52 protein-coding genes (1 of these 52 running past the window's edge) are annotated in these 56273 nt (G+C 73.0%); 27 read left to right on the top strand and 25 right to left on the bottom strand.

Annotation, left to right across the window (positions count from 1 at the left end):
• Both P3H78_RS04210 and P3H78_RS04205 read left to right on the top strand, forming a co-directional pair.
• A protein-coding gene (locus P3H78_RS04210) for a hypothetical protein (protein WP_276107393.1) crosses the window boundary here: on the top strand, nt 1–104 show its end. 301 nt of this gene lie to the left of the window's left edge; only the last 104 of its 405 coding nucleotides appear in the window; the start codon falls outside the window, past its left edge; the stop codon is at nt 102–104.
• Nucleotides 104–361 (top strand): hypothetical protein, encoded by a 258-nt coding sequence (locus tag P3H78_RS04205; protein ID WP_276107392.1) that lies wholly within the window; start codon nt 104–106, stop codon nt 359–361. Before P3H78_RS04210 ends, P3H78_RS04205 begins: the two co-directional genes overlap by 1 nt.
• A 163-nt stretch (nt 362–524) precedes the next feature.
• Here the strand turns inward: P3H78_RS04205 and P3H78_RS04200 are convergent, their stop codons facing one another.
• Nucleotides 525–1100 (bottom strand): cob(I)yrinic acid a,c-diamide adenosyltransferase, encoded by a 576-nt coding sequence (locus P3H78_RS04200; RefSeq protein WP_276107390.1) that lies wholly within the window; start codon nt 1098–1100, stop codon nt 525–527.
• 432 nt (nt 1101–1532) lie between these two features.
• Here P3H78_RS04200 and P3H78_RS04195 point away from each other — a divergent pair, with 432 nt between their 5' ends.
• The 3 genes from P3H78_RS04195 (at nt 1533) to P3H78_RS04185 (ending at nt 5742) form a co-directional block, all read left to right on the top strand.
• Nucleotides 1533–2381, top strand: coding sequence for a 3-hydroxyacyl-CoA dehydrogenase family protein (locus P3H78_RS04195; RefSeq protein WP_276107389.1), 849 nt, complete (start codon nt 1533–1535; stop codon nt 2379–2381).
• A gap of 145 nt (nt 2382–2526) precedes the next feature.
• Complete coding sequence (locus P3H78_RS04190) at nt 2527–2850, top strand: STAS domain-containing protein (RefSeq protein ID WP_276107388.1); 324 nt, start codon at nt 2527–2529, stop codon at nt 2848–2850.
• A 330-nt stretch (nt 2851–3180) separates the two neighbouring features.
• Nucleotides 3181–5742 (top strand): ATP-binding protein, encoded by a 2562-nt coding sequence (locus tag P3H78_RS04185; RefSeq protein WP_276107387.1) that lies wholly within the window; start codon nt 3181–3183, stop codon nt 5740–5742.
• A gap of 188 nt (nt 5743–5930) precedes the next feature.
• Here the strand turns inward: P3H78_RS04185 and nucS are convergent, their stop codons facing one another.
• Nucleotides 5931–6602 (bottom strand): endonuclease NucS, encoded by a 672-nt coding sequence (gene nucS, locus P3H78_RS04180; RefSeq protein WP_276107386.1) that lies wholly within the window; start codon nt 6600–6602, stop codon nt 5931–5933.
• Between the two features lie 301 nt (nt 6603–6903).
• Between nucS and P3H78_RS04175 the strand changes: the two genes are divergently transcribed.
• Nucleotides 6904–7296 carry an SCO5389 family protein gene (locus P3H78_RS04175; protein WP_276107385.1) on the top strand — a complete coding sequence of 131 codons (393 nt, stop codon included), beginning with the start codon at nt 6904–6906 and terminating at the stop codon, nt 7294–7296.
• A gap of 84 nt (nt 7297–7380) precedes the next feature.
• Here P3H78_RS04175 and P3H78_RS04170 read toward each other — a convergent pair whose 3' ends face one another.
• The gene (locus P3H78_RS04170; protein WP_276107384.1) at nt 7381–8409 is read right to left on the bottom strand and encodes an LLM class flavin-dependent oxidoreductase; all 1029 of its coding nucleotides are present in this window, start codon (nt 8407–8409) and stop codon (nt 7381–7383) included.
• Between the two features lie 230 nt (nt 8410–8639).
• Here P3H78_RS04170 and P3H78_RS04165 point away from each other — a divergent pair, with 230 nt between their 5' ends.
• A complete protein-coding gene (locus P3H78_RS04165; RefSeq protein WP_276107383.1) occupies nt 8640–8972 on the top strand; it encodes an Rv1322 family protein in 333 nt (110 codons plus the stop codon).
• Between the two features lie 27 nt (nt 8973–8999).
• Here P3H78_RS04165 and P3H78_RS04160 read toward each other — a convergent pair whose 3' ends face one another.
• The 7 genes from P3H78_RS04160 to mce form a co-directional block, all read right to left on the bottom strand.
• Nucleotides 9000–9872 (bottom strand): ABC transporter permease subunit, encoded by an 873-nt coding sequence (locus P3H78_RS04160; protein WP_276107382.1) that lies wholly within the window; start codon nt 9870–9872, stop codon nt 9000–9002.
• Nucleotides 9869–11098, bottom strand: a complete 1230-nt coding sequence (locus P3H78_RS04155) for an ABC transporter ATP-binding protein (protein WP_276107381.1) — start codon at nt 11096–11098, stop codon at nt 9869–9871. The genes P3H78_RS04160 and P3H78_RS04155 overlap by 4 nt, the downstream gene beginning before the upstream one ends.
• Before the next feature lie 140 nt (nt 11099–11238).
• Nucleotides 11239–12009, bottom strand: coding sequence for an ABC transporter permease (locus P3H78_RS04150; protein WP_276107380.1), 771 nt, complete (start codon nt 12007–12009; stop codon nt 11239–11241).
• A 3-nt stretch (nt 12010–12012) separates the two neighbouring features.
• The gene (locus P3H78_RS04145) at nt 12013–12963 is read right to left on the bottom strand and encodes an ABC transporter ATP-binding protein (RefSeq protein ID WP_276107379.1); all 951 of its coding nucleotides are present in this window, start codon (nt 12961–12963) and stop codon (nt 12013–12015) included.
• Nucleotides 12964–13046: 83 nt separating this feature from the next.
• Complete coding sequence (locus tag P3H78_RS04140; RefSeq protein WP_276107378.1) at nt 13047–13982, bottom strand: coiled-coil domain-containing protein; 936 nt, start codon at nt 13980–13982, stop codon at nt 13047–13049.
• Between the two features lie 183 nt (nt 13983–14165).
• On the bottom strand, nt 14166–18047 hold the full coding sequence (scy, locus tag P3H78_RS04135; protein WP_276107377.1) for a polarized growth protein Scy: 3882 nt from the start codon (nt 18045–18047) through the stop codon (nt 14166–14168).
• A gap of 210 nt (nt 18048–18257) precedes the next feature.
• Nucleotides 18258–18698, bottom strand: coding sequence for a methylmalonyl-CoA epimerase (gene mce, locus P3H78_RS04130; protein WP_276107376.1), 441 nt, complete (start codon nt 18696–18698; stop codon nt 18258–18260).
• Nucleotides 18699–18847: 149 nt separating this feature from the next.
• On the opposite strand from mce, the gene P3H78_RS04125 reads away from it, so the two are divergent.
• Together P3H78_RS04125 and meaB are read left to right on the top strand one after the other, a co-directional pair.
• Complete coding sequence (locus P3H78_RS04125; protein WP_276107375.1) at nt 18848–20047, top strand: acetyl-CoA C-acetyltransferase; 1200 nt, start codon at nt 18848–18850, stop codon at nt 20045–20047.
• Nucleotides 20048–20102: 55 nt separating this feature from the next.
• Nucleotides 20103–21059 carry a methylmalonyl Co-A mutase-associated GTPase MeaB gene (meaB, locus tag P3H78_RS04120; RefSeq protein WP_276107374.1) on the top strand — a complete coding sequence of 319 codons (957 nt, stop codon included), beginning with the start codon at nt 20103–20105 and terminating at the stop codon, nt 21057–21059.
• A 45-nt stretch (nt 21060–21104) separates the two neighbouring features.
• Here the strand turns inward: meaB and P3H78_RS04115 are convergent, their stop codons facing one another.
• The 4 genes from P3H78_RS04115 to P3H78_RS04100 form a co-directional block, all read right to left on the bottom strand.
• Nucleotides 21105–21581, bottom strand: a complete 477-nt coding sequence (locus P3H78_RS04115) for a MarR family winged helix-turn-helix transcriptional regulator (protein ID WP_276107373.1) — start codon at nt 21579–21581, stop codon at nt 21105–21107.
• A 96-nt stretch (nt 21582–21677) separates the two neighbouring features.
• The gene (locus tag P3H78_RS04110) at nt 21678–22475 is read right to left on the bottom strand and encodes an AIM24 family protein (RefSeq protein ID WP_276107372.1); all 798 of its coding nucleotides are present in this window, start codon (nt 22473–22475) and stop codon (nt 21678–21680) included.
• The gene (locus P3H78_RS04105) at nt 22472–23122 is read right to left on the bottom strand and encodes an AIM24 family protein (RefSeq protein ID WP_276107371.1); all 651 of its coding nucleotides are present in this window, start codon (nt 23120–23122) and stop codon (nt 22472–22474) included. The genes P3H78_RS04110 and P3H78_RS04105 overlap by 4 nt, the downstream gene beginning before the upstream one ends.
• Nucleotide 23123: 1 nt before the next feature.
• Nucleotides 23124–23756, bottom strand: coding sequence for an AIM24 family protein (locus P3H78_RS04100; RefSeq protein WP_276107839.1), 633 nt, complete (start codon nt 23754–23756; stop codon nt 23124–23126).
• A 248-nt stretch (nt 23757–24004) separates the two neighbouring features.
• Here P3H78_RS04100 and P3H78_RS04095 point away from each other — a divergent pair, with 248 nt between their 5' ends.
• The 5 genes from P3H78_RS04095 to icmA all read left to right on the top strand — a co-directional run bounded on the left by P3H78_RS04095 (nt 24005) and on the right by icmA (nt 27386).
• Nucleotides 24005–24349, top strand: coding sequence for a DUF3817 domain-containing protein (locus tag P3H78_RS04095; protein WP_276107370.1), 345 nt, complete (start codon nt 24005–24007; stop codon nt 24347–24349).
• Nucleotides 24346–24645, top strand: coding sequence for an MTH1187 family thiamine-binding protein (locus P3H78_RS04090; RefSeq protein ID WP_276107369.1), 300 nt, complete (start codon nt 24346–24348; stop codon nt 24643–24645). The genes P3H78_RS04095 and P3H78_RS04090 overlap by 4 nt, the downstream gene beginning before the upstream one ends.
• 66 nt (nt 24646–24711) lie before the next feature.
• A complete protein-coding gene (locus P3H78_RS04085) occupies nt 24712–25221 on the top strand; it encodes a MarR family winged helix-turn-helix transcriptional regulator (protein ID WP_276107368.1) in 510 nt (169 codons plus the stop codon).
• Between the two features lie 43 nt (nt 25222–25264).
• On the top strand, nt 25265–25603 hold the full coding sequence (locus P3H78_RS04080; RefSeq protein ID WP_276107367.1) for a DUF3817 domain-containing protein: 339 nt from the start codon (nt 25265–25267) through the stop codon (nt 25601–25603).
• Nucleotides 25604–25685: 82 nt separating this feature from the next.
• Nucleotides 25686–27386, top strand: coding sequence for a coenzyme B12-dependent isobutyryl-CoA mutase large subunit (icmA, locus tag P3H78_RS04075; protein WP_276107366.1), 1701 nt, complete (start codon nt 25686–25688; stop codon nt 27384–27386).
• Between the two features lie 342 nt (nt 27387–27728).
• Here icmA and P3H78_RS04070 read toward each other — a convergent pair whose 3' ends face one another.
• Complete coding sequence (locus P3H78_RS04070) at nt 27729–28355, bottom strand: TetR/AcrR family transcriptional regulator (RefSeq protein ID WP_276107365.1); 627 nt, start codon at nt 28353–28355, stop codon at nt 27729–27731.
• A 249-nt stretch (nt 28356–28604) separates the two neighbouring features.
• Here P3H78_RS04070 and P3H78_RS04065 point away from each other — a divergent pair, with 249 nt between their 5' ends.
• The 4 genes from P3H78_RS04065 to P3H78_RS04050 all read left to right on the top strand — a co-directional run bounded on the left by P3H78_RS04065 (nt 28605) and on the right by P3H78_RS04050 (nt 32829).
• Complete coding sequence (locus tag P3H78_RS04065; RefSeq protein WP_276107364.1) at nt 28605–29576, top strand: tetratricopeptide repeat protein; 972 nt, start codon at nt 28605–28607, stop codon at nt 29574–29576.
• A gap of 643 nt (nt 29577–30219) precedes the next feature.
• Nucleotides 30220–30849: a DUF6230 family protein gene (locus P3H78_RS04060; protein ID WP_276107363.1), complete on the top strand. Its 630-nt coding sequence runs from the start codon at nt 30220–30222 to the stop codon at nt 30847–30849.
• Nucleotides 30850–30983: 134 nt separating this feature from the next.
• A complete protein-coding gene (locus tag P3H78_RS04055) occupies nt 30984–31502 on the top strand; it encodes a DUF6114 domain-containing protein (protein WP_276107362.1) in 519 nt (172 codons plus the stop codon).
• Entirely contained in the window at nt 31492–32829 is a 1338-nt protein-coding gene (locus P3H78_RS04050; protein ID WP_276107361.1) for a hypothetical protein, read from the top strand. Before P3H78_RS04055 ends, P3H78_RS04050 begins: the two co-directional genes overlap by 11 nt.
• 97 nt (nt 32830–32926) lie before the next feature.
• Here P3H78_RS04050 and pyk read toward each other — a convergent pair whose 3' ends face one another.
• The 3 genes from pyk to pta form a co-directional block, all read right to left on the bottom strand.
• Nucleotides 32927–34357 (bottom strand): pyruvate kinase, encoded by a 1431-nt coding sequence (gene pyk, locus P3H78_RS04045; RefSeq protein WP_276107360.1) that lies wholly within the window; start codon nt 34355–34357, stop codon nt 32927–32929.
• A 107-nt stretch (nt 34358–34464) separates the two neighbouring features.
• Nucleotides 34465–35694, bottom strand: a complete 1230-nt coding sequence (locus P3H78_RS04040) for an acetate kinase (RefSeq protein WP_276107359.1) — start codon at nt 35692–35694, stop codon at nt 34465–34467.
• Nucleotides 35695–35711: 17 nt separating this feature from the next.
• Nucleotides 35712–37787, bottom strand: coding sequence for a phosphate acetyltransferase (gene pta / locus P3H78_RS04035; protein ID WP_276107358.1), 2076 nt, complete (start codon nt 37785–37787; stop codon nt 35712–35714).
• 295 nt (nt 37788–38082) lie between these two features.
• Between pta and P3H78_RS04030 the strand changes: the two genes are divergently transcribed.
• The gene (locus tag P3H78_RS04030) at nt 38083–39108 is read left to right on the top strand and encodes an ATP-dependent 6-phosphofructokinase (RefSeq protein ID WP_276107357.1); all 1026 of its coding nucleotides are present in this window, start codon (nt 38083–38085) and stop codon (nt 39106–39108) included.
• Nucleotides 39109–39180: 72 nt separating this feature from the next.
• Here P3H78_RS04030 and P3H78_RS04025 read toward each other — a convergent pair whose 3' ends face one another.
• A complete protein-coding gene (locus tag P3H78_RS04025) occupies nt 39181–39888 on the bottom strand; it encodes a response regulator (protein WP_438827903.1) in 708 nt (235 codons plus the stop codon).
• The gene (locus tag P3H78_RS04020; protein WP_276107356.1) at nt 39885–41528 is read right to left on the bottom strand and encodes a sensor histidine kinase; all 1644 of its coding nucleotides are present in this window, start codon (nt 41526–41528) and stop codon (nt 39885–39887) included. The genes P3H78_RS04025 and P3H78_RS04020 overlap by 4 nt, the downstream gene beginning before the upstream one ends.
• A 191-nt stretch (nt 41529–41719) precedes the next feature.
• On the opposite strand from P3H78_RS04020, the gene P3H78_RS04015 reads away from it, so the two are divergent.
• Complete coding sequence (locus P3H78_RS04015) at nt 41720–43117, top strand: cation:dicarboxylate symporter family transporter (protein ID WP_276107355.1); 1398 nt, start codon at nt 41720–41722, stop codon at nt 43115–43117.
• 37 nt (nt 43118–43154) lie between these two features.
• Here P3H78_RS04015 and P3H78_RS04010 read toward each other — a convergent pair whose 3' ends face one another.
• Nucleotides 43155–43772 carry a TetR/AcrR family transcriptional regulator gene (locus P3H78_RS04010; protein ID WP_276107837.1) on the bottom strand — a complete coding sequence of 206 codons (618 nt, stop codon included), beginning with the start codon at nt 43770–43772 and terminating at the stop codon, nt 43155–43157.
• 164 nt (nt 43773–43936) lie between these two features.
• Here P3H78_RS04010 and P3H78_RS04005 point away from each other — a divergent pair, with 164 nt between their 5' ends.
• The 6 genes from P3H78_RS04005 to P3H78_RS03980 all read left to right on the top strand — a co-directional run bounded on the left by P3H78_RS04005 (nt 43937) and on the right by P3H78_RS03980 (nt 50519).
• Nucleotides 43937–45688 carry an MFS transporter gene (locus P3H78_RS04005; RefSeq protein ID WP_276107354.1) on the top strand — a complete coding sequence of 584 codons (1752 nt, stop codon included), beginning with the start codon at nt 43937–43939 and terminating at the stop codon, nt 45686–45688.
• A gap of 107 nt (nt 45689–45795) precedes the next feature.
• Nucleotides 45796–46560: a DUF2127 domain-containing protein gene (locus tag P3H78_RS04000; RefSeq protein WP_276107353.1), complete on the top strand. Its 765-nt coding sequence runs from the start codon at nt 45796–45798 to the stop codon at nt 46558–46560.
• A gap of 378 nt (nt 46561–46938) precedes the next feature.
• Nucleotides 46939–47310 (top strand): hypothetical protein, encoded by a 372-nt coding sequence (locus tag P3H78_RS03995; protein WP_276107352.1) that lies wholly within the window; start codon nt 46939–46941, stop codon nt 47308–47310.
• A gap of 28 nt (nt 47311–47338) precedes the next feature.
• Nucleotides 47339–47767, top strand: coding sequence for a MerR family transcriptional regulator (locus P3H78_RS03990; protein ID WP_276107351.1), 429 nt, complete (start codon nt 47339–47341; stop codon nt 47765–47767).
• The gene (locus tag P3H78_RS03985; protein WP_276107350.1) at nt 47761–48099 is read left to right on the top strand and encodes a thioredoxin family protein; all 339 of its coding nucleotides are present in this window, start codon (nt 47761–47763) and stop codon (nt 48097–48099) included. Before P3H78_RS03990 ends, P3H78_RS03985 begins: the two co-directional genes overlap by 7 nt.
• Before the next feature lie 182 nt (nt 48100–48281).
• Nucleotides 48282–50519 (top strand): HelD family protein, encoded by a 2238-nt coding sequence (locus P3H78_RS03980; RefSeq protein ID WP_276107349.1) that lies wholly within the window; start codon nt 48282–48284, stop codon nt 50517–50519.
• A gap of 160 nt (nt 50520–50679) precedes the next feature.
• On the opposite strand, the gene P3H78_RS03975 is transcribed toward P3H78_RS03980, so the two are convergent.
• On the bottom strand, nt 50680–51534 hold the full coding sequence (locus P3H78_RS03975) for a hypothetical protein (protein ID WP_276107348.1): 855 nt from the start codon (nt 51532–51534) through the stop codon (nt 50680–50682).
• Between the two features lie 66 nt (nt 51535–51600).
• Complete coding sequence (gene glgB / locus P3H78_RS03970) at nt 51601–53931, bottom strand: 1,4-alpha-glucan branching enzyme (RefSeq protein WP_438827902.1); 2331 nt, start codon at nt 53929–53931, stop codon at nt 51601–51603.
• Between glgB and P3H78_RS03965 the strand changes: the two genes are divergently transcribed.
• On the top strand, nt 53924–54364 hold the full coding sequence (locus P3H78_RS03965) for a hypothetical protein (RefSeq protein ID WP_276107864.1): 441 nt from the start codon (nt 53924–53926) through the stop codon (nt 54362–54364). The two genes, glgB and P3H78_RS03965, sit on opposite strands and share 8 nt — an antisense overlap.
• 98 nt (nt 54365–54462) lie before the next feature.
• On the opposite strand, the gene P3H78_RS03960 is transcribed toward P3H78_RS03965, so the two are convergent.
• Together P3H78_RS03960 and P3H78_RS03955 are read right to left on the bottom strand one after the other, a co-directional pair.
• Nucleotides 54463–55902, bottom strand: coding sequence for a maltokinase N-terminal cap-like domain-containing protein (locus P3H78_RS03960; RefSeq protein WP_276107346.1), 1440 nt, complete (start codon nt 55900–55902; stop codon nt 54463–54465).
• 96 nt (nt 55903–55998) lie between these two features.
• On the bottom strand, nt 55999–56273 hold a 275-nt coding region (locus tag P3H78_RS03955), incomplete at its 5' end, for an alpha-glucosidase C-terminal domain-containing protein (protein ID WP_276107345.1).

Raw genomic sequence — 56273 nt, 5'->3', positions numbered from 1 at the left:
ACTTCCGGAAGTCGCTGGTCGGCACGCTGGAGAAGCGGCAGAAGGACCTGACCGCCGTACGGACCTGGTGCCAGGCCGACGGCGGCGGCAAGGCGGCCGGCTGATGCGGGCGCGGGCCCGGACCGGGATGCGGCGGGCGGTGGTGCCCGCCGCGGCCCTGCTCGTCGCGCTCACCGCGGGCTGCGCGCGCCACACCGGCGGCGACGCCGGCGCGCCCCCGGCGTCCTCGTCGGCGGCCCCCTCCGCGGGGGCGTCCGCCGGGTCCTCGGGGAGCTACGCGGAGATGCAGAAGAAGCTGGACGACGTCCAGTCCGCCCTGACGGCGGCCGACCGCGACGCGACGAGCTCCGCGGACCGCTGAGCGCCCGGACGCCGAGCCCGGGGACGGCGGAGCCGTCCCCGGGCCCGGCGGGCCGGGGCCGCGCGACGACGGCGGCCGGGCCGGGTCCGTACCCGCCCCGGCCGCCGTCCACCCGCGTGTCCCCGGGCGCCGTCCGTCCCGCGGGTCCCCGGTCAGCCGGGGCTCAGCCGCGTTCGCCGCCCGGCACCCAGAGCACGTCGCCGGTGTCCTTGTTGGCGGTGCGGGCCAGGATGAACAGCAGGTCGGAGAGGCGGTTCAGGTACGTCGCGGTGAGCGGGTTCATCGTCTCGCCGTGCGCCTCCAGCGCCGACCAGGTGGAGCGCTCGGCGCGGCGGACCACCGTGCACGCCTGGTGCAGCAGGGCCGCGCCTGCCGTGCCCCCCGGAAGGATGAAGGAGCGCAGCTTCTCCAGCCGCTCGTTGAAGCGGTCGCAGTCCGCCTCCAGGCGGTCGACGTAGAACTGCTCCACCCGCAGCGGGGGGAACTGCGGGTTCTCCACCACCGGCGTCGACAGGTCCGCACCGACGTCGAACAGGTCGTTCTGCACCCGGGTGAGGACCGCGACGACCTCCTCGGCGAGGCCGCCCAGCGCGATCGCCGTGCCGATCACCGCGTTCGCCTCGTTGGCGTCGGCGTACGCCGAGATCCGCAGGTCGGTCTTGGCGACCCTGCTCATGTCGCCCAGCGCGGTCGTGCCCGCGTCGCCGGTCCTGGTGTAGATGCGTGTCAGATTGACCATACGGCCAGCGTAATGACGCTCCGGCGGTCCGGAACACTCGTGTGCCCACCGTCACGGTGGGCACGGCGGGGGCGGAGGCCTCCGGGACGCCCCGCAGGACGCGGCCGTGGGGAGTCCGCCGCCGTGCCGGAGCCCCGTACGCGGGAGGAGCCCGCGCCCGGGCCACCGGCCCGGACCGCTGCGGCCGGACCGGACGGAGGAGCCGTTGGGCGGGCAGGTCCTCAACTACGCCGTCCGGGGCGCTGTCTGACATCTGGCGGTGTGATGTCCGTCAATTGAGACGTGACGCGCGTTACTTACCGGTCACACAGCGCCGAACCAGCGCTAGTGTCCGCCGGGAGGATCCCCCGCATTTTCGGCCCGCCCGGGGCGGGGACCCCCATCCCACACCGCGGGCGGGCGCCCGCGCAGTCGTAGACAAGGGGAGTCGGAGTGGCACGGAAGCTCGCCGTCATCGGAGCAGGTCTCATGGGAGCCGGCATCGCCCAGGTCTCCGCGCAGGCCGGCTGGGACGTCGTCCTGCGGGACGTCACCGACGAGGCACTCAAGCGTGGCACCGACGGCATCAGGGCCTCGTACGACAAGTTCGTGGGCAAGGGCCGGATGGAGGCGCAGGACGCCGAGGCGGCGCTCGCCCGCATCACCCCGACCACCGACCTGGACGCCGTCGCCGACGCCGACGTCGTCGTCGAGGCCGTCTTCGAGAAGCTCGAGGTCAAGCACGAGATCTTCCGCACCCTCGACGGGATCGTCCGCGAGGACGCGGTGCTCGCCTCCAACACCTCCGCCATCCCGATCACCAAGATCGCGGCCGTGACGGAGCGCCCGGAGCGCGTCGTGGGCACCCACTTCTTCTCGCCGGTCCCGATGATGCAGCTGTGCGAACTCGTCCGCGGCTACAAGACCAGCGACGAAACCCTGGCCCGCGCCCGGGAGTTCGCCGAGTCCGTGGGCAAGACCTGCATCGTGGTCAACCGGGACGTCGCCGGCTTCGTGACGACCCGCCTGATCTCCGCCCTCGTGGTCGAGGCGGCGAAGCTCTACGAGTCGGGCGTCGCCAGCGCCGAGGACATCGACCTCGCCTGCAAGCTGGGCTTCGGGCACGCCATGGGCCCGCTGGCCACCACCGACATGACCGGCGTCGACATCCTGCTCCACGCCACCGGCAACATCTACACCGAGACCCAGGACGAGAAGTTCGCCCCGCCGGAGCTGATGCGCCGGATGGTTGACGCCGGTGACATCGGCCGCAAGAGCGGGCAGGGCTTCTACAAGCACTGAGACCGCGTCCGCCCCCTCGGCATCACCCGTCGGGGTGAATTCGGTATCGGTTCGCTCACAAACAGCAACCGCACTGCGATCGCAGCAGTCAGACGTTGCACAGCCACCGTCACGGAGTCCGCCACCGCACTCACGGGGAGCGCATATGTATATCAGGGGCGACCACGCCGAGCTGGTCGTCGGGGGCCGCCTCGACGTCCGCAGCGCGGCGGACGCCCGTACCGTCCTGCACTCGGCCGTCGACGGCGGCTCCGGCGACCTGGTGCTCGACCTGTCCGAGCTCGACTCGTGGGACGCCACCGGACTCGGCGTCATCATGGGAGCCCACCGGCGCGCCGGCCGCTGCGGCCGGCGGCTGGTGCTGCGCGGCGTCCCGCCCCAGATGCAGCGCCTGCTGGTGGCCACCCGGCTGCACCGCATCCTCGCCATCGAGGGCGGCATCGGAGTGGAGTCCCTGCCCCGCGTGTGAGCGGGTACGCCCTCCCGCGACCGCGTGCCGCAGGTGCGGGGGTCCGGTGAAGATGCCGGCCCGGTCGGCCGGCGCGGGTGTGAAGCGGGCGACCGGGGAGACCCGGGCGCAGGTCAGCGAACACAAGGGCCGCGCAATCCGCCTGAGACCGTGATGTCTCGGGCAGCGCGGTACCCCGCCCTGTCGTGGATACTGTGCAGAGGTTTAAGGTTCGGTCGCCCGCTGCCCTGCAACCCTCGAGCGGGCCCGGACCGGAAGCGACAGCGCGGTGTGCAGCAAGGCCGGGAGGGGCTTGAAGAGCACACGCCGCTTTTGGGGGGCTTGGAACCTATGGACCCGAACACCCGGGGACCCCAGGACGTGGGCCACGACGGCGACGGCCACGTGCCGCGCCAGCGCCCGCCCAGGGACTCCCTCGCATCCGACTTCGCTCCGCCCGCACCGGTGCGCACCGCACGGCTCGTCACCGGCGACTTCCTGCTCACCGTCAACCCCGTCGACGGCAGCGAGATAGAGGTCTGCCCGCCCGGGGAGCGGCCGGGGCGCCCGCCCCGGCACCCGGCCGCCGAACGCGCCGACCGTGACCGCTCCGCCCGGCCGCCCGTCCCGCCCGGCCCCATGTCGACCCCGCTCGACCTCCTGGAACGCCAGGAGGAGCGCGAGCAGCTGGTGCGGCTGCTGGCCCGCGGCCGCTCGGTGCGCCTGACCGGGCCCTCCGGCTCCGGCCGCACCAGCCTCCTCGACCTCGTCGCCGACGACTGCGCCGACCTCGCCCCCGACGGCGTCGTCCGCCTCTCCGGCTTCCGCCGCACCGCCACCGACCTCCTCCACGACCTCCTGCGCGCCGTCCACGACGCGCCGCGGCACCGGCTCACCCACGACGAACTCCTCGCCACCGTCCGCGAGATCGGGGCGGTCGTCGTGGTGGACGACCTCGAGTGCGGCGGCCCCGCCCTCGACGAGCTCCTCGACGCCACCCCCGAGTGCGCCTTCCTCCTCGCCGTCACCCCGGACGTGCCCGCACCCTCCGCCTCCGCCGCCGTCGAGGAGATCGCCCTCGGGGGACTGGACCGCGCGGGCGGTGCAGAGCTGCTGGAGCGCGCGGTCGGCCGCGTGCTCACCGAGGAGGAGTCCAACTGGGCCGGCGACCTCTGGTTCGAGTCCGAGGGGCTGCCGCTGCGCTTCGTCCAGGCCGGCGCCCTGCTGCGCCGTCGGGACCGGCTGCGCGCCGGGGCGAGCGCCGTCGACGAGTTCGGCGTCTTCGAGGACGCGCTGCCCGGCGACGCCCCGCACGACGCTGCCGCACTGGCCGCCGGCGACGGCGGGGAGTCCCCGCTGCCCTCCCTCGGCCTGGCTGCCGCCCCCGGCCCGCTGCTCGCCTCCCAGCTGACCTCCTCGGCCCGCGCCACCCTGCGGTTCGCCGTCGCGCTCGGCGGCGAGGTGCCGCACCAGGCGCATCTGCCCGCGCTGGTCGGCGACACCCACGCGGACGCCGCGCTCGGTGAACTCGCGGCCTGCGGCCTGGTCTCGCCGGTCGGCTCCCGCTACCGGCTCGCCGCCGGCGTGCTCACCCAGATGGAGGCCGCCGGCTACGCCGACGACGCCGAGGAGCAGGCCCGCACCGCCGCCCGCCACTACGCCTGGTGGGCAGGCCACCCCTCGGTCACCCCCGAGCGGGTCTGCGCCGAGGCAGACGCGGTGCTCGCCGCCCTGGCCCAGCTGGTCCCGTCCGCCGCACCGGAGGACGGGGAGGAGCAGAACACCGCCGTGCGGCTGGCGCGCACCGCCGCGCCCGCCTTCGCCGCCGGACTGCACTGGAGTGCCTGGGAGCGGGCGCTGCGCTTCGGCGCCGAGGCCTCCCGGCTCACCGGGGACGTCGCCGAGCAGGCGTACTTCCACCACGAGTTGGGCGTCCTCGCGCTGTGCGAGGGGCGGCTGGACCGTGCCCGCGCCGAGCTGGAGACCTCCATCGGACTGCGCGGCGCCCTCGCCGACAAGCGCGGCACCGTCGCCGGCCGCCGTGCGCTCGCCCTCGTCGACGACCGCTCCGGCACGCCCGGGCTGGGCGTGCCGGCCGGTCTCGGCCCGGCGGCGGACGACGAGGCGCCGACGGTGCGCGGTGAGGAGAAGGCGGCGGCCGCCGGGCGGCCCCAGATGCCCTTCCCGGCGCTCCAGCCGCCCGGTACCGACGCCGTCACGCTGGTGTCCCACCGGGGTGCGGCCGCGGCCCCGGACGCGGCGCAGACCCCCGCCGCTTCCGGGGCCGGCGTGAAGAGCTTCGCCCGGCGCAACCTGGTCGCGGCGGGCGCGGGCGCCCTGCTCGCCGCCGTCCTCGGCACCGTGGTGACGCTCGGCGCCACCTCGCACAACGACGCCAACGACCCCGCGCACCGGGTCGACGGCAACCCGTCCACCGGCCAGGGCCTGAACGACGGCGACCCGGGCGCGGACACGCCGCCCCAGGGCGACCAGGGCCGCACCGGCACCGGCATCGGATCGGCGACCGGCCGCCCGGCCGGAACCGGCGCCACCCGCGGCGCGGGCGGCGACGCGGCGCCGGCGGCCGGCACCGCGGCGCCCTCGGACGCGCCCAGCGGGACGCGGAAGCCCGGCGGCGGCCCGAGCACCTCCTCCGGTCCGACCCCGTCCAGGACGGCACCCCCGTCGGGGAAGCCGTCCACGCCGTCGAGCCCGAGCCCCTCGCCCACGACCTCGAAGTCCTCGGGCGGCAGCCCGACGCCCTCGCCGACCGGTTCGACCGGGTCCTCGACGGTCAGCCCGTCGACGTCCGACACGGCCGGCGGCCCCACGGCGAGCGCCCCGGCCTCCTCGGCCGGCTCCGCGAGCGCCCCGGACGGCGGCGGCCGGTCCGCGGGCGACTCCGTCATCTGAGCGGGCGCCGACCGGCGCGAGGAGCCGGGTCCCTTCCGGACCCGGCTCCTCGCGCCCTACGGCCCCCGCCGGACTACGGCCCCCGCCGGACTACGGCCCCCGCCGGACTACGGCCCCCGCCGGACTACGGCCCCCGCCGGACTACGGCCCCCGCCGGACTACGGCCCGCGCCGGTCGGCGGGGGCCGCTCAGAACAGCCGCAGCTTGTCGTCCTCGATGCCGCGCAGCGCGTCGTAGTCCAGCACCTGGCAGCCGATGCCGCGGTCGGTGGCCAGCACGCGGGCCTGCGGCTTGATCTCCTGGGCGGCGAAGACGCCGCGGACCGGGGCCAGATGGGGGTCGCGGTTGAGCAGCTCCAGGTAGCGGGTGAGCTGTTCCACGCCGTCGATCTCGCCGCGCCGCTTGATCTCCACGGCGACGGTCCGCCCCTCGGCGTCCCGGCACAGGATGTCCACCGGGCCGATGGCCGTCATGTACTCGCGGCGGATCAGGGTGTAGCCGTCGCCGAGGGTCTCGATGCGGTCGGCGAGCAGTTCCTGCAGGTGCGCTTCCACGCCGTCCTTGATCAGCCCCGGATCCACACCGAGTTCGTGCGACGAGTCGTGGAGGATCTCCTCCATCGTGATGATGAGCTTCTCGCCCGCCTTGTTGACGACCGTCCACACGCCGTCGTCGTCGCCGGTGCCCTCCTTCAGGGTGCACGGCGGCGACATCCAGTTCAGGGGCTTGTAGGCGCGGTCGTCCGCGTGGATCGAGACGCTGCCGTCCGCCTTCACCAGGATCAGACGGGGCGCTGTCGGAAGGTGGGCGGTGAGCCGGCCCGCGTAGTCGACGGAGCATCGGGCAATGACGAGACGCATGGTCGGCAACGCTACTCGACGCGCGGCGCTGTACGCGAAGCGCCCGGTGCGGGCGCCCGCGCGGAGCCCGCGGACGGGCCGCCGGGTCGCCCCATTTTTCCCTGGATGATCCGTGTTCACTCGTGGCCGATTGTGTGCCCAACAGGGGCGTCCTGTCCGTGCATTCGCCTGGTGGGCCCCCGTTCTGTTGCCTACGGTAGTGAACGGGAGGTCGCTGTATGTGTACACACCGTGTTCGGTATTGCGCACTCCCTTATCTGTCCGGCAACCCCTGCTGTTCGGGGGTGCGAGAGGAGAACCCATGTCGCTCGACGTCTCACCGGCCCTACTCGAACAGGCCGAGCGAGGCGAGGTCGACGAAGCAGCCTTCGTCGACTGCGTCCGGACCTCCCTGCCCTACGCGTGGGAGATGATCAGCTCCCTGGTGGCCCAGCTGAAGGTGGACGGCGGAGCCTTCGCCGACAACCAGACGCCCCCGCCGGACGAGCAGGCACGCGGTCAGCTGCTGCGCGCACTCGCGAGTGACGCCATCCGCGGTGCGCTGCAGCGGCATTTCGGTGTGCGGCTGGCCTTCCAGAACTGCCACCGGGTGGCGGTGTTCCCGGTGGACACCGCGGCCGACGAGTCGCTGGGCCGGTTCACGTCGGTGCGCAGCCAGGTGCTGAACCAGTCCCCGGAGTTCCGGGACTGCTGACGCGCCCAGGAGTCTGCTTGCCGCTCCTTCCGCGGGAGGTGCATGGAGTGCTGGGGCGGCAAGCCATCCCGCGACGCGATCCGGTCAGCCCAGGTGGGGCAGGACCTCGGCGCCGAGCCGTCGTACGTTGTCCTCCGTGGCCGCGAGGTCGCCCGAGCCCTCGACGAGCAGGGCGAAGCGGGAGATCCCGGTGCGCTCGGAGGTCGCCGCGAGCCGGTCCGCGCACAGCCGCGGAGTGCCCACCGGATGCAGCCCGCAGAGCAGTTCGGTGTACGCCAGCGGGTCGCGCATCCGGCGGGTGCGCCCGTCCACCGTGACATGGGCCTCCAGGCCCTGCCTGAGCCAGCCCGGCATCGCCTTCAGGAGGGTCTCCACCGCGTCGGTGCGCCGGTCCGCGATCTGGCAGACCCCGGCCGACACATGGGCGGCGTCCTGGATCTCCTGCGCGGACCGGCCCGCGTCCCGTGCCGACCGGCGCCACAGGGCGACCATCTCGGCCTTCTCCTCGTCCCCGACGTGCATGCCGAGCAGCATCGGCAGGCCGCGCCCGGCGGCCAGCCGCACGCCGGCCGGCGAGGTGCAGGCGACGACGACCTCGGGGCCCGGCGCGTCCGTCAGGGCCTGCGCGGGCCGGGGCACCACCGGGACCTCGCGGAAGCGGAACCGGTCGCCCGCGGCGGACACCGACGGTTCGCGCAGCCAGCGCAGCAGCAGATCCAGGGACTCGGGGAAGCCCTGCTCGTACGCGGGGAGGCCCGCGCCGAACACCTCCAGGTCCACCCACGGCCCGCCGCGGCCCACGCCCAGGGAGAACCGCCCGCCGCTCGTCACGTGCAGCAGCGCGGCCTGCTCGCCGAGCGCGACCGGGTGGACGGTGGGCAGCACGCTCACCGCTGTGCCGACCCGGAGGCGGCTGGTCCGGCCGAGCAGCAGCGCTGCCAGGGTGACCGCGGACGGGCACGTGCCGTACGGCACGAAGTGGTGCTCGGCCAGCCAGGCCGTGTCCAGTCCGGCCTCCTCGGCCACCTCGGCGGAGCGGACCGCCCGGTGCAGCGCCTCCCCCTGGCCCTGGCCCGGGAACTGGGCCGCCAACACGAAACTTCCTACGCGCATGGCACTTTCCTGCTTCCTCGGCTCCGACACGGAGCTCCCCCACCGGGCATAACCGGTCGACACGTGCCGAGGACACGGCCTGGCGAAGAGATTTGCGGATTGTCTGCGGAATGTGCTGGTCCGCGGGGCCGCGGGGCGGGCGGCGGGATCGGCCGTCCGCCGACCGCCCGCCCGGTGCCGCGTAGGCTGGACGGGATCCGTCCCCCCTGTACCGCTGCGAGAGGTGTTCCGTGTCCCCGCGCCGCAACCGACCCAAGGCCGCCGGCTCGTCCGGCCGGAGCGCCGAGGACGACCCCGCGAGCCGCTACGGCGGCCTGCAGTCCTCGGAGACCTGGCAGGGGGAGGACTGGAACGTGCGCCATGTGGCGGGTGGCGCGGCCCCGGGCAAGACGTACCGTTGCCCGGGCTGCGACCAGGCGATCCCCTCCGGCGTCCCGCACGTGGTGGCCTGGCCCGCGCACGCGGGGGTGGACGATCGCCGGCACTGGCACAAGGCCTGCTGGAACGCGAAGGACCGCCGCACCGCACGGGTGCAGCGGTCCCGGAACGCACCGCGGTTCTGAGGCGGGCCGCCGTCCGGCCCGCGGGCGTCAGACGTCGCGCTGCCGGAGCAGCGCCCAGGCGCCCGCGAAGGCGAGGGCCGTCACGGCGAGGACGATCCACAGCGGATCCCAGCCCGACGGGCCGGAGTGGGTCAGGGAGTTGGAGTAGAAGACGCTCAGCTGGTTCGGGATCGAGTAGTCGATCAGCGCGGTGCGCACCTTCTCCAGCGACTGCGTGAACATGAACAGCGCGATCACCAGCGGGGCCAGCACGACGCCGATCATGATGGTGATGGCGCCGGCCGAGTGCCGCAGGATCGAGCCGACGACGAGCGACAGCAGCCCGAGCAGGGCGAGGTAGAGGCTCACTCCGACCGTGCCCTTGAGCCATTCCGCGCCGCTCGGCTGCCGTACCCCGCTGCCGCCCAGCATCGCCGTCTGCGCGAACGCGACCAGCACCGAGGACACCAGGGTGGTGGTGAAGGCCACCAGGAAGAACACCAGCGCCTTGGCCGCCAGCACCCGGCCGCGGCTCGGGCACGCCGTCATGGTGGTCCGGATCATCCCCGTGCCGTACTCCGACGCCGTGGTGAGCACGCCGAGGGTGATGAGGCAGATGCTGCCGAGGAGCAGCCCGAAGAAGCCCAGGGTCAGCGGGTTGTCGGCGCTCGACATCTCCGAGGAGGAGCTGGAGACCACCACGCCGGTCAGCAGCCCGATGCCCAGCACCAGCAGGACGAAGACGCCGAGCGTCCACACCGTGGAGCGCACCGACCTGATCTTCGTCCACTCGGAGACCAGGGCGTGGCCGAGGTGCGTGCGGACGACGGGGATCGGCGAGGTGTAGCCGGCGTGCGGGGAGGCGGCCGTCCCCTGCCAGGCGGGCGCGGCCTGCGGCATCGGGTTCTGGGGCGAGCTCATCGGGCGTCCTCGGGCTTGGTCGGGTCGGCGGCGGGAACGGGCGGCGCCTGCGGCGGGGCCGCGGACTGCGCGTACGGGTTCGGCGCCCCCGCGCCCGGAGCACCGTAGGGGTGGGGCGCGGCGGCCGGCGCGGGCGCGCCGGCGTAGGGGCCCGCGGGTGCCGCGCCGGGCTGCCCCTGCGGCGGGGCGGACGGCTGCCCGTGCCGGGGCGGCGGCGGGGCGTACCAGCCCGGCTGCCCCTGGCCCGGCACCGGCACCGGCGGCTCGGCGCCCGGCGGCAGCGGCTGCATCAGGCCCGCCTTCTGGTCGGTGGTCGAGCGGTAGTCGACGGCGGACTGCGTCATCCGCATGTACGCCTCCTCCAGCGAGGCCTGGTGCGGCGACAGCTCCCACAGCCGTACGCCGCCGTCGTGCGCGATGTCGCTGATGCGGGGGAGCGGCAGCCCGGTCACCCGCAGCGCGCCGTCCGGCTCGGGCAGCACGTGCCCGCCCGCCTCGGTCAGCGCCGACGACAGCTTTTCGCGGCCCTCGCGCTCCCCGTCGGGAGTGCGGACGCGCGCGAAGTCCGCAGAGTTGGCGGAGATGAAGTCCCGGATGCTCATGTCGGCGAGCAGCTGCCCGCGCCCGATCACGATGAGGTGGTCGGCGGTCAGCGCCATCTCGCTCATCAGGTGGCTGGAGACGAACACGGTCCGTCCCTCCGCCGCCAGCGACTTCATCAGGTTCCGCACCCAGAGGATGCCCTCGGGGTCGAGACCGTTCACCGGCTCGTCGAAGAGCAGCACCCGGGGGTCGCCGAGAAGTGCGGCGGCGATGCCGAGCCGCTGGCCCATGCCGAGGGAGAAGCCCTTGGACCGCTTCTTCGCCACGTCCTGCAGGCCGACCACGCCCAGGACCTCGTCCACCCGCCGCACCGGGATGCCGGAGAGCTGGGCCAGGGACAGCAGGTGGTTGCGGGCGGAGCGGCCGCCGTGCACGGCCTTGGCGTCGAGCAGCGCACCCACCTGGCGGGGTGCGTTGGGCAGCCGCCGGTAGGGGTGCCCGCCGATCGTCACCGAGCCCGCGGTGGGGTTGTCCAGGCCGAGGATCATCCGCATGGTCGTCGACTTGCCGGAGCCGTTCGGTCCGAGGAAGCCGGTCACGGCACCGGGCCTCACCTGGAAGGAGAGGTTGTACACGGCGGTCTTGTCGCCGTAGCGCTTGGTCAGGCCGACTGCCTCGATCATGCTCCGCACCCATCGAGAGGTTCAGGACAGCGGGGCACGCGCCCCCGTAAGGGTTAGGAGGATATCGGGGCGCTGACGGTTCCGCCCAAGGGAGGGTAAAAAGCCGGGTCCGTGGCCGGGCTCCCGGGCGGCCGGATCCGCTACGCGTCCCGCCGTTTGAGCAGGGCGTACCCGCCGGCGAGGGCCGCGGCGACCCACAGCACCATGATCCCGAGACCGCCCCAGGGGCCGTACGGGGTGTCCTCGCCGACGCGGGGGAGCACCCGCAGGATGCGGCTGCCCGCCTGGTCCGGCAGGTACTGGCCGATCTTCTTCGTCGCCGACACGTTCCCCAGGATGTTGGAGATGATGAAGAAGAACGGCATCAGGATGCCGAGCGAGAGCATCGGCGAGCGCAGCATCACGGCGACCCCCATCGAGAACATCGCGATGAGCGTCATGTAGAGCCCGCCCCCGACGACCGCGCGCAGCACGCCCGGCTCGCCGAGCGAGGTGCTCAGCGACCCGAGCATCGCCTGGCCGAGGAAGAAGGCGGCGAAGCTGGTGGCCATCCCGACCGCCAGGGCGAGCCCCGTGGCCACGGCGACCTTGCTGAACAGGAAGGCGCCGCGCTGCGGAACCGCGGCCAGCGAGGTGCGGATCATCCCGCTGCTGTACTCGTTGGACACCACCAGCACCCCGAACACGATCATCGCCAGCTGTCCGAGGGCCATGCCCGCGAAGCTGACGTAGGTCGGGTCGAAGGAGATCCGGTCGCGCGCGGGCATGGTGCCGAACTCGTTCCGCGACAGGGCCGAGATCAGCATGCCGAGGGCGAGTGTGACCACCACGGCGAGGGACAGCGTCCAGACCGTGGACGCCACCGACCGGATCTTCGTCCACTCGGACCGGATCACCTGGATCGCCGCCATGGGTCACACCTCCGTCTTCCAGCCGGCGGCCCACTCCCGCTCCGCCGGGTCCGCGTGTGCGTGGTACTCCACCGACTCGGCGGTCAACCGCATGAACGCCTCCTCCAGCGAGGACTGCCGGGGACTCAGCTCGTGCAGCACGACGTGGTGCCGCGCGGCCAGCTCGCCGATGTGCTCCGCCTTGCCCCCGTCGATCTCCAGCAGACCGCCGCCCGCCTCCACCACGGTGATCCCGGCCCCGTGCAGCACGTCCAGCAGCTGCTCGCGCTGCGGGGAGCGGACCCGGACGTAGGAGCGGGAGTTCTGCTCGATGAAGTCGGCCATGGAGGTGTCGGCGAGCAGCCGGCCCTGCCCGATCACCACCAGGTGCTCCGCGGTCAGTGCCATCTCGCTCATCAGGTGGGAGGAGACGAACACCGTGCGGCCCTGCGCCGCCAAGGACTGCATCAGGCTGCGGATCCAGTGGATGCCCTCCGGGTCGAGCCCGTTGACCGGCTCGTCGAACATCAGGATCCGCGGGTCTCCGAGCAGGGCGCCGGCGATGCCGAGCCGCTGGCTCATGCCGAGGGAGAAACCCTTCGCCTTCTTCCGCGCCACCGAGGTCAGGCCGACGGTGTCCAGCACCTCCTCGACCCGGCCGTCCGGGATGCCGTTGCTCTGGGCGAGGCACAGCAGGTGGTTGCGGGCGGAGCGGCCGCCGTGCACGGCCTTCGCGTCGAGCAGCGCGCCGATCGCGGTCAGCGGGTCCCGGAGCCGGTCGTAGTGCCGGCCGTCGATGCGGACGTCGCCGGAGGTGGGGTGGTCCAGGCCCAGGATCATCCGCATCGTGGTGGACTTCCCGGCGCCGTTGGGACCGAGGAAGCCCGTCACGGTGCCCGGCCGCACGGTGAAGGTGAGGCCGTCGACCGCCAGTTTGTCGCCGTACCGCTTGGTCAGCCCCTCCAGCTCGATCATGCGGCCACGCTAAGACGACGCGAAGCCCCCCGCCACTTCAGCGGCGGGGGGCTTCGCGGTGCTCGGGGTCCGGCGTGCCCGGGTCAGCGGGACTGCTGGGCCGGGACGCCGCGGGAGACCGGCTCGTCCTCGGCGGGCGTGCCCGCGGCGGCCACCGCGGCACCCGTGAGGGTCGCCAGCATCTCGCGGACGTTCGTGAGCTGGGCGTTGATCGAGTCGCGGCGGTTGGTCAGCGCGGCGAGCTCGCGCTCCGACTCCGAACGGATGCGGTCGGCCTTGGCGTTCGCGTCGGCCACGATGTCCTCGGCCTGGCGCTGGGCCGTCTCCACCGTCTGGCGGGCGCGGCGCTCGGCGTCCGTGCGCAGCTTCTCGGCCTCCAGGCGCAACTGCTCGGCGCGGTGCTCGATCTCCGCGAGACGCTTCTCGGCCTTGGCCTGACGGGAGGCCAGGTCGCGCTCGGACTGCTCACGGCGCTTGGCGAGGTTCGTCTCGAAGTCGGCGGCGGCCTGCGCGGCCTTCGCACGCGTCTCCTCGAAGAGCGCGTCCGCCTCCTCGCGCTTGGACTGCGCGTCCTTCTGGGCCTCGGCCCGCAGCTGGGAGGCGTCGGTCTTGGCCTTCTCGACGATCCGGACGCCCTCGTCCTCCGCCTTGGTCTTGCGCTCCGCGGCGAACGACTCGGCGTCGTTGCGGACCTGCTGGGCCGCCGACTCCGCGAGCTCGCGGTGCTGCTCGGACGCGCGGCGGGCCTCCTCACGCAGGTCCTTCGCCTCCTCCTCGGCGAGGCGGAGGATCTTCTCGACCCGCGCGCCGAGACCGGCGTACGACGGCTCGGCGTCGTTCACCTGGGCCTGGGCGTTCTGCGTCTCGAGGTGGAGCTCCTCGATGCGCTTCTCCAGAGCGGTGATGCGGGAGAGGGCACTGTCACGGTCGGAGACGAGCTTGGAGATACGTTCGTCCACCTGAGCGCGGTCGTACCCACGCCGCACAAGCTCGAAGCCGTAGGGGGAAGTGTCGCTCATGGGGTTCCTGTCGAATGAGACCGGTGAGGTGATAGGTGGAATCCTAGGCGCCTTAGCGGCGTGTCATCGAGCGGATACGCGTTTGATCTGGAGAATGACACCTCTTTTGAGTGGCTGACCGCCGGACGGGTTGCGCGAGACCTGGCCAAACACCCCCAGAAGCCCCGGAAAACGCGCCCGGCGCTACCGCTCTGACGACTTGCCACCCGATCGTGGGGCCCCCACCGCGGCTCCCGCCTTGACACCGCCGTCCTTGGCACCCCCCGGGGTCTCGAAGGACTCCAGCGCCTCCAGCACGTCCTGGACGCGGGAGATCTCGGCGTTGATGTCCTCCCGGCGGCGCACCAGGGTCTCCAGCTCGCGCTTGCCCTCCTCGACCGTGCGCCGCGCCTCGCGGACCGCCTCGGCCTTGAGCTCCTCGGCCTCCTTCACGAGCGTGGCCTTCTTCTGCTCGGCCTCCTTGAGCAGCCCCTCGGCCTTCTTGACGGCGGCGATGCGCACCTTGCCCGCCTCGGAGTTGGCCTCCGAGACGATCTCCTTCGCCTTCGCCTGCGCCTTGGCCAGCTGCTCCTCGGCCGCCTTGATGAGCGCGTCGCACCGGTCGCCGGCCGACTTCATCGTCTCGGCGGACTCGCGGCGGGCCCGCTCGTGCAGCTCCTCGATCTCGGACGTGAGGCGCTCGCGCAGCTCCTCGGCCCGCTGACGGATCGCGGTGGCGTCCCGGCGCGCGCCGACGAGCAGCTCGTCCGCGTCCGTACGGGCCTTCTCCACGGAGGTGTTGCCCTCGACCCGCGCCTCGGAGACGATCCGCTCCGCCTCGGTGCGGGCCGCGCCCACCATCGTGTCGGCCTGCGTCTCGGCGTCCGTCGTGGTCTTGACCGCGCTCGACCGGGCCTCGGAGAGCAGCTTGTCGGCCTCGGCCGTGGCCTCCGTGATCAGCGTGTCGACCTGCTCGGCCGCCTCCGACCGGCGCTTGTTGGCGTCCTTGCGGGCCTCGTCCAGGGTCCGGTCGGCCTCCTCGCGGGCGGTGGACACCATCCGCTCGGCCTCGGCCTCCGCCTCGGTCCTGGCCCGCTGGGCGTCGCTGCGGACCCGCTCGGCGTGCTGCTGCGCGGAGCCCACCGTCTCGGCGGCCTCGGCGCGCAGCCGCTCGGCGTCCCCGGTGGCGTCCGCGATCAGTTTTTCCGCCTTCGCGACCGACTCGCTGCGCACCCGCTCCGCCTCGGCCGCGGTCTGCGCGGTGAGCCGCTCGGCCTCGGCGACCGTCTCCGTCTGCAGCCGCTCCGCCTCGGACCGCGCCTCGGAGATGAGGGTGTCCGCCTGCGTGGCCGCGTCCGAGCGGATGCGGTTGGCGTCGTCGCGGGCCTCGGCCCGGGTGCGCGAGGCGTCCTGCTCGGCCTGCCCGATCGCGTCGGAGACCTCGGTGCGCACCCGCTGGGCGTGCTCCGCGGCGTCGGCGCGCAGCCGCTCGGCCTCGGCGGTCGCCTCCGCCAGCGTGTGCTCCGCGAGCGCCTTGGCGGCCTCGCTCTGCTCGTGCGTCTCGCGGCGCAGCCGGGCCGCGTCCTCGCCGGCCCGCTCCCGCTCCGCGTAGGCGTCGCTGCGGACCCGGTCGGCCTCCTCCTCGGCCTCCCGCCGGGTGCGGTCCGCCGCGTGCTCGGCGGCGGAGCGCAGTCCGGTGATCTCCTCCTGCGCCTGCTCGTGCAGCCCGGCGACGGAGTCCCGCACCTGCTGCGCGTGCTGCTCGGCGGCGGACACCATCTCACCGGCGCGCCGCTCGGCCTCCTCCACCAGACGGGTGGCCTCGGCCTGCGCCTCCTCCACCCGCTTGCGCGCGGACGCCAGCAGCTCCTCGCTCTGCTCGCGGGCCCGCTCGCGCTCCTGGTCGGCCTCCTGCCGGGCGGACCCGAGGGTCTCCTCGGCCTCGCGGCGGCGCCGGGCGGCCTCCTCCTGCGCGGCGGCCAGCGTCTCCGTCGCCTCCGCGCCCAGCCGCTCCGCGGCGGCCTGCGCCTCGGCCCGGAGCCGGTCGGCGGTGTCCTGGGCCTCCACCTTGAGCCGCTCGGCCTCGGCCGCGGCCTCCGAACGCAGCCGTACGGCGACGGCCTCGCCCTCGGCGCGCGAGGCGGACGCGTCCCCGGCGGCCTCGGTGCGCAGCCGCTCGGCCTCCGCCTCCGCCTGCTGCTGGAGCGTGCGGATGCGCTCGGCGGCCTCGCCGCGCAGCCGTTCGTTCTCCTCGGCGGCCTCGCGGCGGATCCGCGCGGCCTCCTCCCGGGCGTCGGACAGGGACTCGTCGGCCGCGGACAGCCGCTGCTCGGCCTCGCTGTGCAGCCGGGTCAGCTCCTCGGCCGCGGCCTCCTGCCGGGCGGCCGCGGCGCGCTCCGCCTCCTCGCGCAGCTCGCCCGCCGCGCGCTCGGCGTCCGTGCGGATCGTCTCGGCCTGCTCGGCGGCCTCCTCGCGGTGCCGCTCGGCCTCCTTGCGGGTGCGCTCCAGCGTCTCCTCGGCCTGCCGGCGCAGCGCGGTGGCCCGCTCGATGGCCTCGGTGCGGACCTTCTCGCTGTCGCTCTGGGCGCCGGCGCGCAGCTCGTCCGCGTCGGTCCGGGACTTGGCGAGCAGCTCCTCGGCGGACCTCGCCGCCTCCTCGATCTGCTGGACCGCCTCGCGGCGGGCCTCCGCCCGGATCCGCTCACCCTCGGCGACCGCGTCGGAGCGCAGCTGCTCGGCCTCGCCGCGCAGCCGGCGCGCCTCCTCCTGCAGCTCGACCGTCTTGGCGCGGTACTCCTTGGTGTCGTCCTTGGCGGCGCCCTTGAGCTCCTCGGCGATGTCGTGCGCCTCGGCGCGCAGCCGGTCCGCCTCGGACTCGGCCTCGGTCCGGATCCGCTCGGCCTCCTCGGCCGCGGCCCGGGTGGTCTTCTTGGCGTCCTCCGAGGCCTTGTTCAGGACCTCCTCGGCGGTGCGGGCGGCCTTCGACAGCTGCCCGGCGGTCTCCTCGGCGGTGATCGTGCGGGCCTTCTCGGAGGCCTCCGCGACGATCTTCTCGGCCTCGGCGCGCGCGTCCGCGACCAGCTGCTCGGCCTCGCCCTTGGTGTGCTCGGCCTCCTTGGTCGCCTCCTCCACGAGGCGGGCGACCTGCTCCTTGGCGGTGCGGGTGCGCTGCTCGTTGGTCGCCTCGGCGGTGGAGAGCGCCTTCGAGGCGGCCTCCTTGGCCTCGGTGACCGTCTTCTCGGCCGCGCTGCGCGCCTCGCGCAGCGCGGTCTCGGCCTCCGCCATGCGCTGTTCGGCGGACCGGCTCAGCTCGGCGGCCTGGCGGCGCGCGGCGTCCGACTCGGTGGCGGTGGAGGAGCGCAGCTGCTCGGCGTGGTCGGTGGCCTCCTGCGCCTGGGTGGAGGCGGCGTTGAGCAGGCGCTCGGCGTCCGTGCGGGCGCGGCGCAGGATCTGCTCGGCCTCGGCGCGGGCCGTCTCGGCGTCGCTCTGCAGCCGCTGCCGGGCCTCGGAGGTCAGCCGCTCGGCCTCGGCGCGGGCGGCGGACATCGCCTGGTCGGCCTCGGCGCGGGACTCGTCGAGCAGCCGGCGGGCCTGCTGCTCGGTGCGGGCGCGCAGCTGCTCCGCCCACGCCACGTTCTCGTTGACGTGCGACTCGACGGTCTGCCGGCGCTCGGCGAGCTCCTGGTCCAGCTGCTGGCGGCGGGAGACCGCCTCGGAGTGCAGCTCGGCCTGCAGGCGCGCGGCCTGCTCGGCGTGCTCCTGGAGGATCCGCTGGGTCTGCGCCCGCGCCTGGCTCAGCTCCCGCTCCGCGTCGGCGCGGAGCTGGTCCGCCTGCACCTGCGCGTTGCGCAGCAACTGCTCGGCCTGGTAGCCCACGTCGCCGCCGTCGTAGGCGGGCCGGGACATGAGGGTGCGGCGCGCCTCGTGCAGCTTGGCGCGCAGCACCTCGACCTGGTAGCCGAGGTCCTCGGCGTGCTGGATCGCCTTCTCCCGCTCGGTCTTCAGCCGATCCATCTCGGCCTCGAACCGAGAGAGGTGGTCGACGTCAGCCGCCGGCTCTCGCTCCTGGCGTTCGTAGCCCCGCACTGCGCGGTCCCATCCGTCCCCTGGTCGCAAGCTTCTCCGAACGAGCTCCGTCCATCCTCCGGACGGGGCCCCCGGGGAATGGTGTCAGATCAACGACGGAGCACGGGCTGCTGCCCCGACGCTCGTCCCCCGAAATCCGGACCCCGGCAAGCGGTCGCCCCGTTTTCGGGAGCGACCGCCCCCAACCCTACCGGCCCTTATGTACGAGGGTCAGTGCTCAGCCGACTCAACAGGCGCCGAAGTGACCAGTTCTGTCAGGACGCCATGACAATCCTTGGGGTGCAGGAAGGTGATCCGTGACCCCATGGAGCCACGTCGCGGCTCCTCGTACAGAACGCGTACGCCGTTGTCGCGGATGGCGGCCGCGTCGGCGTCGACATCCGCCGTACCGAAGGCGATGTGGTGGACGCCCTCCCCGTTCTTGGCCAGCCATTTCGCGACGGTGGAGTCCTCGCGGGTCGGTTCCAGGAGCTGGAGGTAGGAGGCACCGCCGTCCGAGGTCTCGTTGATCTTCAGCATGGCCTCGCGCACGCCCTGTTCCTCGTTGACCTCGGTGTGGAACACCTCGAAGCCGTACGTGGCCCGGTAGAACTCGACGGTGGCGTCGAGGTCGTGGCAGGCGATCCCGATGTGGTCGATTCGCGTCAGCATGGATTCAGTGCAGCGCTCCGGCGGTGGTTACGCAACGTGCGCGCGATCACACCGACGGCCCGATGACGGGGTGGACAACCGCTCAGTACATTCGAAGTAAACCCTCGTTCACTCCTCGGCTGTGCAGGCCGGTAAGGGGATCGCAGCTCATGTCATCTGGAACGAACAGCTCCGTGATCGTCGCGGGCGCCCGTACGCCCATGGGGCGACTGCTGGGCTCGCTGAAGTCCTTCTCGGGAGCCGACCTCGGCGGCTTCGCGATCAAGGCCGCCCTCGACCGTGCGGGAATCGGTGGCGACCAGGTGCAGTACGTGATCATGGGGCAGGTGCTCCAGGCCGGGGCGGGGCAGATCCCGGCGCGTCAGGCCGCCGTCAAGGCGGGCATCCCGATGAGCGTCCCGGCGCTCACCATCAACAAGGTGTGCCTCTCGGGCCTGGACGCGATCGCGCTGGCGGACCAGTTGATCCGCGCGGGTGAGTTCGACATCGTGGTCGCGGGCGGCCAGGAGTCCATGACCAACGCCCCGCACCTGCTGCCGAAGTCCCGCGAGGGCTACAAGTACGGCGCGGTCGAGGTGCTGGACGCGATGGCGTACGACGGCCTGACCGACTCCTTCGAGGGAATCGCCATGGGCGAGTCCACCGAGAAGCACAACACGCGCCTGGGCATCGCCCGCCCGGAGCAGGACGAGATCGCCGCCCTGTCGCACCAGCGCGCCGCCGCCGCGCAGAAGAACGGCCTCTTCGAGGCCGAGATCACCCCGGTGGAGATCCCGCAGCGCAAGGGCGACCCGGTCCTGTTCAGCAAGGACGAGGGCATCCGCGGGGACACCACCGCGGAGAGCCTCGGCAAGCTGCGCCCCGCCTTCGCCAAGGACGGCACGATCACCGCGGGCTCCGCCTCGCAGATCTCCGACGGCGCGGCCGCCGTGGTCGTCATGAGCAAGGCCAAGGCCGAGGAGCTGGGCCTGGACTGGATCGCCGAGATCGGCGCCCACGGCAACGTGGCCGGTCCGGACAACTCGCTCCAGTCGCAGCCGTCCAACGCCATCCAGCACGCCCTGAAGAAGGAGGGCCTGGCCGTCGGCGACCTCGACCTCGTCGAGATCAACGAGGCCTTCGCCGCGGTCGCCGTGCAGTCAATGAAGGACCTCGGCATTTCCACGGAAAAGGTGAACGTCAACGGCGGCGCCATCGCGCTGGGCCACCCCATCGGCATGTCCGGCGCCCGCCTGGTGCTGCACCTGGCGCTGGAGCTGAAGCGCCGGGGCGGCGGTGTCGGCGCGGCCGCGCTGTGCGGCGGCGGCGGCCAGGGTGACGCGCTGATCGTCCGGGTACCCAAGGCCTGAGGGCCGGGAGCCCCGACCGACCTCTTTCCCCACGGATCGCGTGAACGGAGCTGTGATGCAGGACGTCTCCTCTCTGGTGGCCCAGGCCAGGGAAGGCCGGCCGCGGGCCGTGGCCCGGCTGATCTCCCTGGTGGAGGGGGCGTCCCCGCAGCTCAGGGAGGTCATGGCGGCGCTGGCGCCGCTCACCGGCAACGCCTACGTCGTCGGCCTCACCGGCTCGCCGGGCGTGGGCAAGTCGACGTCCACGTCGGCGCTGGTGACGGCGTACCGCAAGCAGGGCCGGCGGGTGGGCGTGCTCGCCGTCGACCCCTCCTCGCCCTTCTCCGGCGGCGCGCTGCTGGGCGACCGGGTGCGGATGTCGGAGCACGCCTCCGACCCCGGCGTCTACATCCGGTCCATGGCCACGCGCGGTCACCTCGGCGGGCTGGCCTGGTCCGCCCCGCAGGCGATCCGCGTGCTGGACGCGGCGGGCTGCGACGTGATCCTGGTCGAGACGGTCGGCGTCGGGCAGTCGGAGGTGGAGATCGCCTCCCAGGCGGACACCTCCGTGGTGCTGCTGGCCCCGGGCATGGGCGACGGGATCCAGGCCGCCAAGGCGGGCATCCTGGAGATCGGCGACGTCTACGTCGTCAACAAGGCGGACCGGGACGGCGCCGACGCGACCGCCCGTGAGCTGAACCACATGCTGGGCCTCGGCGAGGCCCGCTCCCCGGGGGACTGGCGCCCGCCCATCGTCAAGACGGTCGCCGCGCGCGGCGAGGGCGTGGACGAGGTCGTCGAGGCGCTGGAGAAGCACCGGGCGTGGATGGAGGAGCACGGGGTGCTGGCCGAGCGCCGGCGGGCCCGCGCGGCGCGCGAGGTGGAGACCATCGCGGTCACGGCCCTGCGCGAGCGCATCGGCGACCTGCACGGTGACCGCCGCCTGAGCGCGCTGGCCGAGCGGATCGTCTCCGGCGAGCTGGACCCGTACCGCGCGGCGGACGAGCTGGTGGAGGGCCTGACGCAGTCCTGAGCCGGGGCCTTCCGGGCCCGGCGGCGGGCGGGGCGACGGCGGTCGCTACGGGCGGCCGCGCCGGCCGCGCAGGTGCTCCGCGATGGGCTTCAGGGCCCTGTCCAGCTCGGCCAGCGCCTCGGGGTCCAGCAGGTCGATGAAGTGCCTGCGGACCGAGGCCACGTGGTGCGGTGCCACCTTCTGCATCGTCTCCATGCCGTGGTCGGTCAGGACCGCGTAGAGCCCACGGCGGTCCGACTCGCAGTTCTCCCGGCGCACCAGGTTCGCGTTCTCCATGCGGGTGATCTGGTGCGAGAGGCGGCTCTTGGACTGCAGGGTGGCGGACGCGAGGTCGCTCATCCGCATCCGCACGTCCTCCGACTCCGAGAGGTTCACCAGGATCTCGTAGTCGTTCATCGTCAGGCCGAACGGCTGCAGGTCCTTCTCGAGCTGGTAGGTCAGCAGCCGGTTGACCTCCAGGTGGGTGCGCCAGGCGCACTGCTCCGCATCGGTCAGCCAGTGCGTGGCCGTCTCGGTCTCCATGAATGAAGTCTACCTAAAATGTTGAAAGGCGAACTAGTGAGGGGTGGCGTGACGGGTGTGCAGGCGTTCGATCCGTCACACTCCGCAGACTACCGCTCACAGCCCGAAGCGACGCTGGAGGTCTCCCAGCTGTCCGGGAAGGCGCGGTGCCCCTGCCTGTGCTCCGTGGCCCGCCGGCGTCCCCGTGCGACCGGGTACCCCGGGCTCCGCCGGGACCACTCCGGTGTCCTGCTCGGGCATCAGGGTTTCGGACGACTGGAGCAGTACCGTGCCGGCCCCCACGAACTCGAACTGGTGCTCCTCGCCGGAGGCCCCGCCGAGGCCCGTCATCGCACGTAGGCCGCCCATGACCCCCGTCAGGTAGCCGTGGTCGTAGTGGTGGCACGGCGAGGGGCAGTCGGCCCAGCCGACGAGCGCCTGCGGGTCCACCCGGATCGGGGGTTCCAGGAACACCACCGGACCGTTAGATGCGGCCACGAACTTTCCGGTTCCGATGAGTGTCAGAAAGCCCGGCACGATCGACTGTTTGAGTGCCAAGCTTGGCTGAAAAGCGAGCAGGTTGCCGGAGCGAATGGTCAGGTTGCCGTCGTCCAGGTCGTAGGAGTTGACGTCGAAGGCCCGGTCGGCGAGCAGCATCCGGCCCGAGCCCTCCGCCACGACCCAGTCGCTCGCGTGCAGAGGCGAATGGAACGACGTGCGCACCAGGCGGTCCAGCCGGCCGTGCCCGACGCCGTTGAACTCGATCGCCCCGTAGTAGGCGATCATCTTCCCCTTCTGCAGGAACCACGGGCTGCCCTTGAGCTCCACGCAGAAGGTGTACTTGGTGACGTTGTCGTCCGCCGGCAGGGTCGTGGGGTCGTGCACCACGGGCCCGGCGCCCCCGTATCCGCTCACAGCTTCTCCTCCGAGGCCTGGACGTAGACCGTGCCGCTGCCGCTCAGCTCCAGCTGGAACGCCTCGCCGGAGCCGCGGCCCACCATGTCCCGCCAGCCGAGCGCCGCCGACAGCCGGTTGCGCACGTCCCCGCGGTGGGCGACGTAGGCCTGCGGGTCGACGTGCACCGGGTGGTCCGGGGCGATCGGGACCTCGAAGACGCCGCCGTGCGCCATCACGGCGGCCGAGCCGTGCCCCTGGAGCGTGGTGGTGAACAGGCCCTGGCCGGTGACCTGGCCCCGGACCATGCCCATCACCCCGCCCTCCGAGCCCATGAACATGGTCCCCTGCCGGAGCGTGCCCTCGAAGGCGAGCAGCCGGTCCGCCTCCACGTGCAGGGTGTCCCCGGAGAGGTGGACGACGTGCACGTGGTGGCCGCCGTGCCCGAAGAAGACGGTGCCGCTGCCCTCCACGGCCATCAGCGGGGTGGCCTCGCCGGCGACCCGCCGCCCGATCATCGACGCGAGGCCGCCCTGTCCGCCCTGGATGCTGGGCGTGAACGACACCTCGCCCCGGTAGGCGAGCATGGCCCCGCGCTGGCTGAACAGCCGCACGCCGGGCCCGACCACCGCCTCGACCATCTTCGGGTTGATCTCCCGCAGTGTCATCTCAGAGGTCCCCCGCGATCGTGTTCCGCTCGCTCGGCTGCACGTAGACCAGCCCGTCCCCCTCGAAACGGATCTGGAAGGCCTCGCCGCCGCCCTCCCCGAGGAACGTGCGGAAGGTCACACCGGACTGGAAGGACTGGCGCACGTTCCCCTGGTGGGCGATGTAGGCACCCGGGTCGACGATCAGCGGGTACTCCGGAGCGACCCGCAGCACCACGGCCGGCCCGTCGGACGTGATCGCCGCCTGACCGTGCCCCTCGACGGTGGTGGTGAACAGCCCGTTGCCCTGGGAGGCGCCCCGCAGCCCGGTGAAGGTCGTCCCGGTGCGCAGCCCGGCGTCGGCCGCGAGCAGGTTGCTCGACTCCACGAACAGCCGGTCGCCCCGGAGGGACACGAGGTTGATCTCGGAGGCGCGGTCGGCGAACCAGCAGGTCCCGTGCCCCTTCACCTCCATCACCGTCATCTGCTCGCCGGTGAGCCGCCGGGTCACCATCCCCCGCAGTCCCTCGCCGCCGCCGGTCAGCTTCTTGAAGGCCATCCGCCCGTCGTACGCGACCATCGAGCCGTTCTTCGCCTTGACGGCGTCCCCGGTCATGTCGACGGCGAGCACCTTGTTTCCCTGAAGTCGGAACATCGCCACGGGGCGACGGTAGCGGCGGACCCCGCCCGCCGACAGGTCCTAGGGGAGGACACGCACCCCGGGACGACCCCGAGTCACCCGCCGGCCCCCCGGGCCGCCGCGGTCCTCCGCGTCCCGCCGCGGACCCGCCCGGCGGCCCCCCTCCCGGGGTACCGCCGCGGGTTTGCCACAATGGAGCGGTGTTTGTGCGTGCGTTCACAAACCGCCCGCGCCCTCAGCGTCTCTCCCACCGAAGGTGACCCGTGGACATCAAGACCGCCACCGCCCTCCGCCGGCTCCGCCTGGTCTCGGCCCCCGAGGCCGTCTCCTTCCTGCTCCTGCTGGTCTGCTCGGTGCTGAAGCGGACCACGGACTTCAACGCGGTGCCCGTGATGGGCGCGGTCCACGGCATCCTCTTCATCCTCTACGTGCTCTTCTGGGCCGACGCCTGGAACCGCACCAAGTGGCCGCTGAAGACCGCCGCGCTCTACTTCGTCCTCTCCGTGCTGCCCACCGGCGGCTTCTTCGCCGAGCGCCGCCTCAAGCGCGAGGCCGAGGACGCGGTGATCGCGTCCCGCGCCCGCCGCGAGGGGGTCGTGAACGCATGATCGTCGCCTTCTCGGTCACCCCGCTCGGCGTCGGCGAGGACGTGGGGGAGTACGTCGCCGACGCGGTCCGCGTGGTCCGCGAGTCCGGGCTGCCGCACCGCACCGACGCGATGTTCACGTCCGTCGAGGGCGAGTGGGGCGAGGTCATGGACGTGGTCCGGCGGGCCGTCGCCGCGGTCGAGGCGCGGGCGCCCCGGGTGTCCCTGGTCCTCAAGGCGGACATCCGCCCCGGGGTGACCGACGGTCTGACCTCCAAGGTCGAGACGGTCGAGCGGTACCTGGCGCAGGACGCCTGAGAGCCGTCCGACCGAAGTGCGAGACGGGGCTGCCCACGATATGACCGCCCGGTAGGGTCTGACGACGTGCCGAAGCCCCTCAGTCTCCCGTTCGACCCCATCGCCCGTGCCGACGAACTCTGGAAGCAGCGCTGGGGCACCGTGCCGTCCATGGCCGCGATCACCTCGATCATGCGCGCCCACCAGATCCTGCTGGCCGAGGTCGACGCGGTGGTCAAGCCCTACGGGCTGACCTTCGCGCGCTACGAGGCCCTGGTGCTGCTCACCTTCTCCAAGGCCGGCGAGCTGCCGATGTCCAAGATCGGCGAGCGCCTGATGGTGCACCCCACCTCCGTGACGAACACCGTGGACCGCCTGGTCAGGTCGGGTCTGGTGGACAAGCGGCCCAATCCCAACGACGGCCGCGGCACCCTCGCCGTGATCACCGCCAAGGGCCGCGAGGTCGTCGAGTCGGCCACCCGCGACCTGATGGCGATGGACTTCGGGCTGGGCGCGTACGACGCCGAGGAGTGCGCGGAGATCTTCGCGATGCTGCGGCCGCTGCGGGTCTCCGCGCACGACTTCGACGAGGACTGACCCCGGGCAAGATCTCCCGGAACGGGCGGTTACGCTCGACGGCATGAAGAAGAGCGTGCTGACCCGCTACCGCGTCATGGCCTACGTCACCGGTGTCCTGCTGGTGCTGCTGTGCCTGAGCATGATCGCCAAGTACGGGCTGGACATCGACGGCGCCACCGGCTTCACCCGCGTCGTCGCCATCGCGCACGGCTGGCTGTACGTCGTCTACCTGGTGTTCGCGTTCGACCTGGGCGCCAAGGCGAAGTGGCCGGTCGGCAAGCAGCTGTGGGTGCTGCTGGCGGGCACGATCCCCACCGCCGCGTTCTTCGTGGAGCGGGGCGTCAGCCGCGAGCTGGAGGCCAAGGTCGCCGACGCCCCCGCCGCGGTCGCCGAGGCGTAACCGCACCGTCGCACCGCCGTACGGAACCCGTGCGGCGGTCACCCGTCGACATTTACTAGGACGTCCAAGTAAATTCGAGGGTATGGACGCTGACGCCATCGAGGAGGGCCGCCGACGCTGGCAGGCCCGGTACGACGCCGCACGCAAGCGCGACGCAGACTTCACCACGCTCTCGGGCGACCCCGTGGAGCCCGTGTACGGACCCCGCCCGGGGGACGCGTACGAGGGCTTCGAGCGGATCGGCTGGCCCGGGGAGTACCCCTTCACCCGCGGGCTGCACCCGACCGGCTACCGGGGCCGCACCTGGACCATCCGGCAGTTCGCCGGCTTCGGCAACGCCGAGCAGACCAACGAGCGCTACAAGATGATCCTCGCCGCCGGCGGCGGCGGTCTCTCCGTGGCCTTCGACATGCCGACGCTGATGGGCCGCGACTCCGACGACCCCCGCTCCCTGGGCGAGGTCGGGCACTGCGGAGTCGCCATCGACTCGGCCGCCGACATGGAGGTCCTCTTCAAGGACATCCCGCTCGGCGACGTCACCACGTCGATGACCATCAGCGGGCCCGCCGTGCCCGTCTTCTGCATGTACCTGGTCGCCGCGGAGCGGCAGGGCGTGGACGCCGCGGTGCTCAACGGCACCCTCCAGACGGACATCTTCAAGGAGTACATCGCCCAGAAGGAGTGGCTCTTCGAGCCCGAGCCCCATCTGCGGCTGATCGGCGACCTGATGGAGCACTGCGCGGCCCGCATCCCCGCGTACAAGCCGCTGTCGGTCTCCGGCTACCACATCCGCGAGGCCGGGGCGACGGCCGCCCAGGAGCTCGCCTACACGCTCGCCGACGGCTTCGGCTACGTGGAACTGGGCCTGTCCCGCGGCCTGGACGTCGACGTCTTCGCCCCCGGCCTGTCCTTCTTCTTCGACGCGCACCTCGACTTCTTCGAGGAGATCGCCAAGTTCCGTGCCGCGCGCCGCATCTGGGCGCGCTGGATGCGCGACGTCTACGGCGCGCAGACCGACAAGGCGCAGTGGCTGCGCTTCCACACCCAGACCGCGGGCGTCTCGCTGACCGCCCAGCAGCCCTACAACAACGTGGTGCGCACCGCCGTCGAGGCGCTCGCCGCGGTGCTCGGCGGCACCAACTCCCTGCACACCAACGCCCTCGACGAGACGCTCGCGCTGCCGAGCGAGCAGGCCGCGGAGATCGCGCTGCGCACCCAGCAGGTGCTCATGGAGGAGACCGGCGTCGCCAACGTCGCCGACCCGCTGGGCGGCGCCTGGTACGTCGAGCAGCTGACGGACCGGATCGAGGCCGACGCGGAGAAGATCTTCGAGCAGATCAAGGAACGCGGGCTGCGGGCGCACCCCGACGGGCGGCACCCGATCGGCCCGGTCACGTCCGGCATCCTGCGGGGCATCGAGGACGGCTGGTTCACCGGCGAGATCGCGGAGTCCGCCTTCCGGTACCAGCAGGCGCTGGAGAAGGGCGACAAGCGGGTCGTCGGCGTCAACACGGCCACCGGTTCCGTGACCGGGGACCTGGAGATCCTGCGGGTCAGCCACGAGGTCGAGCGCGAGCAGGTCCGGGTGCTCGGCGAGCGCCGCACGGCCCGCGACGACGCGGCCGTGCGCTCCGCCCTGGACGCGATGCTCGCCGCCGCGCGCGACGGCTCGAACATGATCGAGCCCATGCTGGAGGCGGTCCGGGCCGAGGCGACGCTCGGGGAGATCTGCGGGGTCCTGCGGGACGAGTGGGGCGTCTACACGGAGCCGGCGGGCTTCTGACGCACCGCCGGACACCGGGCGGCCCGCACACCCGGCGGGCCGCCCGCGGCCGTTCCACGGGCCGCACGCGGCCGTGCGGGCCGCAGGCCGTGCCGTCCGGCGCCGCCGGTCGCCGCGGCGCGCTCGCAGCCGCCGCGCGGACGTCACAGGGGTGCAGCGCGGGCCCTGGGGTGTGTCCGCACAGTCCCGTCCGTGTCGCGACGCCCGGCACGCACTCCCGCCGCACCGGCCGAAAGCCCGAGTACGCCCCGTACGAGGACTTCCGGCCGGCACGCCGAGAGCACGCACCGGACGCCGCGACGCCCGCCCTGCGGGCGAACGACGCGACCTTGCGGACACGCCCTAGGAGTCCTGCTCCGCCCCCGCCAGGCCCACCAGCAGGACCCGGGTGAAGCTGCGCACCCATTCGCCGTCCGCCGGTTCCGCGCTCACCAGGGTGCGATGGACCACCGCGCCCGCCACCACGTCGAAGATGAGGTCGGCGGTGCGCGCCGCCTGCTCCGGGTCCGGCTCGGCGGGCAGTTCGCCGCGGGTCTGGGCGCGCGCCCGGCCCTCCAGCACCAGCCGCTTCTGCCGTTCCACGATCGAGCACCGGATCCGCTCGCGCAGCGCGTCGTCCCGGGTCGACTCGGCGACCACGGCCATCAGTCCGCTCTTGGCCTCCGGCCGGGCCAGGATGGCCGCGAACTGGAGCACCACGCCCTCGATGTCGGCGGCCAGGCTGCCCAGGTCGGGCAGCCGCAGCTCGTCGAAGAGCTCGGCCACCGCGTCGACCACCAGCTCGTTCTTGCCCGCCCAGCGGCGGTACAGCGTCGTCTTTGCAACCCCGGCGCGCGTGGCCACGTCCTGGAGGGTGAGCTTCGACCAGCCGAGCTCGACCAGGGCCGCCCGGGTCGCGGCCAGGATCGCGGTGTCCGCGGCGGTGCTGCGCGGGCGCCCGGAGCGGGCGGCGGGGGTGCGGCTCTGCATCCCTCGACCATAACCGCCGGTTCCTGTGTGGCCGTGAGGGAGATCACCGGGGTGTGGTTTCGCTGAGGCACTCCGTGCCATTACGCTACGGGTCGTATCGAAAACGCGGATCCGAGGATCCGCGCGAGCGACGACCACGCAGCACGACCCTGCGGCGCCCGGTGGGGACCCGGCGCCCAACCACACTCGGCAGCACCGGCTTTCACAGCGGTTTTCACACGCGCGCGCAGATCGGGGGAGGATAGACGCATGCAGCCACGGAACATGTCCATGAGCGGAGTCGTCGACCTCGCCGCGGTGAAGGCGGCCCAGGAGGCCAAGGCGAAGGCGGAGCAGGCGCGCGCCCAGGCGGCCCGGGAGGGCGGGCCGGCCGCCCTCTCCCCGGCCGACCTGGTCATCGACGTCGACGAAGCCACCTTCGAACGCGATGTCCTGCAGCGCTCCGCCGAGGTGCCCGTCGTCATCGACTTCTGGGCCGAGTGGTGCGAGCCCTGCAAGCAGCTGAGCCCGGTCCTGGAGCGGCTGGCCGCCGAGTACAACGGGCGCTTCCTCCTCGCCAAAATCGACGTCGACGCCAACCAGCTCCTCATGCAGCAGTTCGGCGTCCAGGGGATCCCGGCGGTCTTCGCCGTGGTCGCCGGGCAGGCCCTGCCCCTCTTCCAGGGCGCCGCGAGCGAGCCGCAGATCCGGGAGACCCTGGACCAGCTCGTCCAGGTCGCCGAGCAGCGCTTCGGCCTCACCGGCCTGACGGTCGACCCCGATGCCGAGCAGGGTGCCAAGGCCGACACCGAGGTCCCGGCCGGCCCGCACGACGCGGAACTGAACGCGGCCGTACAGGCCCTCGACGCGGGCGACCTGGCCGGCGCCGTCCAGGCCTACCGGAACGTCCTGTCCGCCGACCCGGGCAACCCCGAGGCCGCACTGGGCCTCGCGCAGGCCGAGTTGCTCCAGCGGGTGCAGGGGCTGGACCCGCAGCAGGTGCGCCGGGACGCGGCCGACCGGCCGGCCGACGCGCAGGCGCAGATCGCCGCCGCCGACCTGGATCTGGTCGGCGGGCACGTGGAGGACGCCTTCGGGCGCCTCGTCGACACCGTGCGCCGTACGGCGGGGGAGGACCGGGACGCGGTACGGCTGCGGCTGCTGGCGCTCTTCGAGGTCGTCGGCGCCGAGGACCCGCGGGTCGCGGGGGCGCGCCGGGCGCTGGCGCGGGCGCTGTTCTGAACCGGGCGAAAGCCCCGTTCTGACCAGTCGCTAAACACGCGGGCATGTGATGCCCGCGTGAAAGTTCTGCCGATGAGTCGTCGGAGCGGCCGTGTTTTGCCAAATCTTGGCAATCGCGGCCGCTGTTACTGCGAGTAAGTCACCCCTGTTGATCTGTCTGGTTCTGTCCAAGGATCAACGTCTTTGTTCTCCCCCTGGATGACACCCAGCGTCGCCGCCCGGGACCGGTGTGTCGTCTCTCGGTTATGCGGCCGTTACTAGTCAGTAACGAACCCCCTTGTGCGGGCGGCCGGAATGGACCACGATCGGCCACGCTCGGTCCATTCCCGTAACCCCAACAACCGGTTGGGTCTCGGGACTCCGTGGGTCCCCACCGGGCAGAGCCGGCGGCAGTGGCGCCGGCTCTTGGACAGGGGGGTCTTCGCCACTGGCGAAGCCTGTCCGGCAAGGTTGTGCGTGATGCGTGTCAGGCGCGACCAGTGGTTGTCGCTCGGGGGTGATCGCCGGTGATTCGGGCGCGGTTCGCGCCACCGAGTGCGGGCGCTCTCCTTCCCGAGGACGTAGCACTTCTCCCATCCCTGCCCGGCTGAGCCGCCCTCGGGCGAGCCGGCGCCAGGAGATGTACGTCCGAGAAGGAGGAAATATGGAGTCCCAGGTGCGTGGCGGGACGAGATGGAAGCGCTTCGCCGTGGTGATGGTGCCCAGCGTCGCCGCCACCGCAGCGATAGGCGTGGCGCTGGCGCAGGGCGCCCTCGCCGCGTCGTTCAGCGTGTCGGGTCAGTCGTTCAAGGTGAGCGCCGACAAGCTCGTGGGCCAAGGCTTCGAGCAGTACGGCGCGATCGACTCGGGGTACACCCTCGACGGCCAGAAGACGGCGCACCCGGTTGCGGTCTCGGCGTTCAAGAGCGCCACGATCAACAACATGTGCCAGTCGGTCGTCACGCCGGGCATCCCGCTGCTCGGCTCGGTGAGCCTGGTGCTGAAGGCGGGCGAGAGCAAGCCGGTCGAGGCCGACAACCTCTACATCGACGTTGCCGACCTCAACGCCGACGCGACCTTCAACAACATCGACATCGGTGTTGCGGCCAAGGACGCCGGCAAGGGTCCGGGCCTCAAGCGGGGCGAGACGGCGAACCCGTACGGGTTCGCCCAGCAGGCCGACTCGGCCACGCTGACCGGTGTGAAGCAGACGGCGTGGGCCACCACCGCCGGAACCTTCAAGCTCAGCGGTCTGAAGATGTCGCTGCAGACGGGTACGCACGAGTGCTACTGAGCACTTGATGACGGGCGGGGGAGCCTCAGGGCGCCCCCGCCCGTTGCCCCATCCGCCCCCTTCTTCACACACCCCCCACACCTATGCAGTACCACCCCTCACCACAGCAACGCCGCACCAGGGAGCTGTTTTCCATGAGCGCCGAGACTCCTGCCGCAGCCGGCCAGTTCACCCGCCGGAAGCTGCAGTTCCGCGCCTGGCGGGGCGAGCGACCCTTCTGGTCAGGTCTGTTCGTCGTGCTCGGCGGCCTTCCGATCATGTACTTCCCGTACGCCCATCTCCAGGTCGGCCACCTGACGCTGACGATGGCCACCACCGCGGGCGCGGGATCCCTGATCATCGGTGTGCTGCTCATCGTCCTGGGCATCAGTCTCTGGTTCCAGAAGCACGTACGGGTCTTCGCGGGTGTCGCGGCGATCCTGCTGGGCCTGGTGTCCATCCCCGTCTCCAACTTCGGCGGTTTCGGCGTCGGCTTCCTGTTCGCCCTCATCGGCGGAGCGATGGCCGTGTCGTGGGCGCCGGGCGAGGCCGCCGGGGGAGAGGGTGCCGCCCCCGCGGCGGCGCCCGCCGCGACGGACGGGGTGAGCGAGCCGAACGATCTGTCAGGAACGAGCCCGGCCCACGGGTCGAACGGGAGGCACAGTGCCGGCTGACGAGGTGATCCACGGGACGGATGTGGACGAGTCCCGTGTGAGATCCGGGCCGCGCCATGCGGCCCCCAGGAAGCCGCTGTTCACCAGGTTCCACATGCCGGCGGGCAAGGCGATGGCCATGGCGGCGATGCCGACGGCGGTCATCATGGGCATGGGCTTCACCTCGAGCCTCGCCCTCGCCGACGGCAACAGCTCGGCGAAGCCGTCCGCCAAGAGCCTGACGGCGGACGAGTACAAGAACTGCGTCACGGCCCTGGACGGCAACAAGGACAAGGCCTCTCCGTCCCCGTCCTCCTCCGCGAGCCCCAGCGGCTCCGCGGACGGCAAGGACGGTTCCGCGGAGCCGGCCCCCTCGGCCTCGCCGTCCTCCCCGAAGTCGTCCCCGGACAAGAGCTCCTCCTCGGACTCCGGCTCGGGGCAGCAGGCCACGCCGAAGCCGTCCTCGACGGCGTCGGACGGCTCCTCGGGGTCGGCCGGCTCCGGCGGCACGGCGTCCTCGACGCCGTCGTCGTCCGCGAGCAGCGGCGGCGGACTGCTGGGCGGCATCGGCGACACCCTCGGGGGCCTTCTCACCGGTGGGTCGAACGCGAGCTCCCCGGCGTCGCCGTCGGCCACGGCCTCGCCCTCGTCGGGCGGGTCCTCCGGCGGCAGTCTGTCCGACACCGTCAAGAAGACGACCGGCACGGTCACCGGCACCGTCGGCAAGACCGTGAAGGGCGTCACCGACACGGCCGGCAAGACGGTGGCCGGTGCCACCAAGACGGTCGGGGACGCCACCAAGTCCGTCGGCGCCGTCACCGATGCGGTCAAGGGCGCCGCGGGTTCGGCCTCCGGCTCCTCGACGGACCCGTCGGGGTGCCCGAAGGCCACCGACGCGCAGGGCGGCGTCGACAACACGGTGCCGCTGGCGGACGACCCGTGGTACCTGGACGCCAGTTCGCTGCTGCTGAAGGGCGCCGACTACAAGGGCGTCGTGGAGGTCCGCACGGCCAACGGCACCGTCAAGAAGGTGCTGAAGTACGTCATCTCCGACGGCACCGACATCGGAGACCTGCACCAGACGGTGAAGGACAAGCAGGCCGGCAAGACCTACCACGTGCAGGCGGGCAAGGGCACCACGTCCACCATCCGCGGCGGGTCGACGGTGTTCTACACCGAGAGCATCTCCGGCAACCTGCTGGGGCTGATCCCGGTCACGTTCACCCCGGACAGCCCGCCGCCGCTGAACATCCCGCTGATCTACTTCACCAAGGTGAAGGTGATCCAGGCCGGTCAGTTCGGCGGGAACCTGCACGTGCCCGGCATGCACGTGTACACGACCGACTGAGCGCCCCCACAGGCCCGTTCGGGAGCCGCAACACGCCGAGGGCGCCCCCTGCTCGCAGGGGGCGCCCTCGGTGCGTCGTACGGGCCTGTGGGGGGCGTCAGTCGCGCTGGTCGCCGCCCAGGTGGAGAACCCGGACCATGTTGGTGGTGCCGGGGACGCCGGGGGGCGACCCGGCGGTGATGACGACCGTGTCGCCCGGGTTGAAGCGGTTGAGCTTGCTGACCTCCTGGTCGACCAGCTCGACCATCTCGTCGGTGCTGCTCACGAACGGCACGATGTGCGGTTCCACGCCCCAGCTCAGGGAGAGCTGGTTGCGGGTGGACTCGTCGGTGGTGAACGCCAGGATCGGCTGGGCCGCGCGGTAGCGCGACAGGCGCCGGGCGGTGTCGCCGGACTGGGTGAAGGCCACCAGGCCCTTGCCGCCGAGGAAGTCGGCGATCTCGGCGGCGGCGCGGGCCACCGAACCGCCCTGCGTGCGCGGCTTCTTGCCCGGGACCAGCGGCTGCAGGCCCTTGGAGAGCAGCTCCTCCTCGGCCGCCTGGACGATCTTCGACATCGTCTTCACGGTCTCGATGGGGTACGCGCCCACGCTCGACTCGGCGGACAGCATGACCGCGTCGGCACCGTCCAGGATCGCGTTGGCCACGTCGGAGGCCTCGGCGCGGGTCGGCCGGGAGTTGGTGATCATCGACTCCATCATCTGGGTCGCCACGATCACCGGCTTGGCGTTCCTCCGGCACAGCTCGATCAGGCGCTTCTGCACCATGGGGACCTTCTCGAGCGGGTACTCGACGGCCAGGTCGCCGCGGGCGACCATCACACCGTCGAACGCCATCACGACGTCCGCCATGTTCTCCACCGCCTGCGGCTTCTCCACCTTGGCGATGACGGGGACCCGGCGGCCCTCCTCGTCCATGATCCGGTGGACGTCGGCCACGTCCTTGGCGTCGCGGACGAAGGACAGCGCGACCAGGTCGCAGCCCATGCGCAGCGCGAACCGCAGGTCCTCGATGTCCTTCTCGGACAGCGCGGGCACGTTCACGGCCGCGCCGGGCAGGTTGATGCCCTTGTGGTCGGAGACCACGCCGCCCTCGATGACGATCGTCCGGACCCGCGGGCCCTGGACGTCCACGACCTTCAGCTCGACGTTGCCGTCGTTGATCAGGACCTGGTCGCCGCGCGAGACGTCGCCCGGCAGCCCCTTGTACGTGGTGCCGCAGATCTGCTTGTCGCCGGGGACGTCCTCGGTCGTGATGACGAACTCGTCACCCCGCTCCAGCTCGACCGGCCCCTCGGCGAAGGTCTCCAGACGGATCTTCGGGCCCTGCAGGTCGGCGAGGACACCGATGGCCCGGCCGGTCTCCTTGGACGCAGCCCGGACGCGGTCGTACCGCCCCTGGTGCTCGGCGTGCGTGCCGTGGCTGAAGTTGAACCGGGCCACATTCATGCCGGCCTCGATGAGGTCGACCAGCTTCTCGTGGGAGTCGACCGCGGGGCCGAGAGTGCAGACGATTTTCGAACGGCGCATGAGGCGATCCTATCGGTTTGTTTCGCTGCGGAATATTCCGTCTGGCGGAAGATGCACATGGGCGGCTTCCCGCTCAGGAGAGTGCCGGTCGAATTCCACCGTCGTGCTCAGTCGTCCTTTCCGACCAGGGCAAAGGTCTGGGTGGCGATCTCCAATTCCTCGTCCGTCGGCACCACGGCCACCGCCACCCGCGCGTCCCGCGGCGAGATGATCCTGGCCCCGTCGCCGCGCACCGCGTTCCGTGCCGGGTCCACCGCCAGGCCCAGCCCCTCCAGGCCCGCCAGCGCCGCCTCGCGCACCGGCGCCGCGTTCTCCCCGACGCCCGCGGTGAAGGCCACCGCGTCCACCGAACCGAGTACCGCGTAGTAGGCGCCGATGTACTTCTTCAGCCGGTGGATGTAGATGTCGAAGGCGAGTTGCGCCGCTTCGTCGCCCTCGTCGATCCGCCGCCGAATCTCCCGCATGTCGTTGTCGCCGCACAGACCGAACAAACCACTCCTCTTGTTGAGAAGAGTGTCGATCTCGTCCGTGGACATTCCGCCGACGCGCTGCAAATGGAAGATGACGGCCGGATCCAGGTCACCCGACCGGGTGCCCATCACGAGCCCCTCCAGCGGCGTGAGCCCCATGGAGGTGTCCACGCACCGGCCGCCGCGCACGGCCGAGGCGGAGGCCCCGTTGCCCAGGTGCAGCACGATCACGTTGACCTCGTCGGGGGCCTTGCCGAGCAGCCGGGCGGTCTCCCGGGAGACGTAGGCGTGCGAGGTGCCGTGGAAGCCGTAGCGCCGCACCCGGTGCCGGTCCGCGATCTTCGTGTCGATCGCGTAGCGGGCGGCGGACTCCGGCATCGTCGTGTGGAAGGCGGTGTCGAAGACGGCGACCTGCGGCAGGTCGGGGCGCAGGGCCATGGCCGTGCGCAGGCCGGTGAGGTTCGCCGGGTTGTGCAGCGGCGCCACCGGGATCAGCCGCTCGATCTCGGTGAGCACGGCGTCGTCCACCACGGTGGGCTCGGTGAAGAACATGCCGCCGTGCACCACGCGGTGCCCGATCGCGGCCAGCTCGGGCGAGTCCAGGCCGAGGCCGTCGCGGGCCAGCTCCCCGGCGACCGCCTTGAGCGCGGCGTCGTGGTCGGCCATGGGGCCGTTCAGCTCGCGGGTCCCACCGGTGGCGACGCAGGTGTGGCGGAGCCGGGACGTCTGCTCGCCGATGCGCTCCACCAGGCCGACGGCCAGCCGGCCGGCGTCCCGCATGTCGAGCAGCTGGTACTTCAGCGAGGAGGAACCGGAGTTCAGGACGAGGACACGGGTCGCCGCGCGGTGTTCGGTCACGGTGTTCAACAGCTCTTTCTACGACGTCAGGTGGCGGGCGTCTGGGCCTGGATCGCCGTGATGGCGACGGTGTTGACGATGTCCTGGACGAGAGCGCCGCGGGACAGGTCGTTGACGGGCTTGCGCAGGCCCTGCAGGACCGGGCCGACGGCGATCGCCCCGGCCGACCGCTGCACGGCCTTGTAGGTGTTGTTGCCGGTGTTGAGGTCCGGGAAGATCAGCACGGTGGCCTGGCCGGCCACCTCGGAGCCCGGCAGCTTGGTGGCGGCCACCGTCGGCTCGACGGCGGCGTCGTACTGGATGGGCCCCTCGATCTTCAGGTCCGGCCGGCGCAGCCGCACCAGCTCGGTGGCCTCCCGCACCTTGTCGACGTCGGCGCCCGAGCCGGAGGTGCCGGTGGAGTACGACAGCATCGCGATCCGCGGCTCCACCCCGAAGCGGGCCGCGGTGACCGCCGACTGCACGGCGATGTCGGCGAGCTGCTCGGCGTCCGGGTCGGGGTTGACCGCGCAGTCGCCGTAGACGAGGACCTTGTCGGCGAGGCACATGAAGAACACGGAGGACACGATGGAGGCGTCCGGCCGGGTCTTGATGATCTCGAACGCGGGGCGGATCGTCGCGGCCGTGGAGTGCACCGAGCCCGACACCATGCCGTCGGCGAGGCCCTCCTGCACCATCAGGGTGCCGAAGTAGTTCACGTCCGAGACGACGTCGTAGGCGAGCTCCACCGTGACGCCCTTGTGGGCGCGCAGCTTCGCGTACCGCTCGGCGAAGGTGTCGCGCAGCTCGGACACCGCGGGGTCGATGAGCCGGGCGCCGCCGAGGTCGATGCCGAGGTCGGCGGCCTTCTTGCGGATCAGGTCCTCCGGCCCGAGCAGCGTCAGCTCGCACACGCCCCGGCGCAGCAGCACCTCCGCCGCGTGCAGCACCCGCTCCTCGGTGCCCTCCGGAAGCACCACCCGCCGCTTGTCGGAGCGGGCCTGCTCCAGCAGCTTGTGCTCGAACATCATCGGCGTGACCCGGTCGCTGCTGGGTGCCGAGACGCGCCGGTTGAGGTCGGTGGTCTCCACGTACCGCTCGAAGAGGCCGAGTGCGGTCTCCGCCTTGCGCGGGGTCGCCGCGCTCAGCTTGCCCTCCAGGGAGAACAGCCGCTCGGCGGTGGGGAAGCTGTTGCCGGCCACCGAGACGACCGGGGTGCCCGGGGCGAGCCGGGCGGCCAGGGTGAGGATCTCCTGGCTCGGCACCTCGTCCAGGGTGAGCAGCACCCCGGCGATCGGCGGGGTGCCGGCGCTGTGCGCGGCGAGCGAGCCGACGACCAGGTCGGCCCGGTCGCCCGGGGTGACCACCAGGCAGCCCGGGGTCAGCGCGGTGAGCAGGTTCGGCAGCATCGCGCCGCCGAAGACGAAGCCGAGGGCGTCCCGGGCCAGCCCGGAGTCGTCGCCGAGCAGGACCCTGCCGTCGAGGGCCTGGGTGATCTGCGCGACCGTCGGCGCGGACAGGGCGGGCTCGTCGGGCACCACGTAACAGGGGACGGGCAGCCGGTTCGCGAGCCGCTCGGCGATCTTGTCGCGGTCCTCGCGGGCCACCCGGTTGGTGACCATGGCCAGCACGTCGCAGCCCAGGCCGTCGTAGGCGCGGAAGGCGTTGCGGGTCTCGGCGAGCACCGACTCCGCGCTCTGCCCGCGGCCGCCGACGACCGGCAGCACCGAGGCGCCGAACTCGTTGGCCAGCCGCGCGTTCAGCGCCAGTTCGTCGGGGAGCTGGGTGCGGGCGAAGTCGGTGCCGAGGACGAGCACCACGTCGTAGTCGCGGGCGACCAGGTGGAAGCGGTCGACGAGGGCCGACACCAGTTCGTCGGTGCCCTGCTCGGCCTGGAGCGCGGACGCCTCCGGGTAGTCCATGCCGTAGACCGTGGCCGGGTCCTGGGACAGCCGGTAGCGGGTGCGCAGCAGCTCGAACATGCGGTCGGGGCCGTCGTGGACGAGGGGGCGGAAGACGCCCACCCGGTCGACCTGCCGGGTCAGGAGCTCCATCACTCCCAGCTCGACGACCTGGCGTCCGTCGCCGCGGTCGATACCGGTCACGTACACGCTGCGGGTCACGCGCGCTCTCCGTTTCGTCGTCTCGTGCGTCGTCTCGGGGCCGGCGGGCGCGCCCGGGCACGAGCGCGGGGGAGGACCTGCCGTACGGCTCACAAAAATCGCCCACCGAGGTGAGCAGAACCCTCTTGACAATACCCCCGTCCCTGGATAAGGCGCCCGTCAGTGCCGACGGGCCGCCGACCGGGGGCGGAGCGTGCGCCCGGCCCGCCTCCGACAGGATCCGTCACCCGTGTGGGGGACGTGAAACAATCGGACCGGCCCACCGGTGTCAACAGCAAGCGGGAGACACAGCACGATGCGTATCGGAGTTCTCACGGCGGGAGGCGACTGCCCGGGACTGAACGCGGTGATCCGATCGGTCGTGCACCGGGCGGTCACCACGTACGGCGACGAGGTCATCGGCTTCGAGGACGGGTACGCGGGCCTGCTGGACCGCCGCTACCGCGGGCTGGACCTGAACGCGGTCGGCGGCATCCTCGCCCTCGGCGGCACGATCCTCGGCTCCTCCCGGCTGGAGCGGGACCGGCTCCGCGGGGCCTGCGAGAACGCCTCCGACATGATCCGCCACTTCGGCATCGACGCGCTCGTCCCGATCGGCGGCGAGGGCACGCTGACGGCGGCGCGCATGCTGTCGGACGCCGGGCTGCCCGTGGTCGGGGTGCCGAAGACGATCGACAACGACATCTCCTCCACCGACCGCACCTTCGGCTTCGACACCGCGGTGGGCGTGGCCACCGAGGCCATGGACCGGCTGAAGACCACGGCCGAGTCCCACCAGCGCGTCATGGTCGTCGAGGTCATGGGCCGGCACGCGGGCTGGATCGCCCTGGAGTCCGGCATGGCGGCCGGCGCGCACGGCATCTGCCTGCCCGAGCGGCCCTTCGACCCGGCCGACCTGGTCAAGATGGTCGAGGAGCGCTTCGCCCGCGGCAAGAAGTTCGCCGTGATCTGCGTCGCCGAGGGCGCCCACCCCGCCGACGGCACCATGGACTACGGCCACGGCGAGATCGACCAGTTCGGCCACGAGCGCTTCCAGGGCATCGGCACGGCCCTGGCGTACGAGCTGGAGCGGCGGCTCGGCAAGGAGGCCAAGCCGGTCATCCTCGGGCACGTCCAGCGCGGCGGCACGCCGACCGCCTACGACCGGGTGCTCGCCACCCGCTTCGGCTGGCACGCGGTGGAGGCCGCGCACCGCGGCGAGTTCGGCCGGATGACGGCGCTGCGCGGCACGGACGTCGTCATGGTGCCGCTGGCGGAGGCCGTCACCGAACTGAAGACGGTGCCCAAGGACCGCATGGACGAGGCGGAGTCGGTGTTCTAGCAGTCGTCGTCGCGCCGGCCGATCCGTCCGCTGCGGCCACCCACCGATCAGCCGCGTGAACAACGCCTCAGGTCACTGCACCTGGCCGGTCGGCCCCGTCCCCCGGTGCCAGCGGTAGACCAGCTCGGGGCGGCCCACCTGGCCGTACAGAGGGCTGCGGCCGGCCCGGCCCGCGTCGACCAGGTGCTCCAGATAGCGGCGCGCGGTGATCCGGGAGATCCCCACCGCCTCGGCGACGCCCGCGGCCGTCAGGCCCTCCTCCGCCTCGCGCAGCGCGCCCGTCACCCGCTCCAGGGTCGGTGCGCTCAGCCCCTTCGGCAGGGCCGCCGGACCCGGCGCGCGCAGCGCCGCGAGGGTGCGGTCCACCTCGTCCTGGCCGCCGGCCTCCCCGGCCGCCGCGCGGAACTCGGCGTAGCGCACCAGCCGGTCCCGGAGCGTGGCGAAGGTGAAGGGCTTCAGGAGGTACTGGACCACCCCCAGGGACACGCCCTCCCGGACCACCGCCAGGTCCCGGGCCGAGGTCACCGCGATCACGTCCGCGCGGTGGCCGGCCGCGCGCAGCGAGCGGGCCAGGTGCAGGCCGTGGCCGTCCGGCAGGTGCAGGTCGAGCAGGAGCAGGTCCACGGGGGTGCGCTCCAGCAGGCGCCGCGCCTCGGCGCCCGAGTGGGCCGTGCCCACCGCCTCGAACCCGGGGACCCGGCCGACGTACAGCACGTGCGCGTCCGCGGCGACCGGATCGTCCTCCACCACCAGCACCCGGATGGGCCGCTCCCGCGTCACGATCCGCCCCCGGCCCCGGCGGCCCCCGCCACCGCGCGCCCGGCGCACTCCTCCAGCGGCAGCCGCGCCTCGAACACCGCGCCGCCCGTCCCGCCCTCGGCCACGGTCAGCGTGCCTCCGTGCCGGTGCACCGCCTGCCGTACGAGGGCCAGCCCCAGTCCCCGTCCGCCGGGCCCGGCCGGCTTGGTGGAGAAGCCGCGCCGGAAGACCAGCTCGGCGTGGGCCGGGTCCACGCCCGGGCCGGTGTCCGCGACCCGCAGGACCAGCACGCCGTCCTCGGCGCACACCGTCACGGTCACCCGGGCCGGCACCGCGCCCTGCGCCGCGTCCACCGCGTTGTCGACGAGGTTGCCGAGGATCGTCACCAGGTCCCGGGGCGGCAGGGCCGGGGGCAGCAGCCCGTCGTCCAGGCCGCCGCCCGCGGACACCACCAGCTCCACGCCCCGCTCGTGGGCCTGCGCGGTCTTGCCGAGCAGCAGGGCGGCCAGCACCGGCTCGCCGACCGCCGCGACCACCCGGTCGGTCAGCGCCTGGGCCAGCTCCAGCTCGGCGGTGGCGAACTCCACGGCCTCGCCGGAACGGCCCAGTTCGATCAGCGAGACCACGGTGTGCAGGCGGTTCGCCGCCTCGTGGGCCTGAGAACGCAGCGCCCGGCTGAAGCCCCGCTCGGAGTCCAGCTCGCCCATCAGGGACTGCAGCTCGGTGACGTCGCGCAGGGTGACCACGGTGCCCCGGCGCTCACCTCCGGAGACCGGGGAGGTGTTCACCACCAGTACCCGCTCCGCAGTCAGGTGCACCTCGTCCACCCGCGGCCCGGAGGCCAGCAGGGCGCCCGTCAGCGGGGCCGGCAGGCCGAGGTCCGCGACCGATCTGCCCACCACGTCCTCCTCCCGGGGTACGCCGAGCAGCTCCCGGCCGCCGTCGTTGATGAGAGCCACCCGGAAGCGCGCGTCCAGCATCAGCAGCCCCTCGCGCACCGCGTGCAGCGCCGCCTGATGGTAGTCGTGCATGCGGGACAGCTCGGTCGCGTTCATCCCGTGGGTGTGCCGCCGCAGCCGGGCGTTGATGACGTACGCGCCGACCGCGCCGAGCGCGAGGACGCCGGCCGCGACCCCGAGCAGGGCCGCGACCCGGACGTGCCGGCCGATCACCGTGACCTTTATCCCGGCGCTGACCAGGCCGACGACCCGGCCGCCGGAGGTGACGGGGGTGACCGCGCGGACGGACGGGCCCAGGGTGCCGGTGTAGGTCTCGGTGAAGGTCCCGCCGTGCTGGGCGCGGGAGATGTTGCCGAGGAAGGGGCGGCCGATCTGGGTCCGGTCCGGATGGGTCCACCGGATGCCCCGGGGGTTCATGATCGTCACGAAGTCCACCCCGGTGTCCCGCTGCACCCGCAGCGCGTACGGCTGGAGCGCCGCGCTGGGGTCCGCGGTGCCGATCGCGGCCCGCACCGAGGGGGAGTCGGCGACGGAGCGGGCGACCGCGGTGGCCTGGCGGCGGGCCGCCTCCTCGGCCTGGCGGCGGTCGCCGGCGTAGGCGAACAGTGCATATCCGGCCACGACGAGCACGAGCAGCACGGCCTGCATGGCGAAGAGCTGACCGGCCAGGCTGCGGGGTCTCGGCGGGGCGGGCAGACGCATGCCGCCAGTCTGCCCGCCGGCCGTGGCGTGAACTCAATGAACGGAAGGGTGACCGCCCTCACACGGCGGGAGATAGTCACCGCAGTCCGCGGCGTCCCCGAACCCGCGGACCGCCCGGATCGCATCCCCGTGATCCCCCGGACGTGAGCCGCACGCCGGTGATGCCGACGACGTCGTCAAGGAGGGCCGCCGTGACCAGCACGGCCGATACGGCACCTGCCGCACCCGCACCCGCACCCAGGCGGGACCGCACCCACTATCTCTACATCGCGGTGATCGTCGCGGTGCTCCTCGGCATCGCGGTCGGTTTCGCCGCGCCGGATGTCGCCGTGGAGCTCAAGCCGATCGGCACCGGGTTCGTGAACCTCATCAAGATGATGATCTCGCCGATCATCTTCTGCACGATCGTGCTCGGCGTCGGGTCGGTGCGCAAGGCCGCGAAGGTCGGCAAGGTGGGCGGGCTCGCGCTCGGCTACTTCGTCGCCATGTCGTTCGTCGCCCTGGCCATCGGCCTGGTGGTGGGCAACCTGGTGCACCCGGGCAGCGGCATGCACCTGACCGAGGCGGTCAAGGGCGTGGGCCACGCCCAGGCGCAGACGGCGAGCGAGGGCGGCGTCGACTTCGTGCTCGGCATCATCCCGACCACGTTCGTGTCGGCCTTCACCGAGGGCCAGGTGCTCCAGACGCTGCTGGTCGCCCTGCTCGTCGGATTCGCGCTGCAGGCCATGGGCCGCCGCGGCGAGCCGGTCCTGCGCGGGGTCGAGCACATCCAGCGGCTCGTCTTCCGCGTCCTGGCGATGATCATGTGGGCCGCCCCGGTCGGCGCCTTCGGCGCCATGGCCGCCGTCGTCGGCGAGACCGGCGTCGACGCCCTGAAGGCCCTCGCCGCGATCATGTTCGGCTTCTACGTCACCTGCGCGCTGTTCGTGGTCGTGGTGCTGGGCGCGCTGACCCGGCTGGTGGCCGGCGTCAACATCTTCGCCCTGCTGAAGTACCTGGGCCGCGAGTTCCTGCTGATCCTGTCGACGTCGTCCTCGGAGTCGGCGCTGCCGCGGCTGATCGCGAAGATGGAGCACCTCGGCGTGAGCCGCCCGGTCGTGGGCATCACCGTGCCGACCGGCTACTCCTTCAACCTCGACGGCACCATGATCTACCTGACGATGGCCTCGTTGTTCGTCGCCGACGCCATGGACCAGCCGCTCTCGCTGGGCCAGCAGATCACCCTGCTGCTGTTCATGATGGTCGCCTCCAAGGGCGCCGCCGGTGTCACCGGTGCCGGTCTCGCCACGCTCGCCGGGGCCCTGCAGTCCCACAAGCCGGCGCTGGTCGACGGCGTCGGACTGATCGTCGGCATCGACCGCTTCATGAGCGAGGCCCGCGCCCTGACGAACTTCGCGGGCAACGCCGTGGCGACCCTGCTCATCGGCACCTGGACCGGCGAGGTGGACCGGGACCGGGTGCGGCGGGTGCTCGCCGGTGAGCTGCCCTTCGACGAGCGGACGCTGCTCGACGACACCGACGGCGACGGCTCCGCCTCCGCGCTGCCCGGGCAGCGCGAGGGCGGCGAGAAGGAGAGGGCCGGCGCCTGAGCGGAGCACCGGGGCCGCCCGCGGGGGCGGGCGGCCGTCAGGGGCTCAGTCTCGCCACCAGCGCGGTGGCCAGGGAGGCGGGCACGCCCGCCGCGGTGAGTACGGTGACCGCGGCCGAGCGGCCCGCCTCCCGCGTGTCCAGCAGGCCGTCGTTCACCGCCTCCATCAGGGCGAAGAGCATCTGCTCGTGCACGTAGGCCAGGGCCGGGGCGGGCAGCGTGGAGACGAAGACGCCCTGGTCGAGACCGCGCTGGAGCAGACGGGCGGCGCTCCCGCGGACCGGGGCGAGCCGCTCGCGTATGCCCTGCATGGTCACCGTGCGCTGGGCGAGCGCGACGAGCAGCCGGTAGCGGTCGGCGATCTCCCACACCGCCAGCACCGAGCGCGCCACCGCCTCCGCGGGATCGCCGACCCCCTCCTGCCCCGCCTCGTGGGCGTCCGACAGCGCCTGCACCGCGCCGTCGACGAGGGTGCTGATCAGCGCCTCGCGGCTGGGGAAGTGGCCGTAGACCGTGCGCCGCACCACACCGGCGGCGCGGGCGATCTGGTCCATGGACGCGTCGGGGTCCCGCAGCAGCTCGGCGAGGGCGACATCGAGGATGCGGCGCCGGTTCGCGTCGGCGCGACTGGTGTTACCCGTGGTCATGGCTGCCATTCTGCCCGCCCCGCGGCCGGTGTCCGCCGGTTCCGCCGTCATGGTGCCACCTCCTTCATTTGCACACGGCTGTGCAGTAGCCGTACATTGCACATGGTTGTGCAATTGCACGCCATTGTGCAAGTACCCGTCGGGTACGACTGTGAGGAAGGCGACCAGGACCCATGCCACTCGTCATCAAGGAGCCGGTCGAGAGGACGGGCCGCCCGTACGCCCGGCGCTGGTGGGCGCTGCTCGTGCTCTGCCTGAGCCTGCTGATCATCGTGATGGCGAACACCGCCCTCACCGTCGCCGCGCCCGACATGACCCGGGACCTCGGCCTGTCCGGCGCCGACCTCCAGTGGGTCGTCGACGGCTACACCGTCCCGTACGCCGCGCTGATGCTGCTGCTCGGCGCGATCGGCGACAAGTACAGCCGGCGCGGGGCGCTCGTCCTCGGGCTCCTGGTCTTCGGCGGCGGCGCCGTCCTCGGCTACCTCGCCGACAGCGCCGCGACGGTCATCGCGGCCCGTGCGGTGATGGGCGTCGGCGCCGCGCTGATCATGCCCGCCACGCTCTCCCTGCTGGCGGCGACCTTCCCGCGCGCCGAGCGCGCCAAGGCGATCACGCTGTGGACCGCCACCGCCGGCCTCGCCATCGCCACCGGCCCGGTCGTGGCCGGTGCGCTGCTGCGGCACCACGGCTGGTCCTCGACCTTCCTGATCAACGTGCCCGTCGCCGCCGTCGCGCTGGTCGCCGCCTTCGTCCTGGTACCGCCGTCCCGCGCCGGGCACCACGACCGGATCGACTACGTCGGCGGCCTGCTGTCGGTGGTGTGGATCGGCTCCCTGGTCTACATGATCATCGAGGGCCCGCACTTCGGCTGGGACGTCAAGGCGGTCACCGCCGCCGTGGTCGCGGGCTGCGGCCTGCTCGCCTTCGTCGCCTGGGAGCTGCGCCACCCGCGCCCGGTCCTGGACGTCCGCCGCTTCGCGAACCGCCGCTTCGCCGGGTCCAACCTCGCCGTCGCGCTCTTCTTCCTGGCCGTCTTCGGTGCCTTCTACTACCTGACCCAGCACCTGCAGTTCGTCCTCGGCTACGACGCCCTGGAGACCGGGGTGCGCATGCTGCCGCTGGCCGGCGCGGTCTTCGCCGGCTCGGCGCTGACCGGCTACCTCACCCCGCGCGTCGGCATGCGGCTCACCGTGACCGCGGGCATGGTCGGCGGCACCGCCGCCCTGGCCCTGCTGACCCGCATCGACGCGGCCTCCTCCTACGGCGACCTCGTGGCACCGCTGGTGGTCCTCGGCCTGGCGATCGGGCTCGCCCTGTCGCCCTGCACCGACGCCATCATGGGCGCCTTCCCGGAGTCCGAGCTGGGCGTCGGCGGCGCGGTGAACGACACCTCGCTGGAGCTCGGCGGCTCGCTCGGCATCGCCCTCCTCGGCTCGCTGCTGTCGACGACGTACTCCGGCCGCCTCTCCGACGCCACGGCCGGCAGCACCCTCCCGCCGACCGCGCTGTCCACCGCGCAGGACTCGGTCGGCGCCGGCTACGGCGTCGCCCGGGCCATCGGGGCCAAGGCCCGGCAGCTCGCCGAGCAGGCGGCCCACGCCGGCGACCCGCACCAGGCCGCCCAGCTCAAGGCGCAGGCCGGCCGGCTGGCCCAGGGCGCCGGGCAGATGAAGGAGGCCGTCGGCTCCGCCTTCGCCGACGCGGTCGCCCACACCAGTCTCGTCGGCGCCGTGGTCCTGGGCGTGGGCACGGTCGCCGTCGCCCTGCTGCTGCCGCGCCGCGCGGCCACCGCCCCCGCCGCTGCCGAGAAGCCCTCCGACGGGACGCGCGGCGAGGCGCCCGAGGCGCCCGAGGCGCCCGAGGCGCCCGAGGCGCCTGAGGCGGCGGAGGCGGCGGAGCCGGCGGGCGGCGGAGCGCGCTGAGCGACCCCCGGCCCGCGCCGCCGCCCTGCATGCACTAGCGTGCCGTGCCGGACGAACGGCACGGCACGCTCCGTGGCGGTGCGCGGAACAGTGGAGGTACGGGGGACATGAAGATCGACTGGGACCGGCGGACCTGCGCCCGGCGCGGGCACGCCACCTACGCGCCGGACGACTCCGGGCTGCGGGCCCGGCTGCACGCGGAGACCGCCCTCGGCGACGCGTGGCGGTGCCTGCGCTGCGGCGACTTCGCGCTCGGCGAGCCGCACGGCTCGGGACCGGCCGGGGACGCCCCGCTGGTGCCCCGCGGCAAGGTCCTGCGGGACCTGTTCATCCTGCGCTTCCTCGCCGTCGAGCGGGCCGTGCGCGGTGTCTTCATCGTGCTGGTCGCGGTCGCGGTGTGGAGGTTCAGCAACAGCCAGGACGCGGTGCGCCGGCTGTTCAACGAGTACCTGAACGTCCTCCGCCCGGTCTTCCGGCACTTCCACTACGACCTCGACCACTCGCCGGTCGTCGGCACCATCCAGAAGACCTTCGGCTACCGGCACTCCACCCTGCTGGTGGTGGCCGCGCTGCTGCTGGCGTACGCACTGATCGAACTCGTCGAGGCGGTCGGCCTCTGGTACGCCAAGCGCTGGGCCGAGTACCTGACGGTGGTCGCCACCGCCGCCTTCCTGCCGCTGGAGGTCTACGAACTCACCGAGCACGTCAGCGCGGTGAAGATCGCCACCCTGGTCCTCAACGTCCTGGCCGTCGTCTACATCGCCGTGGCCAAGCGCCTGTTCGGACTGCGCGGCGGCCGGCGCGCCTTCGAGGAGGAGCGCCGCAGCGCCTCCCTCCTGGAGGTCGAGGAGTCGGCGGGGATGACGGCCTGACGGCCTGACGGCCAAGGCGTTCGGCGAACACGGCAGGGCAGCGGGGGCATGCGCGCGGGCGGCCCGGAGGGCGGGGCGGAGCCGGGGGACGCGGGACTCCGCCGCGGCCCTGCGGACCCACCCCGACCCGCCGGTCCGGCTGTTCGGCGCCGGGGTGGTGCGCCTGATGCCGCCGTACGACGACAGCGACGCGGCACCGTTCGCGCGCCCCGCCCGGGAGCTCCTCGCGGACTGGTCGGGCGGGGAGCCGGATGCGGCCGTGCTCCGCGAGGAGCTGCGGGGGGTGGCCGAACAACTCGCACGGGGCGCCGACGCGGCCCTGCCGCCGCACGCCGGCCACCCCGATGCCGGGGTCGGTGGGCGGTCGCCGGCGGTCCCGTGGGAGAGTCTCCGGCCGTGCGGGCGGCGCGGCTGCGCCTGCCGGCCGACCCGGAGGCGGAGGTGCGGGAGGCGGCCTGCCGCGCGGTCGCCGACGGCACGGACCGCGATCCCGGGCTCCTCGACGCCCCGGCGGTGCTGCTGGACGACGCGGTCCGCGCGGTCCGGGTCGCCGCCGTGCGCGGGCTCGCCCGCCACGACGACGAACGGTGCGTGGAGGGGGCCCGCCGCCTGCCCCCCCGGCCCGGCCCGCCTGCACGACGACGACCTCGACGAGGTGCGGCGCTACGCGTGGCGCCGCGACGGCCGCTGCCGCCCCGCGGCTTCCCGGGCCGGCCCGGGAGGTGCAGGCCCACCCGCTCCTTGCCCTGACGTCGGCGTCAAGCCGTACCGTCGCGGTATGCGAATCGGCGAGCTGGCCGCACGCGCCGGGACCACGACGCGGACGCTGCGGTACTACGAGGCGCGCGGGCTGCTGCCCGCCCGGCGGGACGGCAACGGCCACCGCGCCTACGACGAGCGGGACCTGCGTCTGCTGCGGCAGATCAGGACGCTGCAGGACTTCGGGTTCGAGCTGGAGGAGACCCGGCCCTTCGTGGAGTGCCTGCGGGCCGGGCATCCGGAGGGCGACGCGTGCCCGGCGTCGCTCCAGGTCTACCGGCGCAAGCTGGCGGAGCTGGACGCGCTCGTGGCCCAGCTGAACGACGTGCGCGAGCAGGTCGCCGGGCAGCTCGCCCGCGCCGAGCACGCGCGGGCCGGGCTGGCCGCCGAGGCCATGGTTCCGGGAGGTCCGGAACCCCGCTGCGAACTGGGAGGGCAGACATGGTGACCAAGCCGGAGGAGGGCGTGCGCGAGGTGACCGACGCCGACTTCGAACGGGAGGTGCTGGGTTCGGACCTGCCGGTGCTGGTGCAGTTCACCGCCGAGTGGTGCGGGCCGTGCCGGCAGCTCGCCCCGGTGCTGCGCGACCTCGCCGCCGAGGAGGCCGGCCGGCTGCGGATCGTCCGGCTGGACGTGGACCGCAGCCCGGGAACGGCGCTCGCGTACCGGGTGCTGTCCGCGCCGACGCTGATGGTGTTCCGCGACGGCGGACCGGTGCGGTCGATGGTGGGGGCCCGCTCCAAGCGGCGCCTGCTCGAGGAGCTGTCCGACGTGCTCTGACACGCCACCCGCGCTCACGGACCCGAAACGCGGAAATCCCCCGAGCAATTGCGCTCGGGGGATTTCCCTGCGTATATTCGATGATTCGCGACTTCGCAATGCGGCAGTCACGGAAAGTTCAGTGGGCAGAGTATATCCGGGCGGGAGTGGAATTGTCAAACACCGAATTTCCGGACGGTGAATTGAAGGACGAGCAGGAATTCATCGACGGGCTCTACGCACGGGTGGACGCCCTGCGCGGCGCCACCGAGGCCTCCGTCACGGACGCGCTCGCCCAGGGCGACAAGCCCATGCAGGCCCGGCTGGAACGGGACATCCTCGTCGCCGAGCGGTCGGGACTGCTCGCCGCGCTGAACGCCGTCGACGGCTCCCTCTGCTTCGGCCGGATCGACCCGGCCTCCGGGGCCGCCCACCACATCGGCCGCATCGGCCTGCGCGCCGACGACGCCGAGCGCACTCCCGTCCTCGTCGACTGGCGGGCCGACGTGGCCCGGCCCTTCTACCTGGCCACCGGCCACACCCCGATGGGCCTGCGCCGACGCCGGCACATCGCCACCGACGGCCGCCGGGTCACCGCCCTGCACGACGAGATCCTCGACCTCGGCGACGCCACCCGCACCGGCCACGAGGACCCCTCCGGCGACGCGGTGCTGCTCGCCGCGCTCGACTCGGCGCGCACCGGCCGCATGAGCGACATCGTGCAGACCATCCAGGCCGAGCAGGACGAGATCATCCGGGCACCGCACCGCGGGGTGCTGGTCGTCGAGGGCGGACCCGGCACCGGCAAGACGGCGGTCGCCCTGCACCGCGCCGCGTACCTCCTCTACGAGCACCGGGAACTGCTCGCCAAGCGGGCCGTCCTGATCGTCGGCCCCAACCCCGCCTTCCTCGGCTACATCGGCGAGGTGCTGCCCTCCCTCGGCGAGACGGGCGTGCTGCTGGCGACCGTCGGCGAGCTGTTCCCCGGCGTGCGGGCGACCGCGGAGGACACCCCGGAGGCGGCCGCGGTGAAGGGCCGCGCCGACATGGCCGACGTCCTCGCCGCCGCCGTCCGCGACCGGCAGGCGCTGCCCGACCCGGTCCTCACCGTCGAGCACGACCGCGAGGTGCTCATGCTGGACGACGGCCTGGTCGGCGTCGCCCGCGAGCGGACCCGCGCCACCGGGCTGCCGCACAACGCGGCCCGCGAGCACTTCGAGGGCCATGTCCTCAACGCGCTCACCGACCTGTACGCCGAGCGTGTGGGCACCGACCCCTACGACGGCTCCAGCCTGCTGGACGCCTCCGACATCACCCAGATCCGCGACGAACTCGCCGAGAACCCCGAGGTGTGGTCCGCCGTCGACCGGTTGTGGCCCCTGCTCAGCCCGCAGCGGCTGGTCGCCGACCTCCTCGCCGACCCCGACGGGTACGTGGGCACCGAGGACGCGGCCGTGATCCGCCGCCCGGTCACCCGGGCGTGGACCGCGGCGGACGTGCCGCTGCTCGACGAGGCGGCCGAACTGCTCGGCGTGGACGAGCGCTCGGCCCGGGCGCGGGCCGAGCGGGAACGCGCGACGCAGGTGGCCTACGCCCAGGGCGTCCTCGACGTCTCCTACGCCTCCCGGACCTACGAGTTCGACGACAAGGAGGACAGCGACCCGGAGAGCTCCGAGGTGCTGTCCGCGCACGACATCATCGACGCCGAGCGGTTCGCCGAGCGCCAGGAGGAGGCGGACCACCGCAGCGCCGCCGACCGCGCGGCCGCCGACCGCACCTGGGCCTTCGGGCACATCATCGTCGACGAGGCGCAGGAGCTGTCGCCGATGGCGTGGCGGCTGCTGATGCGGCGCAGCCCGACCCGCTCGATGACCCTGGTCGGCGACCCGGCGCAGACCGCCGAGGCGGCCGGGACCGGCTCCTGGGACGACATCCTGCGGCCCTTCGTGGAGGACCGCTGGGAGCACACCCGACTCGGCGTCAACTACCGCACCCCGGCGGAGATCATGGACGTGGCGGCCGCGGTGGTGCGCGCCGCGCAGCCCTCCTTCGAGCCGCCCCGCTCGGTCCGGTCCACGGGTGTGCGGCCCTGGGCGCGGGCCACCGGCGACCTGCCCGCCGCGGTCGCCGAGGCGGTCGCGGAGCTGACCCCGGCCGAGGGCCGGCTCGCCGTGATCGCCCCGCGCGACCTGCACCGCGCGCTCGCCGCCCGGCTGGACGGCGTGCGGGCGGACGCCGAGCCCGACCTGACCCGCTCGGTCGTCCTGCTCGACCCGCGCGGCGCCAAGGGCCTGGAGTTCGACTCCGTCCTCGTGGTCGAGCCCGGCCGCTGCTCCACCAGCGACCTGTACGTCGCCCTGACCCGCGCCACGCAGCGGCTGGGCGTGCTGTACACGGACCGGCTGCCGGAGGCGATGGCCGCGGGCCTCACCGGTCCCTAGTGCTGTGACCGGAAAGGTTCACCGGCTCGCGACGCCCGGCACGGCACCTCGCTGCGTTGTCGCATCACCCGAGTACATCCAGTACGCGGGCGACGCTCCGCCTTGCGATGCACCGCACCGGACGCCGCGAGCATCCCGGCAAACCTTTCCGGCCACAGCACTAGTGGCTGTCCCCACCCGCCGTCGGCGAGGCCGACGGCGGGTGGCTCGGGTGCAGGGAGGCCGGCAGCGGTGCCAGTGACGTGCACAGCGCGGGCGGGAAGGCCGGTTCCCGGCGCCGCACGGCCCGGCAGCCGCCGGCCGTGCTCTCCAGGAACGGCTTCCAGCCGGTGTGCTCGGCCCGGAAGAAGTACCGGTCGCCCAGCCGGGACGAGCAGGCCGGGTTCGTGGTGTCGCCGGCGCAGGCCGGTCCCGTGCGCCAGGAGAAGTCCAGCACCAGCCATGCGCCGTCGCAGTGTTCGGCGTCGCGGTACGTGTGCCGGGGCGCGCCGACGGCGAACAGCGCCTGTTCGTAGGAGGCCGGGGTGCAGCCGGTGGCCGGCGGACGGCACCCCAGCTGCCCGCACCGCCGCAGCGCGGGCGGTTTCGCGCCGTCGGCGGTGAAGACGGTGTAGTGGTCGACGATCAGGTCCCGGCCTTCCAGGGGCTGCGGCAGCCGTACCCGCGCCGTGGCCGTGGTCTGCCCGGTGCAGCCCGAACGCCGGTCCCCGGACGGGGACGCGAAGGTGACCTGCACCCACACCTGCTTCGCCGCGGTGTCCGTGACCACCGCCCGGAGCCCGCGCACGCACGGACGGGGGCCCGCGGGCACAGGGGCGTCCAGGCTCAGCGTGCGGCGGTCGGTGCCGAGCCGGGCGGCGAGGACGGAGGACGGCTCCGCGAGGGTCCACGGGAGCGGACCCGTCGCGGTGGCGGGCGTCCCCCCGCCCCGGCCGGCCACCTGCGTGCCGCACCCGCCCAGCAGGAGGACGGCGGCGGCGCACAGCACGGCGGCCACTGATCCGTAAGGTCGCATGCGCTCGATCCCCCCGTGTGCACCCGACTGACCCGCAGGCACTCTACGGCGGGCGCCCGCCCCGGGTCAGGCGGGACGCAGCCACACCGTCGCCAGGGGCGGCAGGGTCAGCCGGATGCTGGCCGGACGCCCGTGCCACGGCTGGGGCTCCGGTTTCACCGGGTCCGGGCGGACGACGTCGCTCCCGCCGTAGCGGCCCGCGTCGGTGTTGAGGACCTCCGCCCAGGCCGGGACGTCGTCGGGGACACCGACGCGGTAGTCGGCGCGGACGACGGGGGCGAGGTGGGACACCGCCAGCAGGGGCGAGCCCGAGGCGTCGCGGCGCAGGAAGGCGAGCACGTTGTCGTCCGCGGCGTCCCCCACGATCCACTCGAAGCCGTCGGGGTGGACGTCGCGCTCCCACAGGGCGGGCGTGGCGCGGTAGACCGCGTTGAGGTCGCGCACCAGGTCCCGCACCCCGCGGTGGTCGGCCTCCGCCCCGTAGGCCGGGTCCAGCAGCCACCAGTCCGGGCCGTGCGCCTCGGACCACTCGGCACCCTGGGCGAACTCCTGCCCCATGAAGAGGAGTTGCTTGCCGGGATGGGACCACATGAAGCCGAGGTAGGCGCGCAGGTTGGCACGCTGCTGCCACCAGTCGCCCGGCATCTTCGACACCAGGGAGCCCTTGCCGTGCACGACCTCGTCGTGCGAGATCGGCAGGACGTAGTTCTCGCTGTACGCGTACGCCATCGAGAACGTCATCTCGTGGTGGTGGTAGCGGCGGTGGACCGGGTCGTGGCTCATGTACTGCAGCGAGTCGTGCATCCAGCCCATGTTCCACTTCAGCCCGAAGCCCAGGCCGCCGAAGCCGCTCGGGCCGCGGTGGTGGGTCGCCCGGGTCACCCCGTCCCAGGCCGTGGACTCCTCCGCGACCGTCACCACACCCGGCGCCCTGCGGTACACGGTGGCGTTCATCTCCTGCAGGAAGGCCACCGCGTCCAGGTTCTCCCGGCCGCCGTGCTCGTTGGGCGTCCACTGCCCCGGCTCGCGCGAGTAGTCCAGGTAGAGCATGGAGGCGACGGCGTCCACCCGCAGGCCGTCGATGTGGAACTCCTCGCACCAGTACACCGCGTTCGCCACCAGGAAGTTGCGCACCTCCCGCCGGCCGAAGTCGAACTCCAGGGTGCCCCAGTCCGGGTGGGCGGCGCGCAGCGGATCCGCGTGCTCGTACAGCGGGCGGCCGTCGAACTCGGCCAGCGCCCACGCGTCGCGGGGGAAGTGCGCGGGCACCCAGTCCATCAGGACGCCGATCCCCGCCCGGTGCAGGGCGTCGATCAGGAACTTGAAGTCGTCGGGGGTGCCCAGGCGGGCGGTGGGGGCGTAGAAGCCGGTGACCTGGTAGCCCCAGGACCCGCCGAAGGGGTGCTCGGCGACCGGCATCAGCTCCACGTGCGTGAAGCCCAGGTCCCGAACGTACGAGGGCAGTTGCTCGGCGAGCCGGCGGTACGTCAGCCCCGGTCGCCAGGACGGCAGGTGGATCTCGTAGACGGAGAACGGGGCGTCGTGCGCCGGCCTGTCGGCGCGGCGGGCCATCCACTCCGCGTCGTCCCACTCGTGGTGCGAGGCGTGCACCACCGACGACGTGGCCGGCGGTGCCTCGGTGCGGCGCGCCATGGGGTCGGCCCGCAGGGTGTGGGAGCCGTCCGGCCGGGTGATGTCGAACTTGTACAGCTCGCCCTCGCCGACGCCGGGCACGAACAGCTCCCACACACCGGAGGAGCCCAGCGACCGCATCGGGTGGCCGGTGCCGTCCCAGAAGTTGAAGGCACCGGCCACCCGGACGCCCCGCGCGTTCGGCGCCCACACCGCGAAGCGGGTCCCGGTCACGCCCTGGTGGGTCATCGGCTCCGCGCCGAGCGCCTTCCACAGCTGCTCGTGCCGGCCCTCGCCGATCAGGTGCAGGTCCAGCTCGCCGAGGGCGGGCAGGAAGCGGTAGGCGTCGTCGGTCTGCTGCACCGTCCCCTCGTACGCCACCTCCAGCCGGTACGCCGGGACGTCCCGCAGCGGCAGCAGCCCCGAGAAGAACCCCTGCCCGTCGGCGTGCAGTTCGGCCCGCAGGTCCCCGGTGACCAGGGTGACGGACAGCGCGTAGGGGCGGAACACCCGGAAGGCGACTCCGCCGGGCACCGGATGGGCACCGAGCACGGAGTGCGGGCTGTGGTGCGTGCCGGCCAGCAGCCGTTCGCGGTCCGCCGCGTCGACGCCGGGGGAGACGGCCACCTCCAGCGGCCCCTCCCCGTGCACCGCCGGTCCCGCCGCCCCGCTCCCGCCGGCCGCGGTCACGGCCGGTCCGCCTCCGGTCGGTCCGTCCCCGGTCGGGGTGGTGACGCCGGGGCCGCTCACGGGTGCGGTGGTCACGGCCGGTCCGCCTCCGGCCGCCGTCACGGCCGGCTGTTTCGGGGCGGTCGCGGTCCGGGCGGGCTTCCGCGCCGCCGTGGGCGTGCCCGCGGCGGTCTTCGCCACGGCCGGCCCCGGCCGCTCGGCGGTCTCCTTCCGGGCGGCCGCCTTCCTGACCGTGCCCGACGTCCCCGCGGCCGTCGCCTTCTTCGCGGCGCCCGCCGGGCCCTTGTCCGCCCGCGCCCTCTTCGCGGCGGCCGTGCCCTTCTCCGCCCCGGCCTTCTTCTGCGCAGCCGGCTTCCTCGTGGCCGTCGGCCGTTTCGCCGCGGCCTCGGACGACGGCTTCCCCGCCGCCTTCCCGGCCGGTTTCCTCGCCGCGGGTGCCGCGGGTGCGGCCTTCTTCGCCGCCCGTGCCGGCGGCGCGGTGTCCGGCGGCTGCTCCGGGCCGGCCTGAGCGGGCTTCTTCTGCGGATCCGAACCGCTGGACGGAGGGCGGGGCGTCACGGGTGGAGCCTCCTCGGCGCGCAGGTCAGGTGAGTGGGAGAGAGGGGGTCAGCTCGGGTCGGGGGCGGCCAGCCGGCGCACCGCCGACATCGGCACCGGCAGCCAGTCGGGCCGGTGCCGGGCCTCGTAGAGGACCTCGTAGACGGCCTTGTCCGTCTCGAAGGCCCGCAGCAGCACCGGGTCCGTCCGGGGGTCCCGCCCGCCGGCGTCGGCGTAGCCGGTGCAGAAGGCGGCCCGGCAGGCGGTCGCCCAGTCCGGCGCGGGCGGTCCGTCGGCGGAGTGCGCCGCGTAGTCGAAGGAGCGCAGCATCCCGGCCACGTCCCGCACCACGGGCTGCGGCATCCGCCGCTCGGCCAGGGTCTTCGCGGGCTCGCCCTCGAAGTCGATGAGCGACCACCGCCCGGACGCGGAGCGCAGGCACTGGCCGAGGTGCAGGTCGCCGTGGATGCGCTGGGCGGTCCAGGTGGCGCCCTCGGCGGCGAGGTCGGCCAGCGCCTCGAAGGCCGAGTGCAGACCGGGCACATGGGGCCGCAGCGCGGGTACCGCCTGGGCGGCGGCCGCGAGCCGCTCGGTCATGCCGTCGACCAGGGCCTGCATCTGCGAATGGCCCAGGGTGACGGTCGGCAGCGCCCGGGCCAGTGCGGTGTGCACCTCGGCCGTGGCCCGCCCGAGCGCCCGTGCCTCGGCGGCGAAGTCCTCGCCCTTGGCCAGTTCGCGCAGCGACAGCTCCCAGCCGTCCGAAGCGCCCTGCAGGAAGGGCTGGAGCACGCCCAGCACGTACGGCTCACCCGATGTCTCCGCCGTCATCCACGCCGTCGGGGCGGGCACCCGGGGGCAGCCCTCCCGGGCCAGGGCCAGCGGCAGTTCCAGGTCCGGGTTGGTGCCCGGTACGACCCGCCGGAGCACCTTGAGAATGAACGTATCTCCGTAGACGACCGAGGAGTTGGACTGTTCCGCGGTCATCAGGCGGGGGACCAGGTCGGGGCGTATCTCGTCCCGCCGGTCGAAGCGCAGGGCGCCGATGCGGGCCCGGGTGCGCAGCGCCTCCATGATGACCTCGGCGGACCGCGCGTCGTACAGGGCCTCGTAGACCGTGTGCCCGGCGAGCGGCCCCTCCTGGACGTGTCCGATCAGTGCGGGCGCCAGCCGGGGCGGCAGGGCCTCGCGCGCGCCGATCAATAACTGGTAGCAGTCGCCGCCGGGAGGGGTTCCGGTGCCGGTGATTGTGACCGTGACCGGCGCGGGGCCGGCCGGCTGCTGGTGGGCGACGACGATCAGGTGGTACAGGCCCAGCCGACCGGCGGGGGTGCCGTCCTGGCGGGGCGGGGGCAGCAGTTCGGTCGCGGAGACGAGGGAGAACCCGGTGACCGGACGGCCCTTGCCGGCGAACCAGCGCTGGCGCGGGAGCCACTCCCGCAACAGGGGATCGAGTGACGCCAGGAGACCGGGGTTGCTGGTCGGGACGGAGCGTGTGACGGCTTCCGACATGACGTCGCGTCCAATCGCTGGTCGGGTGTGACTACGCGTGCCCGCGGGTGGGGCGGAGAAACCGCCCCACCCCGGGTGGCGGGGGAGGAATCGGCCCTACGCGGCGTCCTTGCGGAGCCGGAACCAGTAGAAGCCGTGTCCGGCCATGGTGAGCAGGTACGGCAGGTCCCCGATGGCCGGGAAGCGCACCCCGCCGAACAGTTCGACCGGGTGTCGCCCGCGGAACGCGCTCAGGTCCATCTCCGTGGGTTGGGCGAAGCGGGAGAAGTTGTGGACGCAGAGGACGAGGTCGTCCTCGTGTTCGCGGAGGAAGGCGAGGACGGCGGGGTTGGAGGACTGCAGTTCGGTGTAGGACCCCAGTCCGAAGGCAG

This window comes from Streptomyces tropicalis, from assembly GCF_029269835.1.
Lineage (GTDB): Bacteria > Actinomycetota > Actinomycetes > Streptomycetales > Streptomycetaceae > Streptomyces > Streptomyces tropicalis.
This window is presented reverse-complemented; position numbering and strand designations above follow the sequence as displayed.

What these genes read in the sequence shown, in the direction of transcription:
- P3H78_RS04205 (WP_276107392.1), top strand. Translation starts at nt 104, where the DNA reads ATGCGGGCGCGGGCCCGGACCGGGATGCGGCGGGCGGTGGTGCCCGCC.
- P3H78_RS04200 (WP_276107390.1), bottom strand. Translation starts at nt 1,100, where the DNA reads ATGGTCAATCTGACACGCATCTACACCAGGACCGGCGACGCGGGCACG.
- P3H78_RS04190 (WP_276107388.1), top strand. Translation starts at nt 2,527, where the DNA reads ATGTATATCAGGGGCGACCACGCCGAGCTGGTCGTCGGGGGCCGCCTC.
- P3H78_RS04185 (WP_276107387.1), top strand. Translation starts at nt 3,181, where the DNA reads ATGGACCCGAACACCCGGGGACCCCAGGACGTGGGCCACGACGGCGAC.
- nucS (WP_276107386.1), bottom strand. Translation starts at nt 6,602, where the DNA reads ATGCGTCTCGTCATTGCCCGATGCTCCGTCGACTACGCGGGCCGGCTC.
- P3H78_RS04175 (WP_276107385.1), top strand. Translation starts at nt 6,904, where the DNA reads ATGTCGCTCGACGTCTCACCGGCCCTACTCGAACAGGCCGAGCGAGGC.
- P3H78_RS04170 (WP_276107384.1), bottom strand. Translation starts at nt 8,409, where the DNA reads ATGCGCGTAGGAAGTTTCGTGTTGGCGGCCCAGTTCCCGGGCCAGGGC.
- P3H78_RS04160 (WP_276107382.1), bottom strand. Translation starts at nt 9,872, where the DNA reads ATGAGCTCGCCCCAGAACCCGATGCCGCAGGCCGCGCCCGCCTGGCAG.
- P3H78_RS04155 (WP_276107381.1), bottom strand. Translation starts at nt 11,098, where the DNA reads ATGATCGAGGCAGTCGGCCTGACCAAGCGCTACGGCGACAAGACCGCC.
- P3H78_RS04150 (WP_276107380.1), bottom strand. Translation starts at nt 12,009, where the DNA reads ATGGCGGCGATCCAGGTGATCCGGTCCGAGTGGACGAAGATCCGGTCG.
- P3H78_RS04145 (WP_276107379.1), bottom strand. Translation starts at nt 12,963, where the DNA reads ATGATCGAGCTGGAGGGGCTGACCAAGCGGTACGGCGACAAACTGGCG.
- P3H78_RS04140 (WP_276107378.1), bottom strand. Translation starts at nt 13,982, where the DNA reads ATGAGCGACACTTCCCCCTACGGCTTCGAGCTTGTGCGGCGTGGGTAC.
- mce (WP_276107376.1), bottom strand. Translation starts at nt 18,698, where the DNA reads ATGCTGACGCGAATCGACCACATCGGGATCGCCTGCCACGACCTCGAC.
- P3H78_RS04125 (WP_276107375.1), top strand. Translation starts at nt 18,848, where the DNA reads ATGTCATCTGGAACGAACAGCTCCGTGATCGTCGCGGGCGCCCGTACG.
- meaB (WP_276107374.1), top strand. Translation starts at nt 20,103, where the DNA reads ATGCAGGACGTCTCCTCTCTGGTGGCCCAGGCCAGGGAAGGCCGGCCG.
- P3H78_RS04115 (WP_276107373.1), bottom strand. Translation starts at nt 21,581, where the DNA reads ATGGAGACCGAGACGGCCACGCACTGGCTGACCGATGCGGAGCAGTGC.
- P3H78_RS04105 (WP_276107371.1), bottom strand. Translation starts at nt 23,122, where the DNA reads ATGACACTGCGGGAGATCAACCCGAAGATGGTCGAGGCGGTGGTCGGG.
- P3H78_RS04100 (WP_276107839.1), bottom strand. Translation starts at nt 23,756, where the DNA reads ATGTTCCGACTTCAGGGAAACAAGGTGCTCGCCGTCGACATGACCGGG.
- P3H78_RS04090 (WP_276107369.1), top strand. Translation starts at nt 24,346, where the DNA reads ATGATCGTCGCCTTCTCGGTCACCCCGCTCGGCGTCGGCGAGGACGTG.
- P3H78_RS04080 (WP_276107367.1), top strand. Translation starts at nt 25,265, where the DNA reads ATGAAGAAGAGCGTGCTGACCCGCTACCGCGTCATGGCCTACGTCACC.
- icmA (WP_276107366.1), top strand. Translation starts at nt 25,686, where the DNA reads ATGGACGCTGACGCCATCGAGGAGGGCCGCCGACGCTGGCAGGCCCGG.
- P3H78_RS04070 (WP_276107365.1), bottom strand. Translation starts at nt 28,355, where the DNA reads ATGCAGAGCCGCACCCCCGCCGCCCGCTCCGGGCGCCCGCGCAGCACC.
- P3H78_RS04065 (WP_276107364.1), top strand. Translation starts at nt 28,605, where the DNA reads ATGCAGCCACGGAACATGTCCATGAGCGGAGTCGTCGACCTCGCCGCG.
- P3H78_RS04060 (WP_276107363.1), top strand. Translation starts at nt 30,220, where the DNA reads ATGGAGTCCCAGGTGCGTGGCGGGACGAGATGGAAGCGCTTCGCCGTG.
- P3H78_RS04055 (WP_276107362.1), top strand. Translation starts at nt 30,984, where the DNA reads ATGAGCGCCGAGACTCCTGCCGCAGCCGGCCAGTTCACCCGCCGGAAG.
- pyk (WP_276107360.1), bottom strand. Translation starts at nt 34,357, where the DNA reads ATGCGCCGTTCGAAAATCGTCTGCACTCTCGGCCCCGCGGTCGACTCC.
- P3H78_RS04030 (WP_276107357.1), top strand. Translation starts at nt 38,083, where the DNA reads ATGCGTATCGGAGTTCTCACGGCGGGAGGCGACTGCCCGGGACTGAAC.
- P3H78_RS04020 (WP_276107356.1), bottom strand. Translation starts at nt 41,528, where the DNA reads ATGCGTCTGCCCGCCCCGCCGAGACCCCGCAGCCTGGCCGGTCAGCTC.
- P3H78_RS04010 (WP_276107837.1), bottom strand. Translation starts at nt 43,772, where the DNA reads ATGGCAGCCATGACCACGGGTAACACCAGTCGCGCCGACGCGAACCGG.
- P3H78_RS04005 (WP_276107354.1), top strand. Translation starts at nt 43,937, where the DNA reads ATGCCACTCGTCATCAAGGAGCCGGTCGAGAGGACGGGCCGCCCGTAC.
- P3H78_RS04000 (WP_276107353.1), top strand. Translation starts at nt 45,796, where the DNA reads ATGAAGATCGACTGGGACCGGCGGACCTGCGCCCGGCGCGGGCACGCC.
- P3H78_RS03990 (WP_276107351.1), top strand. Translation starts at nt 47,339, where the DNA reads ATGCGAATCGGCGAGCTGGCCGCACGCGCCGGGACCACGACGCGGACG.
- P3H78_RS03985 (WP_276107350.1), top strand. Translation starts at nt 47,761, where the DNA reads ATGGTGACCAAGCCGGAGGAGGGCGTGCGCGAGGTGACCGACGCCGAC.
- P3H78_RS03975 (WP_276107348.1), bottom strand. Translation starts at nt 51,534, where the DNA reads ATGCGACCTTACGGATCAGTGGCCGCCGTGCTGTGCGCCGCCGCCGTC.
- P3H78_RS03960 (WP_276107346.1), bottom strand. Translation starts at nt 55,902, where the DNA reads ATGTCGGAAGCCGTCACACGCTCCGTCCCGACCAGCAACCCCGGTCTC.